Annotated in this window: 47 protein-coding genes, 4 tRNA genes and 1 riboswitch (1 of these 52 running past the window's edge); of the genes, 36 read left to right on the top strand and 15 right to left on the bottom strand. The window is 58.4% G+C overall.

Annotation, left to right across the window (positions count from 1 at the left end):
• The 5 genes from hgcA to JFN91_RS14970 all read left to right on the top strand — a co-directional run.
• Positions 1 to 601 carry the 3' portion of a mercury methylation corrinoid protein HgcA gene (gene hgcA / locus JFN91_RS14990; protein ID WP_268898710.1) on the top strand. Its footprint begins 560 nt before the window's first position, so 601 of the gene's 1161 nt are visible here — the last part of the coding sequence; its start codon lies beyond the left edge, outside the window; it ends in the stop codon at positions 599 to 601.
• Positions 602 to 611: 10 nt separating this feature from the next.
• Positions 612 to 905, top strand: coding sequence for a mercury methylation ferredoxin HgcB (gene hgcB, locus JFN91_RS14985; RefSeq protein WP_199389998.1), 294 nt, complete (start codon positions 612 to 614; stop codon positions 903 to 905).
• Between the two features lie 79 nt (positions 906 to 984).
• On the top strand, positions 985 to 1284 hold the full coding sequence (locus JFN91_RS14980) for a DUF1540 domain-containing protein (RefSeq protein WP_199389997.1): 300 nt from the start codon (positions 985 to 987) through the stop codon (positions 1282 to 1284).
• Between the two features lie 146 nt (positions 1285 to 1430).
• Positions 1431 to 1619, top strand: coding sequence for a ferredoxin (locus JFN91_RS14975; RefSeq protein WP_199389996.1), 189 nt, complete (start codon positions 1431 to 1433; stop codon positions 1617 to 1619).
• 22 nt (positions 1620 to 1641) lie between these two features.
• Positions 1642 to 1914 (top strand): hypothetical protein, encoded by a 273-nt coding sequence (locus JFN91_RS14970; protein ID WP_183348148.1) that lies wholly within the window; start codon positions 1642 to 1644, stop codon positions 1912 to 1914.
• A gap of 204 nt (positions 1915 to 2118) precedes the next feature.
• On the opposite strand, the gene JFN91_RS14965 is transcribed toward JFN91_RS14970, so the two are convergent.
• Complete coding sequence (locus JFN91_RS14965) at positions 2119 to 2598, bottom strand: ferritin-like domain-containing protein (protein ID WP_199389995.1); 480 nt, start codon at positions 2596 to 2598, stop codon at positions 2119 to 2121.
• Between the two features lie 432 nt (positions 2599 to 3030).
• Here JFN91_RS14965 and JFN91_RS14960 point away from each other — a divergent pair, with 432 nt between their 5' ends.
• Both JFN91_RS14960 and JFN91_RS14955 read left to right on the top strand, forming a co-directional pair.
• Positions 3031 to 4077 (top strand): DMT family transporter, encoded by a 1047-nt coding sequence (locus tag JFN91_RS14960; protein WP_268898714.1) that lies wholly within the window; start codon positions 3031 to 3033, stop codon positions 4075 to 4077.
• 45 nt (positions 4078 to 4122) lie between these two features.
• Positions 4123 to 4650, top strand: a complete 528-nt coding sequence (locus JFN91_RS14955; protein WP_199389993.1) for a DUF4337 domain-containing protein — start codon at positions 4123 to 4125, stop codon at positions 4648 to 4650.
• Between the two features lie 217 nt (positions 4651 to 4867).
• Here JFN91_RS14955 and JFN91_RS14950 read toward each other — a convergent pair whose 3' ends face one another.
• On the bottom strand, positions 4868 to 6556 hold the full coding sequence (locus JFN91_RS14950) for an amidohydrolase family protein (RefSeq protein ID WP_199389992.1): 1689 nt from the start codon (positions 6554 to 6556) through the stop codon (positions 4868 to 4870).
• 264 nt (positions 6557 to 6820) lie between these two features.
• Here JFN91_RS14950 and JFN91_RS14945 point away from each other — a divergent pair, with 264 nt between their 5' ends.
• Positions 6821 to 7756 (top strand): aldo/keto reductase, encoded by a 936-nt coding sequence (locus tag JFN91_RS14945; protein ID WP_199389991.1) that lies wholly within the window; start codon positions 6821 to 6823, stop codon positions 7754 to 7756.
• Positions 7757 to 7886: 130 nt separating this feature from the next.
• Here the strand turns inward: JFN91_RS14945 and JFN91_RS22390 are convergent, their stop codons facing one another.
• The 4 genes from JFN91_RS22390 to JFN91_RS14925 form a co-directional block, all read right to left on the bottom strand.
• On the bottom strand, positions 7887 to 9884 hold the full coding sequence (locus JFN91_RS22390) for a methyl-accepting chemotaxis protein (protein ID WP_199389990.1): 1998 nt from the start codon (positions 9882 to 9884) through the stop codon (positions 7887 to 7889).
• Positions 9885 to 10401: 517 nt separating this feature from the next.
• On the bottom strand, positions 10402 to 12540 hold the full coding sequence (locus tag JFN91_RS14935) for a methyl-accepting chemotaxis protein (RefSeq protein WP_199389989.1): 2139 nt from the start codon (positions 12538 to 12540) through the stop codon (positions 10402 to 10404).
• A 480-nt stretch (positions 12541 to 13020) separates the two neighbouring features.
• The gene (locus JFN91_RS14930) at positions 13021 to 14142 is read right to left on the bottom strand and encodes a glycosyltransferase family 61 protein (RefSeq protein ID WP_199389988.1); all 1122 of its coding nucleotides are present in this window, start codon (positions 14140 to 14142) and stop codon (positions 13021 to 13023) included.
• Between the two features lie 112 nt (positions 14143 to 14254).
• Positions 14255 to 14485, bottom strand: coding sequence for a hypothetical protein (locus tag JFN91_RS14925; protein WP_199389987.1), 231 nt, complete (start codon positions 14483 to 14485; stop codon positions 14255 to 14257).
• A gap of 424 nt (positions 14486 to 14909) precedes the next feature.
• Here JFN91_RS14925 and JFN91_RS14920 point away from each other — a divergent pair, with 424 nt between their 5' ends.
• Positions 14910 to 15740, top strand: a complete 831-nt coding sequence (locus tag JFN91_RS14920; protein ID WP_199389986.1) for a hypothetical protein — start codon at positions 14910 to 14912, stop codon at positions 15738 to 15740.
• Positions 15741 to 15868: 128 nt separating this feature from the next.
• On the opposite strand, the gene JFN91_RS14915 is transcribed toward JFN91_RS14920, so the two are convergent.
• A complete protein-coding gene (locus tag JFN91_RS14915) occupies positions 15869 to 16777 on the bottom strand; it encodes an AEC family transporter (RefSeq protein WP_199389985.1) in 909 nt (302 codons plus the stop codon).
• Between the two features lie 235 nt (positions 16778 to 17012).
• On the opposite strand from JFN91_RS14915, the gene JFN91_RS14910 reads away from it, so the two are divergent.
• From JFN91_RS14910 to JFN91_RS14895, 4 genes are all read left to right on the top strand, one after another.
• On the top strand, positions 17013 to 17651 hold the full coding sequence (locus JFN91_RS14910) for an NADPH-dependent F420 reductase (RefSeq protein ID WP_199389984.1): 639 nt from the start codon (positions 17013 to 17015) through the stop codon (positions 17649 to 17651).
• A gap of 153 nt (positions 17652 to 17804) precedes the next feature.
• Complete coding sequence (locus JFN91_RS14905) at positions 17805 to 18458, top strand: fibronectin type III domain-containing protein (protein ID WP_199389983.1); 654 nt, start codon at positions 17805 to 17807, stop codon at positions 18456 to 18458.
• Positions 18459 to 19411: 953 nt separating this feature from the next.
• Positions 19412 to 20035: a hypothetical protein gene (locus tag JFN91_RS14900; protein ID WP_199389982.1), complete on the top strand. Its 624-nt coding sequence runs from the start codon at positions 19412 to 19414 to the stop codon at positions 20033 to 20035.
• Between the two features lie 122 nt (positions 20036 to 20157).
• Positions 20158 to 20643: a hypothetical protein gene (locus JFN91_RS14895; protein ID WP_199389981.1), complete on the top strand. Its 486-nt coding sequence runs from the start codon at positions 20158 to 20160 to the stop codon at positions 20641 to 20643.
• A 551-nt stretch (positions 20644 to 21194) separates the two neighbouring features.
• Here the strand turns inward: JFN91_RS14895 and JFN91_RS14890 are convergent.
• A complete protein-coding gene (locus tag JFN91_RS14890) occupies positions 21195 to 22241 on the bottom strand; it encodes an IS110 family RNA-guided transposase (RefSeq protein ID WP_199389980.1) in 1047 nt (348 codons plus the stop codon).
• Positions 22242 to 22410: 169 nt separating this feature from the next.
• Here JFN91_RS14890 and JFN91_RS14885 point away from each other — a divergent pair, with 169 nt between their 5' ends.
• The 5 genes from JFN91_RS14885 (at position 22411) to JFN91_RS14865 (ending at position 27001) form a co-directional block, all read left to right on the top strand.
• Positions 22411 to 22746 (top strand): hypothetical protein, encoded by a 336-nt coding sequence (locus JFN91_RS14885; RefSeq protein ID WP_199389979.1) that lies wholly within the window; start codon positions 22411 to 22413, stop codon positions 22744 to 22746.
• Positions 22747 to 22915: 169 nt separating this feature from the next.
• On the top strand, positions 22916 to 23287 hold the full coding sequence (locus JFN91_RS14880) for a hypothetical protein (protein ID WP_199389978.1): 372 nt from the start codon (positions 22916 to 22918) through the stop codon (positions 23285 to 23287).
• A gap of 752 nt (positions 23288 to 24039) precedes the next feature.
• Positions 24040 to 24984 carry a DUF2157 domain-containing protein gene (locus JFN91_RS14875; protein WP_199389977.1) on the top strand — a complete coding sequence of 315 codons (945 nt, stop codon included), beginning with the start codon at positions 24040 to 24042 and terminating at the stop codon, positions 24982 to 24984.
• Positions 24981 to 26183 (top strand): hypothetical protein, encoded by a 1203-nt coding sequence (locus JFN91_RS14870; protein ID WP_199389976.1) that lies wholly within the window; start codon positions 24981 to 24983, stop codon positions 26181 to 26183. Before JFN91_RS14875 ends, JFN91_RS14870 begins: the two co-directional genes overlap by 4 nt.
• A 143-nt stretch (positions 26184 to 26326) precedes the next feature.
• Positions 26327 to 27001, top strand: coding sequence for a hypothetical protein (locus tag JFN91_RS14865; protein WP_199389975.1), 675 nt, complete (start codon positions 26327 to 26329; stop codon positions 26999 to 27001).
• Positions 27002 to 27085: 84 nt separating this feature from the next.
• On the opposite strand, the gene JFN91_RS14860 is transcribed toward JFN91_RS14865, so the two are convergent.
• A complete protein-coding gene (locus JFN91_RS14860; protein ID WP_199389974.1) occupies positions 27086 to 28045 on the bottom strand; it encodes an SGNH/GDSL hydrolase family protein in 960 nt (319 codons plus the stop codon).
• Positions 28046 to 28427: 382 nt separating this feature from the next.
• Here JFN91_RS14860 and JFN91_RS14855 point away from each other — a divergent pair, with 382 nt between their 5' ends.
• The 3 genes from JFN91_RS14855 to JFN91_RS14845 all read left to right on the top strand — a co-directional run bounded on the left by JFN91_RS14855 (position 28428) and on the right by JFN91_RS14845 (position 32503).
• Positions 28428 to 28667 carry a hypothetical protein gene (locus JFN91_RS14855; RefSeq protein ID WP_199389973.1) on the top strand — a complete coding sequence of 80 codons (240 nt, stop codon included), beginning with the start codon at positions 28428 to 28430 and terminating at the stop codon, positions 28665 to 28667.
• A gap of 23 nt (positions 28668 to 28690) precedes the next feature.
• Entirely contained in the window at positions 28691 to 29473 is a 783-nt protein-coding gene (locus tag JFN91_RS14850) for an enoyl-CoA hydratase-related protein (protein WP_199389972.1), read from the top strand.
• A gap of 114 nt (positions 29474 to 29587) precedes the next feature.
• A complete protein-coding gene (locus JFN91_RS14845; RefSeq protein ID WP_199389971.1) occupies positions 29588 to 32503 on the top strand; it encodes an ATP-binding protein in 2916 nt (971 codons plus the stop codon).
• A 15-nt stretch (positions 32504 to 32518) separates the two neighbouring features.
• Here the strand turns inward: JFN91_RS14845 and JFN91_RS14840 are convergent, their stop codons facing one another.
• Positions 32519 to 33259 carry an AraC family transcriptional regulator gene (locus JFN91_RS14840; RefSeq protein ID WP_236015189.1) on the bottom strand — a complete coding sequence of 247 codons (741 nt, stop codon included), beginning with the start codon at positions 33257 to 33259 and terminating at the stop codon, positions 32519 to 32521.
• Positions 33260 to 33392: 133 nt separating this feature from the next.
• On the opposite strand from JFN91_RS14840, the gene JFN91_RS14835 reads away from it, so the two are divergent.
• The gene (locus JFN91_RS14835) at positions 33393 to 34166 is read left to right on the top strand and encodes a class I SAM-dependent methyltransferase (protein WP_199389970.1); all 774 of its coding nucleotides are present in this window, start codon (positions 33393 to 33395) and stop codon (positions 34164 to 34166) included.
• Positions 34167 to 34177: 11 nt separating this feature from the next.
• Here JFN91_RS14835 and JFN91_RS14830 read toward each other — a convergent pair whose 3' ends face one another.
• The 3 genes from JFN91_RS14830 to JFN91_RS14820 form a co-directional block, all read right to left on the bottom strand.
• The gene (locus JFN91_RS14830) at positions 34178 to 34498 is read right to left on the bottom strand and encodes a nucleotidyltransferase family protein (protein WP_199389969.1); all 321 of its coding nucleotides are present in this window, start codon (positions 34496 to 34498) and stop codon (positions 34178 to 34180) included.
• The gene (locus tag JFN91_RS14825) at positions 34498 to 34914 is read right to left on the bottom strand and encodes a nucleotidyltransferase substrate binding protein (protein ID WP_199389968.1); all 417 of its coding nucleotides are present in this window, start codon (positions 34912 to 34914) and stop codon (positions 34498 to 34500) included. Before JFN91_RS14825 ends, JFN91_RS14830 begins: the two co-directional genes overlap by 1 nt.
• 341 nt (positions 34915 to 35255) lie before the next feature.
• Positions 35256 to 37490 carry a vitamin B12-dependent ribonucleotide reductase gene (locus tag JFN91_RS14820; RefSeq protein ID WP_199389967.1) on the bottom strand — a complete coding sequence of 745 codons (2235 nt, stop codon included), beginning with the start codon at positions 37488 to 37490 and terminating at the stop codon, positions 35256 to 35258.
• Positions 37491 to 37727: 237 nt separating this feature from the next.
• Between JFN91_RS14820 and JFN91_RS14815 the strand changes: the two genes are divergently transcribed.
• The 10 genes from JFN91_RS14815 (at position 37728) to JFN91_RS14770 (ending at position 51623) form a co-directional block, all read left to right on the top strand.
• Entirely contained in the window at positions 37728 to 38798 is a 1071-nt protein-coding gene (locus JFN91_RS14815) for a sensor domain-containing diguanylate cyclase (protein ID WP_199389966.1), read from the top strand.
• The gene (locus JFN91_RS14810) at positions 38795 to 39970 is read left to right on the top strand and encodes a right-handed parallel beta-helix repeat-containing protein (RefSeq protein ID WP_199389965.1); all 1176 of its coding nucleotides are present in this window, start codon (positions 38795 to 38797) and stop codon (positions 39968 to 39970) included. The genes JFN91_RS14815 and JFN91_RS14810 overlap by 4 nt, the downstream gene beginning before the upstream one ends.
• A 246-nt stretch (positions 39971 to 40216) precedes the next feature.
• On the top strand, positions 40217 to 40936 hold the full coding sequence (rph, locus tag JFN91_RS14805) for a ribonuclease PH (protein ID WP_199389964.1): 720 nt from the start codon (positions 40217 to 40219) through the stop codon (positions 40934 to 40936).
• Complete coding sequence (locus JFN91_RS14800) at positions 40933 to 41523, top strand: XTP/dITP diphosphatase (protein WP_199389963.1); 591 nt, start codon at positions 40933 to 40935, stop codon at positions 41521 to 41523. Before rph ends, JFN91_RS14800 begins: the two co-directional genes overlap by 4 nt.
• Positions 41524 to 41708: 185 nt before the next feature.
• Positions 41709 to 41786 (top strand) — tRNA-Pro (locus JFN91_RS14795).
• A gap of 22 nt (positions 41787 to 41808) precedes the next feature.
• Positions 41809 to 41885, top strand: a tRNA-Arg gene (locus tag JFN91_RS14790).
• A 12-nt stretch (positions 41886 to 41897) separates the two neighbouring features.
• Positions 41898 to 41973 (top strand) — tRNA-His (locus tag JFN91_RS14785).
• 57 nt (positions 41974 to 42030) lie between these two features.
• Positions 42031 to 42115: transfer RNA gene (locus tag JFN91_RS14780), tRNA-Leu, on the top strand.
• 700 nt (positions 42116 to 42815) lie between these two features.
• A riboswitch (cyclic di-GMP riboswitch) is annotated at positions 42816 to 42902 on the top strand.
• Positions 42903 to 43137: 235 nt separating this feature from the next.
• Positions 43138 to 51222, top strand: a complete 8085-nt coding sequence (locus JFN91_RS14775; protein ID WP_199389962.1) for an RHS repeat-associated core domain-containing protein — start codon at positions 43138 to 43140, stop codon at positions 51220 to 51222.
• A 20-nt stretch (positions 51223 to 51242) separates the two neighbouring features.
• On the top strand, positions 51243 to 51623 hold the full coding sequence (locus tag JFN91_RS14770; protein ID WP_199389961.1) for a hypothetical protein: 381 nt from the start codon (positions 51243 to 51245) through the stop codon (positions 51621 to 51623).
• A gap of 114 nt (positions 51624 to 51737) precedes the next feature.
• Here the strand turns inward: JFN91_RS14770 and JFN91_RS14765 are convergent, their stop codons facing one another.
• Positions 51738 to 52709 (bottom strand): transposase, encoded by a 972-nt coding sequence (locus JFN91_RS14765; protein WP_199389960.1) that lies wholly within the window; start codon positions 52707 to 52709, stop codon positions 51738 to 51740.
• Between JFN91_RS14765 and JFN91_RS14760 the strand changes: the two genes are divergently transcribed.
• The gene (locus tag JFN91_RS14760; RefSeq protein ID WP_199389959.1) at positions 52703 to 53365 is read left to right on the top strand and encodes a WG repeat-containing protein; all 663 of its coding nucleotides are present in this window, start codon (positions 52703 to 52705) and stop codon (positions 53363 to 53365) included. The genes JFN91_RS14765 and JFN91_RS14760 overlap by 7 nt on opposite strands.
• A 136-nt stretch (positions 53366 to 53501) precedes the next feature.
• Here JFN91_RS14760 and JFN91_RS14755 read toward each other — a convergent pair whose 3' ends face one another.
• Complete coding sequence (locus tag JFN91_RS14755) at positions 53502 to 54473, bottom strand: transposase (protein ID WP_199389958.1); 972 nt, start codon at positions 54471 to 54473, stop codon at positions 53502 to 53504.
• On the opposite strand from JFN91_RS14755, the gene JFN91_RS14750 reads away from it, so the two are divergent.
• The 3 genes from JFN91_RS14750 to JFN91_RS14740 all read left to right on the top strand — a co-directional run bounded on the left by JFN91_RS14750 (position 54467) and on the right by JFN91_RS14740 (position 57612).
• Positions 54467 to 56071 carry an RHS repeat domain-containing protein gene (locus JFN91_RS14750; protein ID WP_199389957.1) on the top strand — a complete coding sequence of 535 codons (1605 nt, stop codon included), beginning with the start codon at positions 54467 to 54469 and terminating at the stop codon, positions 56069 to 56071. The two genes, JFN91_RS14755 and JFN91_RS14750, sit on opposite strands and share 7 nt — an antisense overlap.
• 29 nt (positions 56072 to 56100) lie before the next feature.
• Complete coding sequence (locus JFN91_RS14745; RefSeq protein ID WP_199389956.1) at positions 56101 to 56898, top strand: hypothetical protein; 798 nt, start codon at positions 56101 to 56103, stop codon at positions 56896 to 56898.
• Between the two features lie 192 nt (positions 56899 to 57090).
• A complete protein-coding gene (locus tag JFN91_RS14740) occupies positions 57091 to 57612 on the top strand; it encodes a hypothetical protein (protein WP_199389955.1) in 522 nt (173 codons plus the stop codon).
• The last annotated feature ends 59 nt before the right edge of the window (positions 57613 to 57671 follow it).

Raw genomic sequence — 57671 nt, 5'->3', positions numbered from 1 at the left:
ATCGGCGCACCGGGTGCAGCAAAGAAGCGGCTTCCGGGTCGTCTACGCCACCGTGCGCGCGGCCGATCTCCCCGCCTACCTGGACCGGGGTGAGGCCACACCCGCCATGCGCGAGCTGCGCTTCAACTGGTACGACCGCCTGGTGCTGATCCCGGTGGAACTGGTGCTGGCCGCGAAGCCTGTGCTCCCGGTGACGGCGCTGGTCTACCTCGTGGCACGTCTGTTCTGGGGGGCGCATGCCGCGGCCGCCGCGGCGCTTGCCGTTTTGGGGGCCGTCTTCATCGGGATCGCCATCGGTCCGCTTTTGCTGCCGCTGTTACCCGGGCGCAGCTTTGCGGTCAAGGGTGCCTGCGCTGGGCTCGTCTACTGCGCGCTCCTCTACGCCCTCTCCGGTGGGGCAGGGTGGGGTGGGGCGGCGACGCTGGCCTGTTTCCTGGCACTTCCGGCGGTCTCCTCCTTCTACACCCTCAATTTCACCGGCTGCACCACCTACACGTCCAAATCCGGGGTGAAAAAGGAGATGCGTCTGGGACTCCCGATCATGGCGGCTGCCCTGGGGGCTGCGCTCTTCATCGTCGTAGCCGGACGTCTTTTCGTCTGAGGAGGAAGGTATGAAAGGATTCAGGTATCTGGAAGGGGTGGCTACGCTGGAGCTGGAGAGCGCTCTTTGCATCGGCTGCGGCAGGTGCGTCGAGGTCTGCCCGCACCAGATCTTCCGCATCGAGGGGAAACGGGCCGTTATTGCCGACCGGGACGCCTGCATGGAGTGCGGCGCCTGCGCGCTCAACTGCCCCGCTGCCGCGCTGAAAGTGGATGCCGGCGTCGGGTGTGCCAGCGGCATGATCCACGAGTGGCTCAGGGAGAAGAAGCTTCCCGGCTTCAGCGGCGGGGGATGTTGCGGGTAGGGACTTGCCGGCTTGACTATCAAAGCCGGTCTGTTAAAACCTCCTAATGCGCGAAGGGGGCCGCTAAAGGAGGCATGACATGCAAGAGAAGCAGATGGTGAAGATCAATTCCTGCAACGTAACGCAATGCGCCTACAATAAGCACAATTCCTGCCACACGCTCGCCATCACCGTGGGCGGCCCCGGCGACCTCTGCCCCGAGTGCGATACCTTCATGCAGGGCAGCCAGAGGGGGGGGATCATCGACGTCCAGGGGGGCATCGGTGCCTGCAAGGTGGAGAATTGCAGCTACAACCAGTCCCTCGAGTGCACGGCTCCCGCCGTCGACGTCGGCATGCACGAATCGCATCCCGACTGCTTCACCTACAAGCCCAAATAGCCCGTCGCAGCTCACCGTTTCCCACGACCCGCAGCCCCCTTCGCAGCGTCGCAGTTCTCTCCCGCTCCTGCCCCGGACGGGTTCGACATTCGGCGATTTTCGTGTATCTTTAACCCGTTTCCACCTTCGAACGGGAGGGATTACAGATGCCGAGCCAGGTGTACGTCGATCAGCAGGTCTGCATAGGGTGTGGGCTTTGCGTGAGCATCCTCCCCGAAATGTTCCGGCTCAACGGTGACGGTGTCTCCGAGGTGCACGGGCGGGCGGGCGCAGACAGGGGGAAAATCCAACAGGCCATAGACAGCTGCCCGGTCAACTGCATCGCTTGGCGCTGAGGTCGGGCGCCGGGGAGGGACCATGACATCCGGATTGAAAGACGAACGGCTGCAGGAGCTTGCCGAGAGCAACTACGTGATGCTGAAAGAGGTCTACTGCCTGTCGCAGCAGTTGAAGGGGCTGGTGGACCGGCTGCACCTGAGCTACCTCAAGCAGGGGATCGTTCAGGAGATGGACATGGTGATGGCGATCAAGCTGACCTCCGACCGTCTCTACGAGGGGCTGGAGCGCTATCTCCGTCCCGAGTGCGACCCCGACAGCGCCTACGACCCCGCCAAACCCGAAACCGAGTGACAACTACTGTTAAAAGCCTCAACGCAAAGCCGCAAAGCCGCCAAGGCGCAATGAAGACCGAAACGTTGGAGTCTATCCTGGTTTCTCATTTGGATTTTGCCTTCGCACCTTAGCGCCTTTGCGGCTTTGCGTTAAAGTGAGGGCCTTAAAACGAGAAAGCCCGCCGTTGCCGGCGGGCTTCTTCGTTTCTTCGCGCAGGTGGTGCTAGAGCTCCTGCCTGTTGCTGAACTCGCTCCAGGCCAGGAAGGTCTTCGGTGTCTCCACGAACGAGTAGATGTTGGTCACCTTTTGCAGGTGGCGTCGTTCCTCATGGGCCAGCATCAGCAGACCTTTACGCGTGGTCTGGTCCGTTGCCGCCGATGCCAGTTCCTCGTAGAAGCGGATGTCCTGTTCCTCGTTGGCCACCGCGAAGCGGTACAAGTTGGGGTCGCGTCCCGTTTCTTCCAGGAGTTCTCTCTGGCTGAGCAGCGGTCTGAACCTGCAGACATTGCCGGTCAGTCCGTCGAGCTTGGCCCCAGCCATTCTCTTTCTGAGCCTTCTCAGTTTCCTTTGGTGTTCCTCTTCGGAAGCGGCAAGCATGGAGAACAGCACCTTCATCTCGGGCTCCATCGCTTCGGCTTCCAGACCTTGATAGTATGCCTTGGTTTCTTCCTCTATCTTAATGGCGCAATCGAAAACGTTCATGGTGTTCCCCCTTGCTCTCAGACAATGCCTGACAGGCACCTCTTGTGCCTATGCCTAATTATAACAAAATGCCGGTAGCAAAAGATACTTAGCATTCTCTCAAGCCTCAACGCAAAGACGCCAAGCCGCGAAGGCGCAAAGAGAGCGGGAAGCTTTGAGAGTCATAGTTTCTGTTGTTTGTGCTGTCCTTTGCGTCCTTGCGGCTTTGCGTTAACAAAACGCTTTTAAACGCAAAGCCGCAAAGGTGCAAAGAAAAGCGGGGATAATCGAGGCATTGATGCTTTTGCCTTTCCCCATTTGTCTTTTCTTTGCGCCTTAGCGCCTTGGCGTCTTTGCGTTAAGGCTTTTCCGCTTTGTTTACCCTATGGAAAATTCTCCTCACATCGGTTATTGTTCTTCTCCCAGTAAGGGAACCGCTCCCGGAGGTGCCGCCTGCCCGTCTTCACCGGACAACTTTTCGCCATGCTATCCGCGGCGCTCTTCGGCGTGTCGCCGGTCTTTTGCAAGCTGCTCATCGGCGGCATGTCGCCGGCCCTGCTCGCCGGGCTGCTCTACCTGGGGTCGGGGCTCGGGCTGCAGGCGCTGCTCCTTTTCCAGCGCAAGAGCACCCGGGCCGAACTGCGCCTGCTCTCCCCGGAACACCGGCTGAAGCTCGTCGGTGCCGTTATCGCCGGCGGCATCGTCGCGCCGCTCTGCCTCGCCTTCGGCATCAAGTACGGCACCGCCTCCGAGGTTTCGCTGCTTCTCAACCTGGAGACCGTGGCCACCACCCTCATCGCCTGGCTCGTCTTCAGGGAATACATCGGCCCCTACGTCTGGGCCGGCAAAGTACTGATCCTGGTCGGTGCCGGGCTGGTCGTACTCAGGGCACAAGGCGGCCTTTCCTTTTCGCTCTCCGGCCTGCTGGTGGTGGTCGCCTGCGTCTTCTGGGGCATCGACAACAACCTGACCCGCGACGTGGACGAAATCTCTTCCACGGTGCTGGCGTCGGTGAAGGGACTCGCCGCGGGGTTCTTTTCCATCATCCTCGCGCTCGTCTTCAGTGCCGGCACCGCGACCACGGCGCAGATCGCGGGCGCGCTCGGTGTGGGCGCCATGAGCTACGGTCTCAGTCTCGTCCTCTTCGTGGAGGCCCTGCGCCAGATCGGCGCCGCCCGCACCGCCACCTTCTTTGCGGTCGGTCCCTTCTTCGGGACGCTCCTCTCCGTTGCGCTGCTGGGTGAGCGTCCGCCCACCGCCTACTGGGTCGCCACGGCGCTGATGCTGGCCGGCATCCTGCTCCTCTACGTGGAGGTGCACGGCCACCGCCATAGCCACGAGGAGATGGCCCACGCCCATCCGCACCGTCACGACGAGCACCACGATCACGATCACCCGGAAGGGGAAGAGGGGGAGCCGCACGACCACTTTCACGTGCACCGGCCGGTCACCCATTCCCACGTGCACTGGCCTGATCAGCATCACCGGCATGAGCACTAGCTGCCGCCGTAACGACACCCATCACTACCAGCAGGAGGTATGACAATGGCAGAAGAAAAAAAGGAGCCTTGGCTCAACTATCTCGCACTCACCACCGTGGTCCTGGCCGTCTGCGCTACGCTGGCCACCTTCAAGGGGGGCGGCTTCTCGACCAGGTCCGTCCTGGTGCAGAACCAGGCTTCGGACCAGTGGGCCTTCTACCAGGCCAAGAGCATCAAGCAGTCTCTCGCCGAGACGGAGCAGGGGCAACTGGAGCGCGAGCTTTTGAGGACCGGCGACCAGAAACTGGCCGCCGCCATCGAGGCCAGGGTGCAGGCGTTGAAAGGCAAAATCGCCAAGTATGACCAGGAGAAGGCCAAGATTCAGGACGACGCCAAGAAACTCGAGAAGGAGAGGGACGACGCGCAGCGGCACGGCCGCCCCTTCGGGCTCGCCGTCATCTTCCTGCAGATCGCCATCCTGCTCTCCTCCATTGCCGCGTTATTGAAAAAGAAGATTGTCTGGGTGGCGGGCGTTGCCGTCGGCATCTGCGGCTTGGTTCAATTCGCGAACGGCTTCATGCTCTTCATGTAAGAAGGGACTGGCTGGTCAGGTGCCAGTCCTTCTCGCGGAACGCTCCTTTCAGCTCAGCCACCTTCCCAAGCTGAAAGCAAAAAAGGGGACGCAGCCACGCCGCGTCCCCTTTCTTCATGGTTCTTTCCCAGTTCAGTGGCAGCAGGCTTATCTATGCCATGAAGCGCTGCACGAGCCCTCACGTCCCCCCCTTTGCGAAGGGGAAGCTGGATCCCCCCTACCTCTTCCCAAAATACTTCCCGTAGTTGCGCCAGTACTCCTTCAATCGCGCCTCGTACTCCCACTGTGCCGCCGCCTTGGCGCTTTGTTTCAGGAAACTCCCGCAGCGCTGCGACGGCGTGGCCGAGCCGGGGGCGTCTGCGGAGCAGGCTTCCACCGGCTTACCCTGCGCCACGTCGGCCCACAGCGGGCTGCCTGCCATGAAGCTGTACTGCAGGCTGTTGCGCCCGAGGTACTGCAGGTCGTCGCGGGTGAGGCCGTACTTGCGGACCCCGTAGATCCATTCGTCGGTAAGGTTCGCGTGGGACACCCCCTCGTCGTCGCTGGCGAAGGCAACCGGCACCCCGTAGGCCCGGTACTGGGTGAAGGGATGCGTCGCGCCGGCGATGCCGAGGATCTGAGCGTTGCTGGTGAACATGATCTCGACCAGGGCGTTGTTGCGCCTGAAAAGGTCGGCCACTTCCGACTTCTCCTTGTCCTTCAGGAAAGCGAAGGAGACGCCGTGCCCGATCCGCCTGGCTCCCGCCTTGAGCGTGCCGGTGAGGTGCTCCTTCAGGGCCGGGTTGTCAGCCCCCACGAAGCAGGGGGTCAGCTCGCCGGCATGCAGGGCCATGTTCACCTTAGGAAAGGCCTCGTGGAAGTAGCCGAAGATGCGCATCTGGTCCTGGAATCCCGCCAGCGAGACCGGGGCATCCTCCTTGCTCAGCAGGTTCACCCCGACCACGCGCTCCTCAGAGGAGGAGAGCAGCATGGAGAAGGCGGCCTGGGTGAACACCTTGGCCAGGTCCGGGCTGCCGTCCGCCAGCGCCGAGGTGCGGTTCACGGTCACGATGAAGGCGTAATCAACGCCGCAGGCCGGTTCGGCGTCGGGACTGCCGCAGTTGAGCAGGGTACGGGTCTTGTTCACGTACTGCGCGATCTCGGTGCGCGCGGCGGCGACCGCATCGCCCAGCCCCGCGTCGAGCAGGAAACGCTGCAGTGCGGGGAACTGGCGGTTGTCCCGGTAGGAGGCCTGTGCCGGGAATCGCTGCTTCAACTGCCTGGCCAGCGCGCTCACCGCCGAAGACTGAAAGGAGAGCATGGTCTCCAGGTAGGACACGCCGTCCCGTTGGGACTGCCTCAGTACCTCGGCCAGCATGGGAGGGGTGTTGCAGGCGTTGTCGGAGACGGCCCGGAACCTGGCGAAGGTGTTGAAGAAGTGGTCATGCCCCGCCTGGGTGTCGGGATAGCCGAAGCGGTACATGGAGACGGATCGCAGGATCTGCTCCCGGTCCGGGTCGGAAGCTTCCGAGAGCGGCCTGAAGCCGTCGCTGCAGCGGCCGGACGACGTCGCCGCTTCCATGGTGTAGGGCGTTGTCGTGCCTTCGGGCCCGTAGCAGGCGCCGTCGGCGGTCCCCAGGGCCAGGTACTTTTCCGGCTGCACGGTGCCGGAGAGATGGTTATGTAGATCGGCTCCCTTCGGGAACAGGCGTAGCGCCTCGACGAACTCCGGCTGCTCCTTTTTGGTCTTCTCGATCAGGGCGGCATACTCCCGCACCGCATCGTTGGGCTGCGCACAGATCTTCTGCGCTTCTATGGGTGCGGGGGATGCGGAATGGTCGCCGGCCGCAAGGGACGGTGCGGCGGTCAACAGTGTCGCCGCAAGGAGCGCAGCCAGCGTGCGGGCCGCCTTGGGGAAAAGGATCATCGGTCTCTCTCTTGGTTATAGGTGGGTGGCGCGGCGATGCCTGCGGAAAAGGCGAATCTATGCCCGTTGTCCCCTGTTGTCAACGGCTTAAAGCCAGGGGAGGCACCCTGAGCATACCACAGGTACGCGTCGTTGCCGGTAACGCTTCAGCCGCGGCGCTTGCCGTTCGTGCAGCATCCTTGAAGCCGGGATGAAAGGGCGTATAGTTTCCCGGTTGGAGGCGGCGCCGTTGGCAGCGGCATGTGACAGGCCTGGGAGGCAATCATGATCTACCGCACCTTGGGGAGCACGGGAGAGAAGGTATCGGCGATCGGGGTAGGGGGGTGGCACCTGGGGCTGCCGCGGGTCAGCGAAGCGGAGAGCATCCGTCTCGTGCGTGTGGCTATCGACCGCGGCATCACCTTCATGGACAACTGCTGGGATTACAACGACGGTGCCAGCGAACTGCGTATGGGCAAGGCCCTTAAGGACGGTTATCGGGACCGGGTCTTCCTGATGACCAAGATCGACGGGCGTTCCCGGCAGGAGGCCGCCCGGCAGTTGGACCAATCGCTGCAAAGGTTGCAGGTGGACATGATCGACCTGGTGCAGCACCACGAGGTGCTCCGCTTCGAGGACCCGCACCGCATCTTCGACGAGGATGGGGCGCACCAGGCGTTATTGGAGGCGCGCCAGGCCGGCAAGATCCGCTATCTCGGTTTCACCGGGCACAAAGACCCGCAGATCCATCTGCACATGCTCCGGGTCGCTGCCGAGAACGGCTTCCGCTTCGATGCGGTGCAGATGCCGCTGAACGTGATGGATGCCCACTTCAGGAGTTTTCAGCAGATGGTGCTCCCCGAGCTGGTACGGGAAGAGATCGGGGTGCTGGGGATGAAATCGATGGCCAACGGCATCCTGCTCAAGTCCGGTGCGGTGACCGCCGTCGAATGTCTGCGCTATGCCCTGCACCTGCCCACCTCCGTCGTCATCACCGGGATTGACAGCATGGACGTCTTAGAGCAGGCCTGCCAGGTTGCTGATGCTTTCCGTCCGATGGAGCCGGCCGAAGTGGAGTCGCTGTTGTCGCGCACCGCCGAGGCTGCCCGTACCGGTTACTACGAGCCGTTCAAAACCACCTCGCTCTTTGACGGCACCGCCGCCAGTCCCGCATGGCTGGGCGAAGAGCCGGAGCGTCTGCGTCAGCTCTTCACCCGCTAGTCGTCACATAATAGTCGCGAAAAGCATACCCCGACCGTCAACCTTGACGCACCACGCACAATGCAGCAAGTGCAGCGTAGCACGCGTAACGTAGAACGTAGAACGTAGAACGTAGAACGTAGAACGGCGGTTAGCCTTTCCCGCACCTCCCCTCGAGTTGTTCCAGTATTTCCAGCAGCACCTGTGAGGTGTCCACCATCTCCGCGCACAGTTCCGCCGCCTTGCCCATGTTGCCGTTGTTGCAGGCGATCACCGCCTGCTTGCCCAGTTCGTGGACCTTCGCGTGCGGCGGGTCGATCTGGCGGTAGAGCTCGCTGTGACCACAGTCCTCCCTTCCTTTGCTCTGATACCATTTCCCGAAGGCGCAGGTCAGGTGGGTGGGGAGGGCCTGCGGGTCCACCTTGATGGAGCCGTCCAGGTGCCCCTTGATCTTGCCCACGAAAATCATGTGCGCGCTCCTCGCCCTGCTGATCACCAGCGCGGCATCCTCGTTGATCTTGAACTTGCCCAGCAGTGCCATCAGCTCCTCGGCCATGGTGAGCAGGTGGTTCGCCTCGTGCGTGGTCCGCTGCGTCTGTGTCGAGGTGTCGCGCGCGATATCGGTCACCCGCTGCACGCTGGCCGCTATCTCGTGGGTCGTCGCGCTCTGCTCCTCCGCCGCCGTAGCGATCTGGGCCAACTCCCCGGTCACCCCCTCCACACTGGCGATGATGTCCTGCAGGGCTTGTCCCGACCGCTGCGCCCCGTGCGACCCTTGCTCTACTACCGAGACCCCGTGCTCCATCGATCGCACCGCCGCCTTGGTTTCCACCTGGATCGCGCCGATCATCGCCCCGATCTCCTTGGTCGCCTTGGTGGTCCGCTCCGCGAGGGCGCGCACCTCGTCGGCGACGACGGCGAAGCCCCGGCCCTGTTCCCCCGCCCGTGCGGCTTCTATCGCCGCGTTCAGCGCCAAGAGGTTGGTCTGGTCCGCGATCTCCTCGATGGTGCCGATGATCTCCCCGATCTGGTCGGAACGCTGCCCCAGGCCGGCCACGGTCGTTGCCGATTGCCGCACCAGGTCCGCGATCTGGTGCATCCCCGCCACGGTCTCGTTGACCACCTGGGCCCCGTCGGAGGCGACACCTGTCGTGGTGGTGCCGCCTTGCGCCGCCTGCGCGCAGCTGCGGGCGATGTCTTGCGAAGTCGCCGACATCTCTTCGCTTGCGGTGGCCACCGCGACCGATTGGGCCGCGAGATCGTCGGCGTTGCTGTTGATCTGCTTGGCCATGCCATGCACCTTGCTGGAGCCGATCACCACGTTGATGCTTACCTGTAGCACGTTTGCCACCAGCGTATGCAGGGTCTCGATGAAGATGTTCATGTTGCCGGCCAGCGCCCCCAGTTCGTCGCTGCGCCCACCCGCGATGTTCCGTGATAGGTCCCCGTCTCCCGAGGCGAGCGCCTCAACGGCCTGCACCATCTCGTGCAGCGGCCTGGTGATCGAGCGGGCTATCAGCCAGGTCAGCAAAAGGGTCAAGGCGAGCACCGCGAGGAGCCCCGTCCCGATGTACAGCTGCGTGCGCAGCAGCGTGGCCTGCACGTCGTCCAGGTAGATGCCGGTTCCCACCACCCACCCCCAGGGGCGGAACAGCTCCACGTAGGAAAGCTTCGGTTGCGGTGCCCCGGCGGCGCTCTTGGGCCACTGGTAGCTGACGAAGCCGCTGCCTTGGTCGTTGCAGGCCCGCACCATCTCCACGAACAGCAGTTTTCCCGCCGGGTCCTTGAACTGTCCCAGATCCTTGCCGTTCAGTTCCGGCTTCAGGGGGTGGATCACCATCCTCGGGCTGAGGTCGTTGATCCAGAGGTAGTTGGTTCCCTGGTAGCGGGCCGCCGAGATCTCCTGGATCGTCCTGCGCTGTGCTTCCTCCCGGGTCAGGGTCCCGCGGTCGACCTGGTCCTGGTAGGACTTCATCCTGCTGGTGGCCTGCTGCACCATGGCACGCACCGTCGCCTGCCGCTCGTTCATGATCAGCGTGCGCAGGTACGGTGTCAGCAGGAACACCGATATGGCCACCAGCAGCAGCCATGACAGCAGCGTGGCGCTGATGATCTTCTGAAATATGCCCCAATCGCGAAAACGTTTCATGCACATGCTCTCCTCTGCAAAGCCGGGTACGGCGTATCGTTTTGCTGCATGGATAGTCCTCGTACTATCGGCAGTTTGAGGCCATTTCTTTAGCAACTTTGTCGTCTTCACTCGGGGGCTGCGCAAAAAACGAAAAATACCTGACTAGCAATGATCTTCCGCTAGTCCCGCTACTTCTGGGAGAGGGTGCCCGCGGGCGGGTGAGGGCTCTGCCGGCCGCGGCAATGACCCGGGGCAACGCCCTCACCCCTGACCCTTCTCCCGGAAGGAGAGGGGACCTGGAAGCGTTTGGCATGCCTGTTGGTCATGCTCCGGATACAAAAAGAGCCGGCGCTTTCTGCTGCTCGCCAGCTCTTTGTCCTTCACCCCTTGAGGTATGGATTTTTAGAAGGTGTCTCTGGTGAATCTGCTTACCACTTCTACTCGCGTACCGTTGAGGTCCGTGGGAGCAGAGGCACCCTGTTCGGTTTCACCTGCCTTTGATAATCATGTTACGATATTTACCGAAAAAGTGCCACTAAATTAATACCTTGCCTGCCGATACGGTCTCCCCTGCGAGCCGGAAGGCACCGGCTCCCTGCTGCAGCACTTCGACCTGGCTGGCGAGGTCGCTGGCGCCGGTCTCCAGCTGTGCTGCGGCCTGCAGGCAGCGGTCGGCATCGCAGTGGATCTCCGCCACCGCCGCCGCTATCTGCTGGTTTTCCTGGGCCTGCACCGCGCAGGCCGCTTCTATCTTCCTGGACATCTCGCTCACGTCGAGGATCGAGTCGGATATGGAGCGTCCCACCTTGCTCTGCTCCCTGGTGGCGCAGTGGAACTGCGTCGCCAGCTCCCTCATCTCCTCGGCGGCGAACATGATCGCCTCCTTCGCCCCGGCCTGCTCCCTGATCGCCCTTTCGATCTTCTCGGTCATCTGGGTGACCCGGTCCATCGCCTCCCGGATCAGGCTGGTCCCCTTGGCCTGCTCGGCCGTGGCCAGCGCAATGCCGCCGACGTGGCTGCGGGCGCTGGAGACGCCGCTCACGATCTTTTCCAGCGCGGCGCTGGAGCGCAAGCTCAGCTCCTCTCCCGCCGCGATGCGCTGATCCGCCTCCTTGATCGCTTTCACCGCATGCTCGGTCTCCAGTTGTACAGCCGAGATCAGGGCGGCAATCTCGTTGGTTGAGTTGGCGGTGCTCGATGCGAGCATCTTGATCTCCTCGGCCACCACGCCGAAGGGTTTGCCGTGCGCCCCGGCCTGGGCGGCGATGATACTCGCGTTGAGAGCAAGCAGCGAGGTCCGCTTGGCGATGTCGTCGATCACCGAGGAGATGACTCCGATCTCGTGGGTCCTGGAGGTGAGCGTCGCGATGACCTGGTTGGTGACGCCGGAGGAGGCGCGGATGTCGCTCATCCCCTGGCGCATGGCGCGCATCGCCTCCACCCCTTTCAGGGCGTCCTCCTCGACCCCTTCGGCCACTTCGGCCGTCAGCAGCGCGTTCCCCTTGACACTGTTGGTGGCCGCTTCCATTTCCAGGATCGAGGAAGCGGTGGAAAGGGACGAGGAGACCAGCGACTTGGTGTGCTCCCCGATCTCGCTGGTGGCGGAGGCGCTCTGCATCATGGCCGCGGTCACCTCGGCCACCAGGGTCGTCAGCCGCTCCGCGTTCAAAGCGACCTCGTCGGTACTGGCGGTCATCTCCAGAATCGCCGAGGAAGACTCGGCGGCAGCCTGTGCCAGCCGCTGGGTCCCGTTCCTGATCTCATCCGCCTTGTCCGCTATGGTCTGCACGTAGGCCGACGCCTCGGTCACCTTTTCCTGTTGGTGCCTGGCTGCCGCGACCGCGTGCACCGCCTCAGTTGCCAGCCGCCCGGAGATCCCCTGCAGCGCGGCTGCCGAGCCGGCAAGGCGGCTGATCATACCGCACAGCCCGGCAACCATCGTCTTCAGCGACGCGAAAAGCTTCCCCGCCTCGTCTCCCCCTCCGGCCGGAATGGCGACGGTGAGGTCCCCTTCGGCCACGGCCTCGGTGATCGCCACCGCCTTGCCCAGCGGGGCGAGCAGCATCCTGGTGAACCAGGCAGCGATGCAACTGGCCAGGATGGTAAAGCCGATGGCGAGGGAGATGACCACGGTCCTGGTGTGCTCGAAGGACTGCAGGAACTCCGCAGTCTTGACGCCGACGTAGAGCGCGCCGATGACGTGGCCGCCGGCATCGAGGATGGGATCATAGGCGGTGAAATAGGGGACGTTGAGAATGGGGGCGACGCCGCGGTAGGGCTCTCCCTTGCGGAACACCGCGTCGAAAGCGGGGCCCTGCAGCTTGGTCCCCACCGCCCTGGTGCCGTCCTCCTTGACTACGTTGGTGGCCACGCGCTCGTCGTTCATGAATATGGTTGCCGTGCCGCCGCAGATCTTGGCCACCTTGTCGGGAAGCTCGTTGTTGCCGTTGATGACGTAGTCGCCGGCCATGAGGCGGTTGTCGACGATCTTGAGCTCTCCTTTTTGCCTCAAGAGTTCCCAGAACGTGTTGAGCCTGCTCTCCTGTGACGCTGTGGCCACGCGCACCATTTCCTGTCGCATCTGCGCCAGCGATAGGTAGGTTGTAACGGTCACCGCCGTGATGACGATGATGATGATCATTGCCGTAATCTTCTTTACAATGGTTGCTTTCACAAAAAACGTCCTTAATTTCACTATCTTGCTGTTTTTGACAACACGAAGTACTGATCGAAAGCATGTCTGACTGCTTATTTGCTGTTAAATCCCGGCGGCCAGTGTGGTTATTGCGCAAAGGTAGAAACGTTTAATTGGCTTAAGTGCAGAATTTGACAGAGAATATTTTGTATTACATTTTGCGCGTGGCGTTTATATCGGAAAACAGAATCAGCATCAAGTTTTTCGTAAACGACAAAGTGTATACGTTTTTGGAGGGAACGGACTGGTGCTGGCAATTACTTGGAGACAGCTTTGGGGACTTCATGCTGCGAGAAAGGATTCATCGGGGGGCACCACGGGAAAGGCGTTCAGAGGAGTGAATTGGGGAGCGCGGGGGATCCCGGTGGCAGTAGCGGAAAGGGAACCTGCCAGTGCTGCAGGAGCATCCGCGTCCTCCCCTTTGCGAAGAAGAGACAGAGGGGATTTGCCTTCACTGCTTTACCCTGCGGCCGCGATAACCGCCTCCATGGCCCGTTCATCGATCTTGTGTCCCGTGTCGCAGATGACATGGCGGTAATCGAAGCCATGGCTGAAGCTGAGCCAGGCGAAGCAGTCGAGGATGTAGTTTCTCGGGAAGATCTCCACCACCCGGCAGGGGGGCTCGCACCAGGCCAGGTTGCTGAGGCCGGCACCGTGGCACCCCACCACGACCTCCGCCTGGTGAAAGGCGCGCACCTGCTCCGCGAAGGAGAGTGCCTCACAGTGCAGCACGGCAAAGCCCATCTCCCGCAGCCTCGCTTCCAGCTCGGCCTCGCCGGCAAGACGGCGCCTGCTTTTCTGCCTGGAGACGTAGATCCTGGCGCCTGAGCGGTTCGGTTCTTTGCTTCCCGGACCCTGCGGCACCACCTTGGCCTGCACCGCCGACCGCAAGAGCGCCAGCACCTGGGGGGACGTGAACTCCGGCTGGGTGTGGTACTGCGGCACCACCAGCCGCTCCACCCTGATCGGGCCGGCGCTGAACAAAAAGTCGCGTTGCGCCTCGGGACCGAGAGCCGTATTCAGCCCCTCGAGAACGTAGCGCGGCGGGTTTTCCGGCAGCACGATCTTGACGCCGGGGAAGGTGGCGACGGCGAACAGGACGTTGGGCAGGACCTCGAAGAGCCAGTGGTAATACGAGGCGGGATGGCAGATCACCACGGGCTCCGGGATGCGGAGTTCCCTTGCCGGCAGCAGCGGTTCGTGCAGCACGTCTCCCCAGTCCATGATGCGGCGCAGGGAACCCACGCTCTCCTCGAGGATCCTGTTGCCGATCCAGGCCATGCCGGAATGGGGCGAGACGGTGGCGTTACGCAAGAGGTACAGGTTTTTCTTGCCGAAGACGGCCTCGGTTCTTATGAAGGGGGGGAGCTTGGCGGCGACCTCGTGCTTGACGATGCAGGCCTCGGTCACCGGAACGATGTCCAGGATGTGGCTGTTGACGTCGGAGTAGCTGGAGGCCTTTTCCAGGGACTCGATGCAGGACTTGGGCATCTTCCCGGCAATGGGCCCGAGCAGGTCGGTCGAGATGAAACGCAGCAGTTGTTTGCGCCGCTTGGCGGCAGTTTCTGTTAAACCCGTCATGCGGGCGATCCTAGCACAGGAGCCCTTTTCTTGCCAGCCGCATGGCAAACCGGTGCCGGTTTTGGCCTCCGGTGGCGGATGCTCCGCATCTATCGCCGCAGCGTGCTCCGGCCTAGTACTCCCTGGCCGGCTCCGTGTAGAGGCACTCCGGGTTTTCCTTGATGTGCACGAAGTGCGCGACGTGCTTGTCACCGGCTGCGCGCGGGCGCACGGGCTTGCCGCACTTGTCGCACTCGAAAACAAGCGAGTGCCGGTGTTCCGGTGTCGCTCCGTCTCGTACCGACAGTGCCTTGTCGATGGTGATGATGTGGCCGAAGAATTTGCACTGTTTTGCCATACCCATTGTCCTGCTCCTTTACGGAATTGTTCGTGAACCCGTTCCTCGGGGCACCTGCTGGTGCAGCGGTGCCCCGGGGAGCTAAAACAATGTATTATTTTCCTTCTTTTTTGTCAATCCCCGCAAAACAGTGGACCTGCCAAGAACGACAAGGGGAATCCGCGGGGTAACATCCGCGCTGGAATTCAAAGGTCTAAACGGCGTTTATCATGTCAGGTGTGGAGGGGGCACGCGTTCCCTGTGGGGAAAAGACGAAGGTGATGGGCGGTTTAGGCTTGTAATAACAAGAGCTTCTGTTGTATTAAAAGTTTTTCCCCGTCCTTGCTTCATTGCGGTCCCCCGGGCATCTCTTCATCAAGATACCCGGAGGCCGGCTGCAGTTGTGGACAAGGCGCCGGGGATAATTTCGATGCAGGAGGAGACTGGTTACATGAAGAAGATTGTTTTGGCAGTACTGGGCGGAATACTTATGACAACGGCTACCGCGCATGCGGAACACAAACTGCTGGTAACCGACGTCCTCGACAAGAAGCAGGTCGAGGCACAGGCACTGTTCGAGTACTCGCACACCAAAGGCGACATCACTGACCTCGGGGAATCCGGGAAGCGCACCCTCAATGCCGCCGAGTCGCTCTATTCCGTAGGCGTCGGCCTCGGGCACGGCCTGGAAGTGTCCGCGTCGATTCCCTACGTTTTCAGCGAGCGGGACAAGGAGCAGATGCCCGACTTCGGTACACAGGACAAACGTGACGGCTTCGGTGATCTGGCCCTCCAGGCGAAGTACCGTCTTGTTGGCGGCGAAGAGGCTCCGTACTCCGTCGTGGCGGGCCTCGGCCTGAAATTCGACACTGCCGGCGACAGCCAGGCAGGGACAGGCACCACCGACGTGATCCCCTTCATCGCGGCGAGCGCCAACCTCGGGCACCACAACACCCCCTATGCCATCTACCGTGCCACCATCAGGAACCACGATGAGTACGACACCCACACCCTCTCGGTGGGCTTTGAGAAGGAACTGAACCACACCGTCACCCTCGACGCCAAGGTGGACGCGAACTTCAACACTGCTACCCGCGACGTCACCGCCAACGAGGACTTCAATTTCGAGTTGTCCAGCTACCTCCAGGTGGCGCACAACTTCTACGTGCTCCCCAGCGTCGCCTACACCGTCGCCACCGATTACCGGAGCAAGGACGGCGCAGCCCGCGCCGGCTCCGCCGACGGCTTCCGCGCCGGCTTCTCCCTGTACTACCTGTTCTAGCCGGGCGCTGCCCGGGCTTGCCGTGCAGCTGAATAAAAAACCGGAGCTCCTTTCAGGGGGCTCCGGTTTTTTTAGGTTCTGCTTCCGAGAGGGACAGGCACCTGGCGGAGCCAGTCCCCCCTCCTTGGTCAGGCTAAGATGCGCGTGAGGGCGTAGATGGCGAGGAGGGTGCCGAAGGAGAGGATGATGCCGATGCCGATCATGGCCACGGCGAGGTCCGCCTCCATGCCCGCGACGACGGCCAGGGCCCCGGCGGTCACCATGGGCGGCATGGCCGCCTCCAGTACCGAGACATCTACCACCATGCCCGACACCCCGGCCAGGCGGCAGACCGCGAGCGCCGACAGCGGCGCGATCAGGAGTTTCATGGCGAGCCCGAAGCTCAGCGGGGCGATCACCCTGCGCGGCAGTCTGAGCCGCATCTGCATGCCGATCGCTGTCATGACCACCGGCACCAGGGTCAGGGAAACGTTGTGCAGCACCTGGGCCAATTTTTCGGGGTAGGTCCAGCCGCGGGCCAGCACTCCCGCCATGAGGGCGATGCTCGGCGGAAAGAAGAGCATCTTGCGCACCATGGCTGAGAGCCGAACGGAGCCATCCTTGCCGTAGAGGGCGAGGATGAAGGAGCCATAGGTCACCATGATGATCATCGTGCCCAGTTGGTCATAGATGATCAGGTAGGGAAGCCCTGCCGCGCCGAAGAAAGCCTGGATCATGGGAACGCCCAGGAACGATGTGTTTCCCAGTGGCACCACGAGGAGCAGCACGCCGACCGTCGCCCGGTCCCAGCGCCAAAGGCGCGCCGCGGCAAACACCGCTGCGACGGAGAGGAGCAGCATCCCCCAGGGAACGATCGCCGCGGTGACGATCTCCCGGGAGAAGGCGATCTGCGGCACCTTGAGAAGTATCAATGCCGGCAACGACACGTAGAGGGCGAACATGTTGAGGGTCTGCGCCGAGTCCTTGGGGAAGGCCTCGAGGCGGCGAAAGAACATCCCCAAGAGGACGAACACCCCGATCAAAACGAAATTTTCCATTATTCCCAGCTTCTCCTGCCAAGCCTCGCAACGGCGGCCGCACGCTTGTACTTGTCAGCCACCGTTCCTCATGTGACCGATCACGCAACCTTTGCTGTAACACATGCGGGATGCCGCCACAAGGAAAACAACACTTACCCCATGGTAGTCGGATGCTGCCAGGGAGTATACTCTGCTGAAGAGGGGATGTTGTCTGAAAGGAGGGACCGAGTCAGCAAAAGAGGAGGACCCTGACATGAGAGTAAGAAGGATAGGTATAGTCGGATCGGGTCACATCGGTGGCAACCTGGGGGTGATGTTGGGCAAGGCGGGCTACGAGGTGTTCTTCAGTTCACGGCACCCGGAAGACCTGCAGGAATTGGTGGCAGCCGCCGGGCCCGCTGCCCGCGCCGGGAGCGTGGCGGAAGCAATCGAGTTCGGCGACGTGGTCCTGCTCTCCGTGCCGCTCAAGGCCTACCGGGAACTGGACAGTGAAACCAAGCAGGCATTGCAAGGCAAGATCGTCATTGACACCTCCAACCCGTATCCCGAACGGGATGGGGTGATGGCGGTCGAGGCCAGACAGGATCCGGGAGGGATGGGGAGCGTCGTGTCCCGTTTGCTCCCCGGAGCGAGGATCGTGCGGGCCTTCAACTCGGTCTACTTCGAGGATCTGAGGAAGACCGTGAACAAGAACGGCGACACCATCGGCATTCCCATCGCCGGTGACGATCAGGAAGCGGTGCAGGTCGCGGTCGAGCTGGCGCGCAGCGTCGGGCTGGACCCGGTCGTGGTCGGCGGACTGAGCGCATCGAAATTCTTCGACGTCGACACCCCGGTCTATGCGACCAGCGCCTCCGCATCGGAAATCAAGGCAAAGTTGAGAATAGAGTAGATCCCACCTAAGCAGCAGCCGGGGATGCCGCCAGGCATCCCCGGTCTTGCACCGTCGAAAGTCCGTTCAAGCCCCCGCCGAAAATCCATCAGTTGACCCCGACAAAGTCTCATGTATGATTAGTGAATTCCAACAAACATGGGAGGAAAAAGCATGAGTCTTTTGGGCACAATCCTTATGAACCATGCAGAAATGGCCCCCCCGGAATTGATCCTTTGGCTTGATGACGCAGCAACTTTGCAGGCTGCGCACACAAAGATCAATACCCTGATGGACGCTTGGGTTCCGGGGACGACAAAATTCAGGGAGCATAAAGAGGCGATCGCAAGGGAGTTGGAGAAAGCCAATGCCCTCAACGTGTCTACGACCAAGGAACTTGATGCCGCGGTAGCCGCTGCCTTGGAAGACGTGCACACGAACGCCAGTTACCTGGTGTTGAGGGCGAAACATGAGAAAGATGACTCCTGGCTCCACAACAACGGGTATCAGCCGAAGGAAAAGGCAAAGAGGGGCCATGACAGGTCCGTTTCCGCCAGCATTCTGGGTCTCAGGGCCAAAAACAGTCCCAACATCGCAGAGGTTTCATTGAGCTGGGATAAGGACCTTGCAGCCGGCTCCTACCAATTGCAGATCTGCAAGGGACATCCACAAGGTGAAGGATCGTTCGAGGATTACGGATTCTTGACGAAGGTTCGTGTTGTTATTGGAAATCTGGAAAGGGCATCCTGGTACCATTTCAGGGTCAGGAGTATCGGACACAACGAGTTCGGCCCTTGGAGTGAAGCCGTGGGTATTATCGTGACGTAACTTTAGCGATTGACTCCTCACAAGACCGCCCCCCCCGTTGAAGGGGGGGGCGCCTCCACCAAAATCTCTACCCCATCCCGCCCTTAACCCACCACTCACCAAAACCGAACCTCATCCGCCTAATAAATCTATTTTGTTGGGCAGAAAGCGCATACGCAGGCGAAAAAAGTATTTTGTGGAGTACGGAATGCATCCGCCGCTCGAGAAATACATTTTGCGGAGGACGGAATGCATCCGCCGCTCGAGAAATAGATTTTGCGGGGCACGGAATGCATCCGTCGCTCAAGAAATACATTTTGCGAAGCACGGAATGCATCCGCCGCTCAAGAAATACATTTTGCGAAGGACGAAATGCATCCGCCGCTCGAGAAATACATTTTGTGAAGCACGGAATGCATCCGCCGCTCAAGAAATGTATTTTGTGAAGCACGGAATGCATCCGCAGCTCGAGAGATATATTTTGTGGAGGACGGAATGCATCCGACGCTCAAGAAATAGATTTTGCGAAGGACGGGATGCATCCGTCGCTCGAGAAAATGCTTTTTGCGGAGCACAAGCGCACCCGCCGCAATACGAATGCATTAGTTGGTGAGGCGAGGGGGCTCAGTTGTGCCGGAACTGTATGTGAAAGATTTTAGCGGTATGGGAGGTGCCACTTCAGCTTTGACACAGATGAACAATCTCTATATATTGCGGATCATGTGTTGAGTTACATGAAATTTGTCACCAGATTCCGAATAAGGTTTTTTGTGAGGGTAAGGCAAGATGGACAGTTTTTCTGTCCATCCTCCCAATCGGCATGGATTCCGGATGTGGCCGGAAGAGATTTCAAACGGTTGCCGTGCTCCAGCCATTGTCAAACAATGGATGATGTCCCGGCGATGTGAAGTTGACGGCAATTCTGCCTAATAAGTAGTTGGTGTAGATAAAAATACGAATGTAACGGAGAGACAGTGGGCCTGTTTTTCTTAATTCTTGTAGTCGTGGTGCTTGTCATGGGTACCCTCTGGTGGTGCGAGAAAAAGGTGCCTTCAGGACAAATCACCTGCGGACTGGGACTGTGGGACATCTCCAGGTGTGAGTTTGATGGGTTGATTAACAATCGGAAATTTTCTGCTCTCGCGTCTTGGGTTAACACTCCCTACCTTTCCAAGTTCTTTGCGGGCGAGGTTAACGGTATAAATACGTGCGTCTTCAGTATCTCTAGGAGCCGTTACTCACCTATCACTCTTGGCGTTCTGCTGACTTCACTGGATCTAGCGCTCCCTAACTTCACCTTAAGACCTAAAACGTTGACTGAAGAGGTTGGAGACATGCTCGGGATCGGAGACCATCACGCTTCTTTTCCCCAATCACTACTGGATATGTATGAGATATCTTCTGAGGATGAGGGAAGTTTCGCGGCTATGTTGAGACCCGAGGCCGTTACATTTTTCTTGCAGCATGAGGGCATGTCAGCTGAATACCAGGATGGAGCATTGTTGGTCACACCATGGTTGGTCAGCAATGACCAAAGCTATGAACCAGCAGTCCAACTAGCCCATGCTTTAGCTCAATTACTTGGACAATCGGGTTAGCAGCGATCCCAACAAGAACGGGTGGAGACGGACTTCGCGAGAGAGTAAAAGCGGGAAGAGTCTGCGGGAGGGAGGTCGCTCCGCCGCTCACCCGCCAGCCGTTGGCCGAAAATGAGAGACAAATGAAACTGCTGCCTTACGATAAGTTTGAAGTAACTGTAAAGTTGCCACCTTGGGATGTGTGCAGAAGACTTTTAGAGAACGTACCAGAGAAGAAATTTTTTAGCGGCCTTTTTGCGGAATCGAAACCGTTCAAAGGCAATATAGAGGAAGCTTCATTTAAGATCTATCGAAACATCTGGTATCGCAATTCTGGTTTGCCAATATTGCATGGCAAACTGGAAGACCTCGGTGGTAGGACCAGGATTAACGTTACCATGAAGCTCCACGGTTTAGTTCAGGCCTTTTTACTAGTTTTTTGTGCTATTCAGCTAAAGTCTCTATTGGAGAAGTATGGCTTTGATTTGTTTGATGTCATTTTTATTGTCGTCGTAACGATCATAATTTGCGGTGGGTTTTGGTTTGAAGTACGGTTGAGTAAGAAAGCCTTTCTTGAGTTGTTCAAAGGCGACATAATAACTAGCGATGCACCCCACCAAGATTGCTGACAGCTTCTTCGCCAGAGCACTTTTTGCAGGCAACACCCAACCCTTATAAGGCCCCCGTCCGTCAATAGGCAATATGGTGCCCGGACGATCTTGAGGTCGCTTTACAAGTAAATCGCTGCTCCAGTTTCTCGGTCCCGACTCGTATTTCTCATCCCGGCATCAGGTTTTTCTCTTTACGAAAAAAGGCCTGCACCAAACACTTATCGAGGTTCACACCGCTGCGCTTTTACACTGGCAACGGTTGCGCGGGCATCACCCGCGCGACCTGGAAACTATATCGTACCCTCATGCCGTCCCATTCAAAGATCGGGCTCGCACGGCGCAGTTGGTTCCGGGCTCGGCGAGGGGCAGAACACATATGAAATTGAAGGCAGTCAATTCGTCTATGTAAGGAGCGGAACGGGGCTCCCAATCAACGCCTCAGTTCCCGGAGTATCGGCATAGCGACCGCGCCGCGCTCGATTCGGCGCACTGTTAGATTGCCGGTCGCAGGTCATGCTCACCCATGTCGGCCCTAGTTGGAATTCGGGCTGCTCCCGTTCCCTCCAGCTCTACGCCGTTGCCGTAAATTTTGCCAAGTTGAACGGCACGCCGTTTTTCAGCATGTAGTAGATGGCCCGAGCCAATTTGTGGGCCAGAATAGAGAGGGCTTTACCCTTCCCATGCTTTTGGGCCAGCTTTTCCACCAGTTGTTTGCCTTGGTGATTGTGGCGCAGAAACGATACGGCCGCCTCTGAGAAAGCCCACTTCAGATGGGCGTTGCCGATCTTGGCGCCGCCGGTTCCCTTTTTCTTGCCAGCCGACTCATGGGGGCATTTTACCAGGCGGCAGTATGAGACAAAGTCCTGCACCGACTCGAAACGGTTGATGTCGTGGATCTCATAGAGGAACACCATTGACAGGGTCTTGCCGATGCCGTGGATTGAACTGAGGAGCATGAGCGTGCGCCGGTCCTGTCGACGGGAGGTTTTCTCCAGTTCCCATTCCAGTGCACCAATGACGTCGTCGTAGGCATCAATCATCGCCAGATCGATCTGCACGATCTTTCGCACCTCGGGATCTGGAAAGTGATCGGGAACTGTGCTGCGTGGTCCTTCGTTATATAGGCGGACCGGGATCTCCGGCAGATTGTATTGGATGGCGGTACTGTGTACATGGCCGAAAAGGTCGGCCCTGCGGCGGACCAGAAAGCAGCGCCGCCGTAACAGGTCACGGGTCGCCCGCATTTCTGGTGGATAGACATAAGCCATGGGGAACATTCCTCCCCGCAGAAGGACGGCAATCTTCTGAGAATCGATCTTGTCGTTCTTCACCTTGCCACCGTGCACTGCTTTCATGTACAGAGCATGGCCAAGGACGAATTCGATCTTTTCGCGGCTGCAGAGGTCGGCAAGCCAGTACCAGGCGAACATGCACTCCACGCCTACCACAAGATCTTCTCGAAACGGGGCGATAACCCTGAGGAAATCTTCTGGTGACGTGCTGATGTTGCGGTGTAGAACTACCGCTCCTTCCGCATTGAGAATGCAAACGAACATTTTTTTTGCGTGGAGGTCGATTCCACAGTAGTGCTTGTGTGATTTCGTGTAAAATCGCATGCGTAAGGCCCCCTTTGGATTCCCTTTGGAATTGGTTCTCGCAAAGCTGAGCATACACTAAGAAGTATGCCCAAGGGGGGCCTTACACAGTATCCACGTCCTTAGACACGGACGACTGGCGCCGCCGGTCAAGGCCGCGCCCGTTGGCATGCAAATGAGGGAAGGGGCAATGTTCAAATACCTTTTACTAGTATTGCTTTTCTACTCTTTGGTAGCTGAAGCAAAAACGAATGCCGACCATGATACAAGCATTGTTGCAAATGGAAATGGGTCTTACTCTATAACAAGGGCCTTTTCTCCAAATGGTGGTGAATCCCCTTCAACATTAGAGAGTGAAGCTGAGTCTTTCTGTGCTAACCGAAATAAGTACTTTTACTTTACGGAAATGAAAAGTGGTGCGTTATTCTGGACACTAACCTTTAAATGTATAACTGACAAAAACAAAGCTGAATTGCAAAAACGCTTAAGCACAATTCGATCCGACGGTACACAACAACGAAGGTAGTGGGTGGCGTATGAGGCTCCCCTGGTAAGGGATATTTGAAGGGACTGTTCCAACAAAGTGGGTGGACCGGTCTGCACGATGGTAGGAGCCGGAACAGGTTTATAAGAGCCGGGCGCTCCGCCGCTCACCAGCAACCCCGTTGTCGTAGGAATGGAAAAAGGAGAAAGAAATGAAATTTTTCATCTGCTTTTTAGCGGTTTTTGCTTTTGTGATCCATTTCAATGGAGATCCAGTTTGGGGGGATACATCAAAACCCTTGTCCATTAATGAGCTAACGGCTAAACCTCAAACGCATATAGGTAAAGTGGTAGTCGTAGGGCGAGTTGCCGCAGTCACACCGAGCAAAGGGTTTACTCTTATTGACAGTGCGAAATGCGCCACATGCACCACGGAATGCCTAACCGACAAAAACACAAAAAAGATTCCAGTGCTGTGGGCGGGTACGGCGCCAGTGGTGAAAAATGTCGTGCGGGTACAGGGAACTCTTTCCAAGAAACAGAACGGTTTTATCTTCATCGCTGACAACGTGACAAAGCAATGACTAGGAAAAAATATTTTCGACAATCTAGTTTGCCATACATAATTTTTATGGCCGTTTTTGCGGGTCACGCCTTTTATTTACGTCAGCAGTCGGCAATGCCTGCCGAAGGATGGGCTGATATCGGAGTAGGACAAAGCGGGTTTTGTGGATTTAACTCTTACTTTCAGGCTCAAGATTTTTACATGGGCTTTTCGTATGCCCTCGGTTCAGCATTCGCTGCATGGGCTTTGTTAAAGTACCTCGCTGTTCGACAAGCGGCGATGGCAGCGGGAGCGGCTGGGAGTATAACTTTGGTCGGAGTTCTAATGGGTACTGGCTGCTTCATGATAGGCTGTTGCGGTTCGCCCATGCTTGGAGTTTATGCGAGTATATTCGGTGCTAAAGCGCTCGGTGTTGGCAAGCCTTTGATGGCGCTCGTTACTGTGCTGTCAGTTGGTGGTGGTTACTTGTACTTGTCTCGACGAGTCTCCAAAGTCATTTGCGCTGATAGCAATTGTACGTGTAATGAATGGACGCACAGATGATTTATATGATTCGCCAGACGAGGTGCCAACCACGTCCTTAGACACAGGCGGCTGACGTCGCTGGTCAAGGCCGAGCCGTTGGCAGGGAACAAGATGAAAAGAAAGCCAATACAGAAATTGATTCAATTTGACGCCTTTGTCGCTAAAATGAATTCTTCGCCACGAGAGCACCGAACCGGCGGTTGAATGTCACAACAAGTGCGATAGACGCTGCTGAAGGGGGGCAAGGTGCAAGAAGCACTGGATGACCTTGAGCGTAACGACATCCTGAGCCGGGAGCAGGCGGCGCTGCTGCGTCAGATCTACGCTCGGGAGCTGTTTTCGGTGCACTGGGAACTGCGGATCCTCCTCTATGGCGGCATCCTGGTCCTGACTGCCGGACTCGGTCTGCTTGTCGCCAAACATTTTGCCTCCATCGGCGACCTGACCCTGCTCGCGGCCATTGCCCTCGGGTGCACGGCCTGTTTTGCCTACTGCCTGCGCCACGGTGGCGGCTTCTCTCCGGAAAGACTCGCCACGCCGGACGCGGCCTACGACTATGTCCTCCTGCTCGGCTGCCTCCTCCTCGGAACGCTGCAGAGCTACCTGGAACTCCGCTACCAACTCCTCGCCCAATCCTGGAACTGGTGGCTGCTGGTCTCCGCCCTGACCTATCTGCTGTGCGCCCACTACTTTGACAACCGCCTGGTCCTTTCCCTGGCCCTCTCCACCCTCGGCGCCTGGCTCGGCGTCAAGACAAGCCTGCCCGGCGCGTGGCCCTGGGATGGCGCCCTGCGCGATAACGCCATCTTCTTCGGGGGGCTGGTCGTGGCGGCGGGGGCGATGCAGACCCGACTGGGCTGGAAACGCCACTTCCTCCCAGTCCACCTGCACCTCGGGATCAACGTACTCCTCGCCGCCCTGGTCGCCGGCGTCGGCTCGCGCGGCGCAGATCTGGCCTATCTTGCCGGGCTGCTACTGGCCGGCAGCGGTAGCGCATTCTACGCCCTGCGGGAACGCAGCTTCGCCTTCCTCCTGTACGCCGTCCTTTATGGCTATCTCGGCATCACCATCTTCGTGTTCAATCGCGGCCACTGGAGCAGTGAAGGGGTCATATTCTACTTCCTGGCCAGCGCAGCTTCGCTGCTGATGGCCCTGGTGGCCTTGCATCGCCGCTTCCGGAGTGCGGAATGATAGCCCTCTATGAGAAAGGCGAGCGCCGGGTGGCGGTGGTGGAGGAGGCACGGCGCTGGCAGCAGGCCGGGATCGTCACCGCGGAGCAGGCCGCTGCGGTGGCAGAGCGCTATCGGCCGGAACTGGTGCGGGTGAACGTCTTTATCCGCATCCTCCTCGCCTTGTTCACCACGGTCGGGGTGGTGGCCCTGGTGGCGCTGCCGGCTACTATGTTCGACGTCAAGGAAGTCGGCTTAACGGTATTGTGCCTGTTCTTCGCCCCGCTCTGCGCCTGGGTCGCCGACTGCGCGCTTATCGCCGGCCGCCGCCTCTACCGCTGCGGCGCCGAGGAGGCGCTGCTGCTGCTGGCGGTCGGCATGCTCGCCCTGGCGGTTGCCATCCCCGCTCACAGCTGGGGGCACAGCGCGGAACGTCTGGCCTGGCTGGCGGCGCACGGCATCGTCCTGGCCGGAGCGGTCCTGGTGACGGTCCGCTACGGCTATGCCCTGGCGGCCTTCGGGGCGATGCTTGCCCTGGCCGGTCTTCCTTTCCACCTCGCGGACATTCTTCACTTGCAGCAGCCGCGGCTGTCCCGGCTGGTCCTTTTGCTGCTGCTCGGCGCAGCGGCAATTTGGGCGCAGCTGCGGCTCACCGGTCGCAAGACCCTTGCCCGGGGATACATCTGGTCTTTGGAGACCGTTCGCCTCGCGGCCTGGGCGGGAATCTATCTGGACGTGAACCTTTTTGCCCACCGCCTACTCTGGCGGCAATGGCTTGGGTGGACTCCGGGGGAATGGCAGCTACCCTGGAGCGATCCCCTCTGCGCCGTCCTTACCGCCATCCTGCCGGTGGCTGCCCTGGCGATGGGGATCGGCCGCCGCGACCGGCCCCTGCTCTGGTTCGGCATCGTCTCCGCCATCCTCTCCATCGTCACCCTCAAGTACTACTTACATCTGGGCTATCTTGCCGAGGAGTTGACGGCAGCGGGACTGTCGTTGACGGGTCTCGCCGTCGGCCTGCTGCGCTGGATGCGCGCCGGTCCCAAACGCTGTCGCGGCGCCTTTACCGCCGAACCGCTCCTTGAGCCGCGCCTTTATGGTCTCAATGCCGAGGCGTTGGCGGCGATCCAGCCTCTCACCCCCGCGGCCAGGGTGCAGCAGGACGGATTTCAGCCGGGCGGTGGCAGCTTCGGGGGAGGCGGTGCATCCGGCGGCTATTAGTGTAGGATCTGGGGGATCTTCCAGGGAAACCGACAGCAACGGTTGGCTATTAAAACAGAGGGTGACAAAGAGAATTAAAAGAGAAAAGGGGACGGCTACTTTATTAACTGTGGCAGCAAAAGATGGCATAACCGGAGTTAGCAATGACCAGGGTAAATGAAAAAGCCGACGGTGTCGCAAAGACAGCGAGGTCCCGCTGGCCATCACTGTGCGCATTGTTGGCGCTTGGGGGGCTATATGCGGCGTTGCCTTCCTCTCTACTTCTTGGCGGCCCGCGCTGGCTCCTGCTGGCCATCGTCTCGGTGCTCGCGGTGCCGCTTGTCGTCACCCATTACAAGGGAGCCCACGATACAAACCAGGTGATCGGTTTCGTTTTAAACGGGGTCGTGACGTCGACCATGATAATCTCGTTGGTCTTACTGATAACAGCCCTGCCGCTTCACCTGGAAAAACCGCAACAACTGCTGCAGTCCGCGGCGGCGCTGTGGCTCTCCAATATCCTGGTTTTTGCCTCCTGGTACTGGAGGCTTGACGCCGGGGGGCCGCACCATCGTGCTCAACGCGGGGAACACATCAAGGGAGCATTTCTTTTCCCCCAGATGACGCTGCCCCCCGAAAAAAAGCATGCTGCCGGCTTGAATGAGTGGACCCCCAATTTCGTAGATTACCTCTTCCTTGCCTTTAACACCTCCACAGCTTTCTCTCCAACTGATGTTCCCGTCCTGTCGCGTTGGGCAAAGGTCTTGATGATGCTGCAGTCGATGATCTCTCTGCTGGTGATTGCTCTGCTTGCGGCACGGGCCGTCAACATCTTGTAATCTGACCCTTTTGGGGACGCCCGTGTAGGGAAATAGATGCTGAAAACCGGAGTTCCTGTTGGGGGAAACTCCGGTTTTTTTCACTTACTTTGCCAGCTCTGACAGCGCCTGCTGCGCCATGACGCCGTGTACCTTCTCGGTGGGATGGATGCCGTCCCAGAAGATGAAGGTGTCGGGCTTGCTACAGACGAAGGGGGGCGAGCCGGGTGTCAGGCAGGGGGCGTCGACGACCTTCAACCCGAAAGCGGAGGGATCGCCTACCAATTCCTCGAGCTTGTCATAAAAGGCGACGCGCACCACCTGCAGGTCGGGGAGTTCGGAGGACATCGACGTCAGCAGGTAGTCGAGGAGGAAGTTGTAGTACTGGGATAACTGGTGTGCGCCGGCCGCTACTCCCGGCATCATCTTGTCGGTGGCGATGATGGCCGGAGTGAGGGAAAGGTCCGGGGCGTTGCATACCAGGAACTTTCTGGCACCGGCGCTGTAGAGAGCGGTGATGTTCGCCTGCAGGGAGGCTGCCGCCTGTTCAATAATGGCGGGGTCCTGGGCCTCCAGGGCGTCCCTGATGTCGTTGCTGCCGAATTCCACCACGTAGAGTGCGTTCTGCGGAGCCTGGCCGCCGAAGACGTTGAGGAAGGTAGTGACCTCGAAGGTGATGGTCGCCTCGCCCGCCTTGTCATGGGCCCGGGCGCCACCGATCGCGTAATTGGTGGCGTCGACCCCCAGCTCCCTGAATGCGGGGCGGGTGTTCCCTGACAGCGCGTATTGCCGGGCCAGCTGTTCCACCCAGGTTGCACCGTTGCTGAAGTGATGCCCGCCTCGCGCGTAGGGCATGTCAGGGACGAGGAATTGGTCCAGGAGCGGGTAGGGCGGCGTGTTCGACTGCCCCAGGAAAACAAAGGCGTTGCCGGGGTCGGAAAGGCTGTCGCCGAACACCACGATGCGGTCGAAGGACGTCTGCGCCGAGGCCCATGCCGGCACCAGCAGCATGAATGTCAGCAACAGCCCAAAGATCGTCCGCCTCTTGTCAAGAATCATGGCCATAGAATCCTCCTTTGATGGTCACTGCACGTGAAACAACCAAGGATCGTATTCCTGCGCCCTCGCTACCCCTCCTTTCTGCAGGCGTAACGACAATAAGTGTAAGACTTTCCGTCAATTCTTCAAGCGATGACGGGGATGAAAGTGCCCTATCTGTTAGTAAGAAAGGCGTTGCAGTTGTGACTTTGCCATTTCCCGGTATCCTCATCCATCAAGAGCGGACTGGCACAGGGGGGGATGACTTGTCAGGAAGGGGACATGGGGTAAGAGGGGACAAGCTACGTTCTCGCCGGAAACTTAAGGAGAGCTCGGGGCGCTCGTGAGGGGGCAACAGGGTAACAGGTTCGATGCCGAACTTTGACGGGACAGGACATGAGGTTGGTACATGGAAAAGATATATAAAAAGGATCCAGGTTCATTCTTTGTTATGGTTATCACGCTGGTGCTGTTTATCGGTGCGGTGTTCACCAAAGGGTTCACTCACGACCTGCTGCTGGAGGCCGGCGTCTTCCTGGTGTCGGTAAAGCTGATCATCATGAACTACAAGAGTACGGTTACAGCTAATGCTATCCAAGGTCAGCTGAAGGAGATTAAAGAGCTGCTGGAACAACAGCGGGAAATCTAAGGCTGGGCCTGCAAGGAGGGGAAATGGACTTGAAGAACCTGCTGCTGGAAGTAAATGATAGCATTGCGACGGTTACGGTGAACCGCCCGGCGGCGATGAACGCCATGACACCGGAGACCCTGGAGGAACTGCAGTGGACCGTCGCCGCAATAGATGGCCGCGATGAGATCCGCGCCGCGGTAATCACCGGGGCGGGCGCGAAGGCATTCATCGCAGGCGCCGACATCTCGCTCATGCGGGACATGACCTCGACCCAGGCGCGTGACTTGGCGCTGAAGGCCCACGGCATCTTCGCCGCCATCGAGCGCTCGTCAAAGCCCTTCATCGCGGCGGTCAACGGCTATGCCCTCGGCGGCGGCTGTGAACTTTCCATGGCCTGCGACATCCGTATCGCTTCCGAGAACGCGAAGTTCGGGCAGCCCGAGATCAACATCGGCATCCTCCCCGGTTTCGGCGGCTCGCAACGGCTCCCCAGGCTGGTGGGTAAGGGGCGGGCGCTGGAGATGATCCTCACCGGCGATATGGTCGATGCCGCGGAGGCGCTGCGCATCGGCCTGGTGAACAAGGTGGTGCCGCAAGCCGAGTTGCTGGGGGAGGCGCACAAGCTGGCTGCGAAGATTACCACCAAGGGGCGGGTTGCTGTGAAGCTTTGCAAGGAGGCGGTGGTCAACGGCCTGGAGATGGATCTCGCCCGCGCCTGCGCCTACGAGGCGGAACTCTTCGGCTACAGTTTCGCCACCGCGGACCAGAAGGAGGGGATGGCTGCCTTCCTGGAAAAGCGGGCGCCGGTTTTCCAGGACCGCTAGTGGCGGGCCAGGATGTCAGGTATTCAGCTAACTCTGGTTGATAAATTGTAAACTTTTAATACACTGATGCGCAGCAACGGGAAAAAACATCCATCAACAAGGTGGTGCTGCGCCATGCCATGGGTACATGAAATCAAAGCCGCCGAAGCATTGCTCGCTTCGGCGAACATCCCTCCTTCTGAGCTAATAATCACCTCCATAAAAAGAGTCAATCCGACCCGGCTCTGCCTACCCGAGACAGAAAAGGAACGCGGCTACGAGGTGAAGAACCGCTTGCAGAACCTGCTCCTGGAAAATTACGGTGAGGTCTTCAAGCTGTTACCGCATCCTTGCGACGCCAAGGTGGTCCTCATCAAGCATACGTTGCTTCCCTCTATCGACGCCTGCCACACCCATCTTGACGCTCTCTCGCTCAAGGCTTTGGATTGCGTGTCGAAACAAGACGGAGCCGGTGCGACGAGAGGGGCCGCGGGAGAGACTCGCCATCGGCGCGATGAACCGGCTGCTCATGCCACCTCTCCCCGGGAAGCCCTCGCCCGCGCCGAGCGGTTGCTGGACGAGTACGACTACCCAGGGGCCGAGAGGGAACTGGCTGCGCTCCGCATGACCAAAGGGGGCGACCTGGTCGCGTTCACCAGGGGGATCCGGATGCTCATCGAGGAAATGGGGGGCTTTCAGACGGCAATAGATACACTCCTCGCCCAGCCAAGCCGCGTGTTGCAGGAAAAATGTGTTCGTGAACTGCTGGCGCTTGCCTACTACGGCAGCGGCCAACCGGGTGAGGCGGGAGCCCTCTTCGATTCCCTGCACCACTCGGACCTGGGAAAGGATGCGCTTTGCGCCTACGCTGCAGTAGCCCTGCGCGATGGGAATCTCGCCTTCGCGCAGCAGCTGTTGGGCTGGGCCGAAGAGAAGGAGGGATTCGTCGCAGGCTGGGACGACCTCAAGACGAGAATCGAGGAGGCTGCGGCCGTCGAGGCGGAACCGGTGCTGCGGGATGCGATAGCTGCCCTGGACCAGGGGAACCTGGAGCGTGCTGCGGGGCTGGCCCGAGAGGCACTGGTCATGGGTAGAAACCTTCCGAAGGCCCGCAGGATCCTGGCACTATCGGAGTGTTGCGCGGTGATGACGGAAGTGACCGGTCTTTGGCGGACGCTGGAACGATGTCGGGAGAGAAGAGAGAGGCTACCGGTTTTAAAGAGGCTGCTGCAACTGGATAAAAGCAGCGAGAGCCGGATAAGGGAGCTGATTCAGTACGAGCAGGACGCCGAGCGGCGCGAAATGATCGAGCAGAAAATGCAGGCACTGCGCGCGGCGCTTGAGGAGGAGAAGTGGGCGGAGTGCTTTGAGGCGATGAGATGGCTGGCAAGCCGGGAAGACGCCGGCGAGTCGTATCGCACTGCTGCTTCGCTCTCGCCGCTCTTCCAGGTCCTGTACCGGAACCACCGCCTGGAGCGGATGCCGGATCGTAGCGCCGAGGCTGTCTGGCTCGACTTCGTGGCAGCCATTTCGTTGCGCCGCGGCGGCCGTGAGCGCGAGGCGCTGCAGATTCTGGCGCGGGTACGTCCCTGTTTTCGTTCCTCTCCATATTTTCAGGAGCAGTACCAACAGGCGCTGGCAGCCGAGCAGCAGGCCGAGCGCGACGAGGTACGGAGGCTGCTCGACTTGGCGCAGGCTGAGGGGAGCAGCTTCGACGACGTCGCCGCCATCTACAGCGAGATGCGTCGGGCCTCGACATACCTGCCTCAGGACGAACGCTCAGGGTACCTGTCAACCGTGGACGCGCGGGCGGAGGAACTGCGGCCGTTGAGAACCGCTGAGGACCTGCTTGCGGAGTACGAGACAGCCAAGTGGATAGGCGACGCAGCGAGGGCCGCTGCGCTGGCCGATGCAATAGCCGATGCGGCGGCTATCTCGGAGGTTGACAGCAAAGTTGCCGAGACCCTGAAGGTGGTGGCCACCCCGGTCGAGCTTACGGTATCGTCCTCCCTGCCTGTCGATGTGGCGAGGGAACACTCGGCTCATCTCTACTTCGTGACTGACCGCCACGTGTGCCTGCGCACCGGCGACGAGACGCTGTTGTTCATTGACCTTAAGGAAATGACCGCTTGGTCGTTGCAGTCCCCGCTGTTCACCGCCCCTTTTTTGCAGGACTACAACTCCGACAAAAACCTCTTTCTTTTCCGTAACGGCCCGGACGGGGAGCATTTTCTGCGTTTCGTCCTGGATGGGGAGCGAAGCCGCTTCTTGGGGATCGTCGAAGCCACAGCCGACATGTGGCCCGGAAGTCAACTTCAGGTTAGTCGGTTGTTCCTCTCCCGCAAGGAACATGAGTATTTCTGTGTTCTCTGCCACTCCGAGAAGCAGGAAATAAACAGAATGTTCAAGTTTACCCTCAACAACCACAGAAACCCCAGCGCGTTTCTTTCCTTGAAAGGCCAGTCCACTATGGCAATCGAGCGGGTGGGCACCAAGCCGGATGAATTTGTGATCGTCACGGACAGAGGGGTCATGCTCTGCAACAAGAATCTCACGTGGCCACTGCGGTTTCCGTTCGGCGAGAGCATCTACGGGGTCGACCAAGGCACGGGCAAGGTCTATTTTACGATAGAAGGTGCAGTCGCTGTGTGTGATTTTAAGACCAAGTCGTCCTACGATACATCCGTCACTGGGTTCGTAGGGGGACAATTTTTGCAACAGGAGGTGCTCGGAATCAGTCCAGATACCGAGAAAATGCTCCTCAGCTTCAGAGATGGTCAAGGCACCTTCTACAGCCTAAGCAATAACATGTTCAGCACCCAGGTCAGGCTCAGCACCATTTTTTGTACCGCTGTTCCCAGCAGGTTTTATTACATCGAGTGCGACGAGAGCTACGCCTCGATTCGCCTGAAGGATGTGACGGACGAAATAGACACCTTGTTGCAATGGAAGGAGTTGATGGTCGCGGGTGAGCATTCGGATTCATATGTCCCGAAGCTCAAGAAGCTGCGCGAGGGGGTGGACCTGGTTCGGGAGGCAATGACTCAGTAATGGGGTGTGTCTGCTTTACATCGGTGGGGTGTCCTTGAGGTATTGCCCGGGGGATGCCCCCAGGGATTGACGGAACATTTCGATGAAGGCGCTGAGGCTTTGGTAACCGAGATCGAAGGCGACCGTGGTCACGTTTTGCCCGCTTGCCAGCCGCTCTATCGCCTCCTGCAGGATCAGCCTTTTTTTCCATGCGCCGAAGGTGAGGCCGGTTTCGCGGACGAAGAGCCTGGCCAGGGTGCGGGGAGTGGTGCAGGCGACCGACGCCAGCGCCTCGATCGTTTCGACCGCGCCGGGGTCCGCTACCATCTTCTCGATGGCCCGTTGCAGGCGCTCATCATGCCCCATCGGGAGCCGCAGCTCGGTCGGCTCGGCCTGGCATAACTCGTCGATCAGCACCGTCATGAGCCGGTACCCCGCGCTTTCGGGGAGATAGCTCTCGCCGATGGTTACCGCCTTGAGGATCAACTCCCGCAACAGGGGGGAAACCTTCAGGATGGTGCACTGATCGGGCAACCTGCCGGATACGCCCCTCTCCAGGAACAGATTCCTCAGCGACACTTCCCCGGGAAAATAGACCTCGTGCTCCACGTCGGGCGGCACCCATACTGCCTGCGACGGAGGGACCACGAGCACCTCTGTACCGCTCACCACCCGCATCACGCCTCGGCTGGCGTAGATGAGCTGGCCGCGCGGATGGGCATGGGGCGCGGCGCAGCCGGCCTGTCTCACCTCCATGGCCAGGGGGATTACCGGCAAATGCGGGTCACTTCTCCAGCCGATTTCTATCGGCGTCAGTTTTGGCAGTTTCGCGACACTCATTGGCTGTTTATAGCAAGACAGCCGTGGCGATGGCAAGGTATTGTCATCATCATTTGCAAAGGAGGAGAGCATGGCCGACGACAAAGAGCAGGTGCACCGGGAGAAGATCATAGAGCAGTTCTCACAGCAGGCGGTACCGTTCACGCAGGTGCCGGGGCATCACGATGCCATGCAGGTCCTGTTGGAGGTGTCGGGAGTCGGCAAGAGCGACGAAGTGCTCGATGTCGCCTGTGGTCCGGGGATGGTTGCCTGCGAGTTCGCCAGGCATGCACGGCATGTGACGGGAGTCGACATCACGCCGGCCATGATCGAGCAGGCGCGGCAGCGCCAGGGTGAGCAGCGGTTGGCCAATCTCTCCTGGGACGTCGGCAACGCCGTCCCGCTGGCTTACCCGGACAACACGTTCTCCCTTGTTCTCACCCGCTACAGTTTCCACCATCTGCTGGATCCACGGGCAGCGCTCGCTGAAATGATCCGCGTCTGCCGGCCGGGCGGCACGGTACTGGTGGCCGACGTCGCCATGCCCTCGGCAAAGTCCGCCGCCTATGACCATTTGGAGCTGATCCGCGACCCCTCGCACACCCATGCCTTGACTGAAGAGGAGTTTGAGGAACTGTTCCAGCGTGCCGGCCTGGTCGACTGCCGGCGGAGTGCCTACGGTGTGGACATCGAGTTGGAGACACAGATACGCGCGTCCTTTCCCAAACCGGGGGACGACCAGGTGATCCGGGAAATGGTGACTGCCGACGTCGGCGTCGACAGCTTAGGCGTCAACGCCCGCAAGGAAGCCGGCAAGATCATGTACACCGTCCCGATCGCCGTGTATGCGGGGAGGAAAAGGTAAAAGCGGAGGGGCTATTTTGTGTGTGGGGGGTGTTTTTCTATCAGCACCACATAATGTTCCAAGATGTTTTTACGGAAGCTGTCCGGTACTTCATCCCATACCATAACGTCGACACGGAAGGGTAAATCACTTTCCTCAAGGGCCTCTTTCAGCGCGGCCAGCCGTTCGCGCTGCTCGCGCTCGGCGAAGACCACCAGGTCCAGGTCCGAAGAGGGGCGGGAGGTACCTTTGATCCGGGAGCCGTAGGTCCACACTTCGGTGTCGGGAATGTAGCTGATCAGCAGAGACAAAAGTGATTTCAGCTGGTCAGTGGTAAGATCAATGGAATCCACTACGCCCACCTTGCACCGGTCATGGTCTGGTAAAGATCGATGGCATCGTCGATAAAATCTCCCATCAGCTTCAGGCATTCCTCCGCCTTTTCGCCGCTGTAGTCGTGGGAGGTGTCGACACGGGCTTGGGCGTATCCAAGCCAGCGTTCCACTGAAGGGAAGAGCTTATTTTCAAAGCCGAGACGAAAGATCGGTTTGGGACTGTTCGGGACGTCGGGGATACCAAGTTCTTCCATCAGGTAGCGCTTGAGGATCTTCCAAAGGCAGTCGTAGCAGGTCTCAAAGCGATGAACGACCGACTCGGCCAATGCTTCCCTGTCGAGTTCGGGAAGGTCGCGTTCACGAGAGCTGCTGTAGTTTGCAAACTGCAGCTCAAGATGCTTGAGCGATCTGTTGAATTTGTCGTAATCGATCAACGCACAACCTCCATTTTCGTAAATCCTTTGATTCAGGTAGTGCCGGTTCCGGGCATGTACTATATGCATGTAAGCTGCTGAAAAGTGATAGCAGGTTTCTCGCGGTTTTTCCAGTTCTTTGACCGAAGGCTGAAGCTGGTGCAGACTATCACCTCGATTGAAGCTCGCTCACCCGCCCTTCGGGCACCCTCTCCCGGAGGGAGAGGGGGGGACGGCCGGTGCGATGCACGTAAAAAGGGGGATCCGCAAATCGGATCCCCCTTGGTACTTCTACTTCTTATCTACTCTTTGCTCGGTTCTCTTTCTCAGACCCTGCGCAACAGCAGCGTAAAACTACCTCGCTACGCGCACTCGGAGTAGCCGCAGACGCGGCATACTGCGCAGCCGCCTTCATGCTCGACGACACCACCACACTCGGGGCAGGCGCCTCTCTCGAAGCTCGGCGCCTCGATGACTTCGGCGTGGCCGGTCAGCGCCAGGTGCGATTGGATCGCCTTGGCGACGGCGTCGGCGCAGGAGAGGACCTTGTTGTCGCCGAAACCGCTCGGGCTGTGGCAGGAAATGCCCAGCAGCTGCTTCACGACCTGGCGTGCCTGCACACCGCTTCTCCAGGCGAGAGACACCATGCGGCCGATCGCCTCGGACTGGCTCGCGGCGCAGCCGCCGGCCTTGCCCATGGTGGTGAAGACTTCGAAGAGCCCGCTGGCGTCTTCGTTGATGGTGATGTACAGCGGCCCGCAACCGGTCTGCATCTGGTAGGTCCACCCTTTGAGCGCCTTGGGACGCTCGCGCTTGATGCTGCGCTTCTCCTCGAGGGTGAGGGGCACGGCGGCCTTGGGCTCTTCCTTCTTGCCGACGGAGAGTACCTGCTCGTCGCGGGAGCCGTCACGGTAGATGGTGACCCCCTTGCAGTTCATCTGGTAGGCCAGACGGTAGACTTCCTCGACGTCCTCGATGGTGGCTTCCTGCGGGAAGTTCACGGTCTTGGAGACGGCGTTGTCGGTGTGACGCTGGAAGGCGGCCTGCATGGTGATGTGCTCTTCCGGGGTGATGTCGTGGGCGGTGACGAACACGTCGCGCACGTCCTCGGGGATGGCGCTGATGTCGTGCACGGTGCCGTGCTCGGCGATGCGCTGCATCAGCTCCTCGCTGTAGAAGCCCTGCTCCTTGGCGATCTTCTCGAAGAGCGGGTTCACTTCGACCAGGATGTTCTTGTCCATGACCTGGCGCACGAAGCTGACCGCGAAGAGCGGCTCGACGCCGGAGGAGGCGTTGGCGATGATGGAGATGGTGCCGGTCGGGGCGATGGTGGTGACCGTCGCGTTCCTGATCGGATCGGCGCCCGGGACGTCGTAGATGCTACCCTTGAAGTTGGGGAAGGCGCCGCGGGACTTGGCAAGCTCGCGGGAGGCGATCTTGCCTTCCTCGTTGATGAACTGCATCACCTTCTCGCCCAGTTCCACGGACTCCTCGGAGCCGTAGGGGATGCCGAGCATGATCAGCATGTCCGCCCAGCCCATGACGCCCAGGCCGATCTTGCGGTTGGAGCGGGTCATCTCGTCGATCTGCGGCAGCGGGTAGTTGTTCACCTCGATGACGTTGTCCAAAAAGTGCACGGAGGTGCGCACGGTCTCTTTCAGCTTGTCCCAGTCTACCTTGCCGTGGACCACCATCTTTCCCAGGTTGATGGAGCCCAGGTTGCAGGACTCGTACGGGAGAAGCGGCTGCTCGCCGCAGGGGTTGGTCGACTCGATCTCGCCGATGTGCGGGGTCGGGTTGTCCTTGTTCAGGCGGTCCAGGAAGATGATGCCCGGCTCGCCGTTCTCCCAGGCCTGCTTCACGATGCGGGCGAACACCTTGCGCGCGTTCAGCGTGCCGGCCGGCTTCTTGTCACGCGGGTTGAATATGGTGTAGTCGCGGTCCGCGTCGACCGCCTTCATGAACTCCTCGGTGATGCCGACCGAGATGTTGAAGTTGTTCAGCTGGCGCTGGTCGTTCTTGCACATGATGAAGTCCATGATGTCGGGATGGTCGACACGCAGGATCGCCATGTTCGCGCCGCGGCGGGTGCCTCCCTGCTTGATGGTCTCGGTGGCGATGTCGAAGACGCGCATGAAGGAGAGGGGGCCGCTGGAGATGCCGGTGGTGGACATGACCACGTCGTTGGCCGGGCGCAGGCGCGAGAAGGAGAAGCCAGTGCCGCCGCCGGACTTGTGAATCAGCGCGGTGTTCTTGACGGATTCGAAGATTTCCTCCATGCTGTCGCCCACCGGCAGCACGAAGCAGGCGGAAAGCTGCCCCAGCTCGCGGCCGGCGTTCATCAGGGTCGGGGAGTTGGGGAGGAACTCGAAGTTGGTCATCATGTTGTAGAACTTGTCCGACAGCGCGGAGATGTCCGCCTTCTTGTCGAACACGGCGTCGGCCTGCGCGATCGCGGTCGCCACGCGGCGGAACATGTCGGAGGCAGTCTCAAGGGGCTTCCCGGCCTGGTCCCTCTTCAAATAGCGCTTCTCGAGCACCGTCAATGCGTTCTTGGTGAGACCCGGGATCTGACCCTTCTCGACTGTTTTCTTCATAACCTTTCGTCCTCCTTGGGATATTCAACATGTAGCCATGTCATTTGCTTGGGGCCCTACATTTTGTGGAGCGGCAGAAATAAACCACAAGATGTATGACGAAGTCAAGCGTTAATAGATTAAAATTTCGGCCGCTCATAAAAATCGAATTTGCCGTTGTTTACGCTGCTCGGCCATTTACAAGCGGACCGGCACTGTGCTATTGGTGTATGGTTAATTTTCCTGCCGGGAGCCTTCATGACCCAGTGTGATTGCAACAGCCAGAAAGAGTCCCTTGAATCCCAGGTCAAGGCGCTCAAGGACCTGATCGAGGTCGCCAAAGCGGTGGTGTCTACGTTGGACCTGGACACGGTGCTGCAGGCCATCCTCACCTCCGCCATGAGATTCGCCGAAACGCCGGCCGGCAGCGTTGCGCTCTACTACGACGCCAAGCGCGAGCTGAGCCTGCATGCGCACTCGGGACTGACGGCGGATTTCGTGAAGAAGGAGCGCTGGGAGGTGACCGCCGGCGGGCTGACCGAGCAGGTGCTCCGGGCGGGCGAGATCTTCTATATAGAGGACACGGAAAAGACCCCGTTCTTCAACAACCCGATCGCGCTCAACGAGGGTATCCGCTCGCTGGTCTGCGTGCCGCTCATCTTCCAGGAGCGCATCGTGGGGATCCTCTACCTCGACGATTTCGCTCCGAGGCAGTTCGACCGGGAGAAGCTGAACATGCTTTCCATCCTGGCCTCCTTTGCCGCCATGGCGATCCACAACGCAACGCTGCACAAGCAGACCAAGCTTTTGGCCATCACGGACGCGCTTACCGGGCTGCACAACCACCGCTACTTCAAGCAGTACTTCCGGCAGGAGATGGCGCGCGCCAAGCGCTACCACAAACCCTTTTCCATCATCATGATGGACGTGGACGACTTCAAGTCCTACAACGACAGCTACGGGCACGCCGCCGGCGACCGTCTCCTGGAACTGATGGGAGAGCTGATCCTGCAGACCATCCGCGGCGTAGACGTCGCCTTCCGCTATGGCGGCGAGGAGTTCATCGTGCTCCTGCCGGAGACGCGGCTGGAGAAGGCCATCCTGGCGGCGGAGCGCCTGCGCGACAGTGTGCAAAGCGGCACCGCCGCGAGGCTCGTGGAAGGGACCAACCGCGGCGTTACCGTGAGTATCGGCGTGGCGAGCTATCCCGAGAATGCCGACAAGATGGACGAGCTGTTCAACATCGTGGACTCCCTGCTCTACCTGGCCAAGCGCTGCGGCAAGAACAAGGTGTACCACCAGGAAGGCCTCGAGATCCCGGTGACATGAAAAAACAATTCCTTGCCCTTATCTGCGCGGGGCCGCTTCTGGCGGCCCTTTTGCTTCCCACCTTCGCCAAGGCTACGGTCGAGAAGCCTTTTGTCGTCGCTGCCAACACCGAGGCGGGCGCCAGCAAGGGGGCGGCGGTGGAGAGTGGTGCGCCGGCTACGGCGGCGCCCCAGCGGGTCGAGGTGCCGTTCAAGCCGCAGCTCTCGTACGGGGACCAGGTGCTGGCGGAGGATACCGTCTGGCGCGGCGAGGTGCTGGTACAGGGGGCGGTGACGGTGGCCTCCCAGGCGACGCTGACCGTGGAGCCGGGGACGGTGGTGCGCTTCAAAAAGAGCGAGGGGCAAACGCCGACCCTGGTGGTGCAGGGGCGCATTGTCGCCACCGGGACCAAGGATGATCCGATCCGCTTTACCTCCAGCTTCGCCGCGTCGGCGGCGGGGGACTGGCTGGGGATCACGCTCCTTGGCAGCGAGAAGAAGAATGTTATGGAGAACTGCCGCATCGACGGCGCCCAAACCGGGCTGGAGGCGCTCTTCTCCAACCTGACGCTGAAAGGGGTGCGTGTCGAGCGCTGCGCCGTAGGGATGCGTTTCCAGGATGCCCTGGTGCAGATGGAAACGGGGGGCGCATCGGACTGCGATGCGGGTCTGGTCTTCGCCAACAGCGAGGCGACCCTGCGCAGCCTGAACCTGATCGGCAACCGGGTCGGGATCTCGGGGCAGAAGAGCTCCCTCTACCTGCAGGACGGCAGTCTCGCCATGAACCGATCCGCGCTGTCGTGTGACAGTTGCCGGGTGAAGTTCGCCGGCGGCGCGGTGCTGGACAACGGGCGCGGGGTGACCCTGCTGGAGAGCGAGGGGAGTATCTCCGGCATGAAGCTCGCGCGCAACAGCGATTACGGCATTTCCCTGACCGGCTCGCGGGTGCGGGTGGAGGGGAACCTGATCACCGGCAACGGAACGCAGGGGATGCTGGTTTTCGACGGCGCCGGTGTGGCCTGGGGCAACATCATCAGCGGCAACAGCGGGCACGACATCTACAACGCGGGGACCGAGGAGTTCCGTGCCCCCAACAACTTCTGGGGCGAGAGCGGCCCCAGGATCTACGACAACGGCGGCCGCGGCAAGGTGGGCGTCGTGCCGCAGCTCAAGGCGGCCCCCAACGGTAACTAAACGGCCGTTCAACGTTCAACGTTCGACGTTTGAACCGGACATTGCACTGGCCGACAACTTCGGAGAAAGCCTTAAACCATTAACACGGAGGGCGTCTGAGGACATCTGAGTAAACAGGTGGACCTGCTGGCTTCGGCTGCTGATGGTGAACGAAAGAAAAGATGTAGCCGCCGGGAAAGGGCGGCATGAGGGGCAGCAGCATAACGAACGTTGAACGTTGAACGTTGAACGGGTTTTGGAGAGAGCATGACACGCACCAACGGCCGCGCGGCCGACGCACTGAGAGATGTGAAGATCACCCGCAACTACCTCAAACACGCCGAAGGATCGGTCCTGATCGAGTTCGGCGACACCAAGGTCATCTGCAACGCGACCGTCGAGGCGAAGGTGCCTTCGTTCCTGAAAGGGAAGGGGACCGGCTGGGTGACCGCCGAGTACTGCATGCTGCCGCGCGCAACCCACACCCGCAACCAGCGCGAGTCCGCGAAAGGGAAACTCACGGGACGCACCCACGAGATCCAGCGCCTGATCGGCAGATCGCTGCGCGCGGTGGTGGACATGGAGAAGCTGGGCGAGCGTTCCATCCTCATCGATTGCGACGTGATCCAGGCCGACGGCGGCACCCGCACCGCTTCCATCACCGGCGCTTACGTGGCGTTGGCCGATGCACTGCAGACCCTGGTCAACAACGGGGAACTCGCGGAGAGCCCGCTGCGCGAGGCGGTGGCGGCGGTGAGCGTCGGCATCATCGACGGCACTCCCTTCCTCGATCTCGACTATCCGGAGGACTCCAATGCCGAGGTCGACATGAACTTCGTGATGACCTCCTCGATGCGCTTCGTCGAGGTGCAGGGAACCGCCGAGGCGGAGCCGTTCACCATCGAGCAGATGGACGCCATGCGCAGCCACGCCATGCTCGGGCTCTCCCGGCTCTTCGAACTGCAGCGGGAGGCGCTTCAGGCATGAAAGAGCTCCTGGTGGCATCGGGCAACAAGGGGAAGCTGAAGGAGTTTGCCGAACTCTTGCGCGGGGTGGTGGACACCATCCTGTCTCCCGCCGATTTTCCGGAACTCCCGGATGTAGTGGAGGACGGGGACACCTTCGAGGCCAACGCCATCAAGAAGGCGCTCTCCGCGGCCAGGTTCACCGGCAAGCCGGTCCTGGCCGACGATTCCGGGCTCTGCGTCGACTGTCTGGGCGGGCGTCCCGGGGTTTTCTCGGCACGCTTTGCCGGCGAGCATGCCAGCGATGCCGATAACAATGCGCTGCTTCTGAAGGAGCTCTCCGGCGTGTCGCGTGCGGAGCGCACCGGGGCGTTTCACTGCGTCATCGCGCTCTGCCTCCCGGACGGGACCTGTCAGACCTTCGACGGCATGCTGGCCGGTGAGATACTTGAGGCGCCGCGCGGCGACGGGGGGTTCGGGTATGATCCCCTGTTCCTGGTCCCCGAGTACGGGCAGACCTTCTCCGAGCTTCCCATGGATGTGAAGAACGCCATCAGCCATCGGGGACGGGCCATGCAGATGTTGAAAGAGGCGCTGTCCTCACGCTAAGACGCCAAGACGCAAAGAAAGAACAGAAAACCATTTAACAGGGATAAAAGTGATAAAGGGGATGGTTAAACCTTGTCGGGACGTTATCCGTTTCATCCCTTTTATCCCTGTTCATCATGGTTCTGTTTACAGAAAAAAGATGTTGCACAGCCAGAAACCCTGTGCTATAAACGTGGTTCTTGAATCGGGGTGTAGCGCAGCCTGGCTAGCGCACCTGCCTTGGGAGCAGGGGGCCGGAGGTTCGAATCCTCTCACCCCGACCACTCATTGCAGGGCTTTACTTCTGCGCCTGTAGCTCAGCTGGATAGAGCAACGGCCTTCTAAGCCGTAGGTCAGAGGTTCGAACCCTCTCAGGCGTGCCACAATTGAATATGGTGGGTATGGTGAAGCGGTTAACACAAACGACTGTGACTCGTTCATACGTGGGTTCGAATCCCACTACCCACCCCAACCTATAAAGACAACCCCGTTTACCAGCGGGGTTTGTTGTTTCAACTGTTCGATTTTGCGAGAGTGGCGGAATTGGCAGACGCACCAGACTTAGGATCTGGCACCGCAAGGTATAGGGGTTCAAGTCCCCTCTCTCGCACCAGTAATAAAATCAAAGGGTTATCCGGTTTCGGGTAGCCCTTTTTGTTTACATCCTAAACGATTTGCATCCTTTTGTGCATCCTTTTGGCCGTTGTTCAAGCCTCTCGTCCTATCTCACGGTGTAGCGTAGCCGTGCTTTCATTTCCAATTTCGCCAGATCCGGTCTCTTTACATCGGTACCGGCGGGTGGTATCTGTCGTGCGCCTTGGAGGGCGGGACATCAATCAGGAGATGGTGCGGGAGGGGGGGGGCGCCTGGGCCTACTAGCGGTATCTGGAGCGGCCGTATGCCTCAGGCTATTTCAGGCTGAGGAAGAGGCCAGGCGCGAGCAGCGGGGGCTGTGGCGGCTGGGGAATCCGCAGCCGCCTTGGGAGTTTAGAAAAGCGCTAAGACGGCAGTGATCTTTAGGCCGGAATTTAAACTGGAGAAATCACACGGGGTATCATCTCAGGACTTTTTCGATGCTTAAATTCCCTCAAGCACTGCGCCCCGTCCATATGGGGCATGGTCAAATCAAGGACAGACCGCTTGCGGATGTGCTTTGAACACGGTGAGCGCTTCATTGCTTCCCACTGCCGTGGTCCCTTCCATCAGCAGCCGTACTGCAGTATAGAGCAGTCCGATCCATCTATTCATTTCTCTGAATGATAGTGTTGACAAGAATATTTGAATGAAATATTAATAACCATCTTTTACATGACGCACCGAACCGGCAAACCCGGGGTGACCCGGGGACGCAAAGCCACCTATCCAGGAAAGTTGACGGTCTGGAAAGAGGGGTTACCGAAGTGGTAAGGGAAGAGCCCGCCATTTCATTTCGGCGGGCTTTCTTATTATTTGGCTTTTGGAGGGATGATGTTGCGGAAAAAGTCGCTTGTTTTTGCAGTCGTTGTTTTTGTCCTCAGCTTTATTACATCGGGTGCCGGTGAGCGCTTCGGCTTTGCATATGCTGCGGATGATGCGAAAGGGGGCGCCCAACAGCAAGCGGCGCGGGCTGAAGACTCCCTGGAGCGACTTTCCCGTTTGACTGCAGAACTGGCAGACGTGGTCGCCGATGCCAAAATGGACGCTGCGACTAAGAAGCGCAGAGCCGTTGATGCCGGGATCGAAGTGTCAAGGCTCGACAGGGAGATTCGGAAACAGCTGGTGCAGACAACCCAGCGGCTCGTGGACGCTGACCTCCCCGCGGAGATTCGGGAACGCCATCGCGCCTTCGTGAAGCATTACGAGGAGAACGTTGCCCAACTGAAGGAGAACATCGGACGGGTGGAGAAAGCCGGGGGCGGGGGGGAGGCCGACGCCGGGTTGGAGAGGCTTTCGCGTCACCTGCAAGGTGCCAAGGCCCAGCTGCAGCACCGCAAAAGCGGGGCGGAGCGGTCCCTCAAAGGACAGCCGGAGGCTTCCAAGCGCGAACCGAGATTGAAGAAAGAGGACTTCGAGCGCGACCTCAAGAGGGACAAGCATTCCTGGCTCGACCAGAGGCGGATCGTGGTGGCATCCACCGGTTCCCTTGCCGGCCTGATAGGGTCTGACGATCTGGCCGAAAACCTCGAGGTCCAGCTCACGCCGGAAATCAGGGCGAAGGCGCAGGAGCTGGAGCACAATCCGGTCAAGATCTACAACTGGGTCCGGAACAACATCGAGTACGTGCCTACCTGGGGCTCCATTCAGGGGGCGCACCTCACCCTGGTCACCGGCAAGGGCAACGCCTTCGACACCTCTTCGTTGCTCATCGCCCTGCTGCGCGCTTCCGGCATCCACGCCCGTTACGTCCTGGGGACCATCGAGGTCCCTGTCGACAAAGCGGTCGCCTGGGTCGGCGCTTCGACCGACGCCCTCGCCACGGTGGAGCTCCTTGGTTCAGCCGGGACGCCGGTGAAGCCGGTCTACTCCGGCGGTGCCATCCAGAAGGTCCAGCTCGAGCATGTTTGGGTCGAGGCGTGGCTTGACTACCTCCCCTCGCGCGGGGCGCGTCACCAGGCCGGGCACGAGGATACCTGGATTCCTCTCGATGCCAGCTTCAAACTGCATAACGCCGTAGCAGGGGCGGACTTCAGCGCTGCCGCTTTCGATGCGCAGGATTTTGTTGCCAAGCTGACCGGATCGGCCACCATCAACGAGGCGGAGGGGTACGCGACCGGCGTGCAATGCTCATCGGTCAAGCAACTGCAGGAGCCGTTTCGCAACTCCCTGCAAAGCTTTCTGACCACGGAGCGCCCCGGCGCGACGGTAAGCCAGGTTGTCGGCTCCACGGAGATCTTGGGGCAGGAGTACCCGTACCTGCTCGGCACCCTCCCGTACCGTACCGTCGTCAGAGGTAGTGAATTCAGCGAAATCCCGGAAAGCCTCAGGCACAGCGTCACCTTCAAACTGGTCAACAACGACACTCTTTCCCCCAATTACTCCGAGACGACCCTCTCCTTGACCACCAGCCTTCCCAAGCTGGCGGGAAAACGGGTCACCTTGAGCTACAGCCCGGCAACGGCTGCCGATGAGGCGGTGCTCGCGGCCTATGGTCCCCGTCCCCATGCCGACGGGACGCCGATCACCCTGAGCGAATACCCTTCCTCGCTTCCCGCCTACCTCATGCAGGTCAAGGCTGAACTGCGCGTAGATGGTGTCGTGGTCGCTTCCGGGGTAGGGGCAAACCTTGGGGGATACGAACAGCTCAGCATCCAGATCAGCGATCCCAACATTACTGCCGGCGGCCAGGAGTTCCTGCTCAAGGCGGGCGAGTATCTCGGCATCGCCTTCGGTCTGGGGCCGGTTTCGGTGCAGCATCTCGAGCTGACCAAGACAGCGTTGGAGGAGACCGCCGCACGTCTTGGCTCCGGGAAGGTTTCCGGTCTCACCAAGGACGATGTTATCGGCAGCTTCCTTTATGCCTCGGCGCAGGCGAGCCTTGCCGAGATCGATTCGCTGAACGGCGTCAGGGCCAGGGTGATGGGGGTCGCCGAGGTGCGGCGTCCTTCGTCCTCCGTGGTTTCCCTCATGTTTTCCACCAACTACTTCTTCGGCATTCCGACCGGCCTGACCGTCGCCGGGCCCTCAAACGCGGAGTTGGGATACCAGGTCGCCGTCGCCGCCAAGGACGGCAACCGCGACAAGGTGAAGAAGTACCTCATAGTCTCCGGGCTGGATGCCTCCGCGGCCGCATCCGGCCTGCAGAAGTATCTGCTCTCCTCACCGCAGGGCGCGGTGACCTCCTTGTCCGCGGTGGAAGCCATGACGACGGCAAGCGAGCAGTCGCTTCCGCTCTACCGGGTCACCCCCTCCAACAGCTCGACGGCGGTGGGCAAGCTCCTACTCTGGGACGAGGTGAAGCAGTCGGTAGCCAATGACGCCGGGGCCGGTCTCACCCTGGTCGTGCCGCAACGCAACGTCAGTATCGGCAACTGGTCCGGTGTGGGGTACGAGTCCATCTCGTCGTGGTCGGGGAACAACTATTCCAACCTCGTCGGCCCGCCGACCCTGGTGCAGGGACTCACCTGGCCCGGCAAGAGTATCCACTTCGCCTTGCTGCCGGGCAACGTGGAACCGCCTGTGGCTCTGTCGCAGGCCATCATCACCACTTCGTTCGTCGACGGTGTCGGGGGCGTATCCGCCGGATTGAGCGGTCTCCCTGCCACCCCTGCTGGCGACCTTCTTGACCTTCTGACCACCAGTCTCCTCTACGACAGGCTCGGGGACCGGCTCGGATGCTATGTCGACCTCGCTTCGCCCAGCGTTCCCACCGGCGCCTGCATGGCCACCTACCTGAGCTTTCTCTGCGATGCGGCCGGCACTCCCATCATCGCCGACAAAAACGGCAGGCCGGTCGCCGATGCGGGCGTTGACCAGGTTGTGGGGACAGGCGATCTCGTGACGCTGGATGGAAGCCGCTCCGCCGACCCGAATAACGATCCCCTGGTCTTCCAGTGGCGTCTTGTTTCCGTTCCACAGGGAAGCAGCGCCGTTATCGCCGACGGGACGACTGCGGTGGCTTCCTTCACGGCGGACGTAGCGGGCGCCTACGTCGCCGAGTTGACGGTAAGCGACGGCAAGAAAACGAGCTTGGCCGACAGCGTCACCGTGACTGCGTATCCCGCCATCGTGACCATCCCGACGGTCACCGGGATGCCCACCGAGGATGCCAGGACGGCGGTGAAGAGGGCTGGGCTTTCTGTTGGAGCCGTAAGCGCGGCGATCGACCTCACTGTCGAGGCAGGCAAGGTGGCGGCCCAGAGCCCTGCAGGTGGGACGAGTGCCGGACGCGGCAGCGCCGTCGATATGGTGATTTCCACAGGGGCGCAGGCCGATACCGAGGCGCCTGCAGTCAAAGTGACCTTCGACCGCTCGCCGGCACTCTACGCCGCCGGCTCCCCCGTTGGCGTTTCCGTGGACGCGACCGACCTGGTCGGGATCTCCTCCGTAGCGATGAGCGTCGATGGTACTTCGGTCGCAGTCACCGCCCCGGTCACCAAGATCGACACCGCCGGGTTTGCACCCGGGAGCATTCACACTGTTGAAGTGACGGCGAAGGACATCTCCCTCAATGTGGGGACTGCCAGCGCCACCTTCGCCATTCTTGACCCCACCGACAAGGCCGCACCCGTCATCGCGATAGGCTCCCCTGTGGCCGGGGCGGCGATAACTGCCCCTGCCGACATTGTCGGCACCGTTACCGACAACAACCTCGTTGAATACACGCTCGCCTACGCGCCGGCAGGCAAGTCGCCTTACACCGTGTTCGCCAAGGGATCCAGACCCGTTGTCAACGGCGTGCTGGGGCGGCTCGACCCGACCCAGATGAAAAACGGCCTCTACGACGTGGTGCTGACCGCGTGGGATGCCAATGGCAACACCAGCACCTATTCGACCACCTACCGCGTCACCGGCGACCTCAAGGTCGGCAACTTCACGGTTTCCTTCACCGACGTAAATATCCCGCTGGCCGGGATCCCGGTTACGGTGACCCGCAGCTACGACAGCCGCGACAAGAAGAGCGGCGACTTCGGGTTCGGGTGGAACATCGACATACAGAACGTGAAGACCGAGGAGAACCAGAACCCCGGTCTCGGTTGGAGCCAGATCTCCAGCGGCGGCGACTTCCCGACCTACTGCGTCGGGGGCGAGGGGGAGCGCTACGTCGCCGTGACCCTTCCGGATGGTAGGGTGGAAGAGTTCGACATGACCGTCACCCCGAAATGCCAGGCGCTGGTGCCCATCCAGTATCCGACCATAAGCTACACGCCCCGTCCCGGCACCACCTCCACTATCAAGGCGAGAAACGTCGGTCAGGTCTACTACAGTTCCAGCGGGGTTCTGTTCGACCTCGATTCCCTGGAGCCCTACAACCCGTCCCAGTACACCCTGACCACCGCCGACGGAGCGGTCTATGAACTGGACCAGAACGTCGGGGTGAGGAGCGTCAAGGACACCAATAGCAACACGCTTACCTACGGCAGCAACGGCATCACCCATTCCTCGGGCAAGAGTGTCTCGTTTGCCCGCGACTTGAAAGGGCGCATCACCCACATCACCGACCCCAGCGGGAAGCCGATCCTCTTCAGCTACGACGCCGACGGGAACCTCGCCTCGGTCACCGACCAGGCGGGCAACGTCACCCGTTACACCTACAACGCCTCCCATGGGCTGATCGACATCATCGATCCGTTGGGGAGAAGGGCGGTCAGAAACGAGTACGACAACTCCGGCAGACTCACCGCCCATATCGACGCCGAAGGGAAGCGGATCGAGTACACCCACGACATCGCCGGCAGGCAGGAAGTCGTAAAGGACAGAAACGGCAACGTCACCGTCTTCATCTACGACGAGCAGGGGCGGGTGCTGAAGAAGACCGATCCCCTCGGCAAGTCCGTCAGCTACAGCTACGACAGTGTCGGCAACAAGCTGAGCGAAACCGATCCGCTCGGGAACAAGACCACCTGGACCTACGACGCGAAGAGGAACGTGCTGTCGGAGACGAAGGTGATTGATGGACAGGCGCTGAAGACCACTCACACCTACAACAGTCTCGGCAAGCTGCTCACAACCACCGACCCGCTCGGCCATGTCACCACCAACAGCTACGATGCCAACGGCAATCTGCTCACCACGACCGATGCCTTGGGCAACGTCACGAAGAACAGCTATGACGCCAAAGGGAACGTGCTGTCGACGACGGATGCTCTGAACCACACCACGAGCTACGAATACGACAGCTATGGGAACATGACCAGGCAGACCACCGCGTCCGGTGCCGTCACGACCTACGTCTATGACAGCAGGGGGAACAAACTCACCGAGACCGATCCGCGGGGCAACGTCAGGACCAATACCTATGACGCCAACGGCAGGCTTCTTGCCACAACCAGTGCTCCGGGAATCACCACGAAATACGAGTACGACAAGGCAGGGAACAAGGTTGCCGAGACCAGTCCTCTTGGCCTGGTCACTTCCTACGTCTACGACTCGGCAAACAGGCTGATTGAGACCAAGCACGCGGATGGCACCTCAACCAAGGCCGGTTACGACGCCGAAGGCAACCGCGTCACCAGCACCGACCAACTCGGCCGGGTCACCACCAGCGTCTACAACGCCAACAAGCAGTTGGTCAAGACCATCTATCCCGATGAGACCACGAAGCTTTACGGCTACGATGCAGCCGGGCGTCAGACCAGCGTCACCGATGCTTTGGGCAACGTCACCACCAAGGAGTACGACATCCTCGGCAGGATGGTGAAGACCATAGATCCGGAGGGGCATGCCACCAGCTTCGAGTACGACGGCAATGGCAATCAGGTGAAGCAGATCGACGCCAACGGCCATGCCACCAGTTTCGTGTACGATGCCCTCAATCGGTTGACCGCAACCATCCTTCCCGGCGGTCAAAAGACCACGGTCGCTTACGACGAACTGGGGAGAAAGGCATCCGAGACGGATGCGGCTGGGATTACCACTCAATTCAGCTACGATGCCAGCGGGAACTTGGCGAGTGTCACCGATGCCATGGCCGGCATCACCCGCTATGAGTACGACCTGAACAACAACAGGACCGCCATTGTCGACGCCAGAGGCAACCGCACCACCTTTACCTTCGATGCTCAGAACCGTATGGCGTCGAAGACGATGCCCAATGGCGGCGTCGAGAGCTACGGCTATGATGCGGCCGGGAATCGGATCGCCAAGACCGATGCCAAAGGACAGAAGATAGAGTACGCCTACGATTCTAAGGGAAGGCTGCTGACCCGACTGTACCCGGACGGCTCCACCGTCAAGTTCAGCTACACGAACACCGGTAAGCGCGCTACCGCAATCGACAAGCGCGGCACCACCAGCTACACCTACGACACCAAGCGCGACCGCCTGCTCCAGGTGACCAACCCTGACGGCAAGGGGATCGGCTACACCTACAACGCCAACGCTAACATCGGCAGCATTTCCAGCTTTGCTGGAACCATCTCCTACATCTACACCAGCGGCGGAAGGCTGAGGGAAGTCCGCGACCCTCAGGGCAACGTAACGACCTACACCTACGATGCCGCCGGCAACCGTACCGGCCTTGCCTATCCGAACGGCACCAGCGTTGCGTACACCTACGACATAAACAACCGTCTGACGAACCTCTCCCACAAGAACCCCGCGGGGCAGTTCTTCGCCTCCTACAGCTACACGCTGGGTGCGGCCGGCAATCGCACCAAGATCGACGAGTTGAGCGGCATCAGCAGGCAATACACCTACGACAACCTGTACCGTCTCACGAGAGAGCAGGTTGTCGATCCCGCCAACACTCAGACCTACAGCAACGACTTCAGCTACGACGCCGTAGGCAACAGGCAGAACAAAACCTATGCCGCATACGAGCAGCCTGCCGTCTCGACCGACTATACCTACAACAACGCCGACCAACTCCTGACCGAGAACGGGATCACCTACACCTACGATCTAAACGGCAACCTTGCGAGCAAGACCGACGCGAGCGGGACTACGACCTACAGCTACAACTATGATGATCGGATGGTGAATGTGGTTTCGTTGTCCGGCGCAGTTGCTTATCACTACGATGTCGATGGAAACAGAGTAGGGATAACTACTGCAGCAGGCGACACATGGCACTTGGTCGATACGAACCGATCGTTATCGCAGGTTATCGCAGAGTATAAGGCTGACAGCAGCGCCACCGCCAGCTACACCTATGCCGACAACCTCATCAGCATGAGTCGCGGCGGTCAGACTTTTTACTATCATTTCGACGGCCTTGGCTCGATACGACAACTGACCAATGCAACTGCTACAAATACGGACAAATACGAATACGATGCTTTTGGAGCATCTATTGTCAGCACCGGAACAACAAGTAATGATTTCCTTTTTAATGGTCAACAGTATGACCCAAGTCTTGGGTTCTATCATTTACGTGCAAGATATTATCAGCCATCTTCCGGGAGGTTTACGGCTCTTGATCCTTTTGTCGGTGACCCCTATGTACCTGTCTCACTCCATAAATACGCGTATTCGGGCGGAGACCCAGTTAACAAAATCGACCCAACGGGGCTGATGCTTGAAGATATTTTAGAGGCCAACTTGATCCGGTTGACAATTGTAACAATTGCCACCTTATCAGTAAGAGAACTTCTGATCCAAACACAAGCCACTACAACGTCATCAAATCTGGAATCAACAATAACAACAGCTATTCCAAGTATAGAAGAAACGAACACAGATCTAGAAGGAAGTGATGCAATAAGCTCAACTTTTGATGCACTAAGACAACTTGACGCGGTTAATTTGGTCAAAAGAGAACTAAATAAAAAAAAGGATCCGACAAAGTGGCAGGTTGCGGTTATGATGCCTACTGGGAAAACGTCAACCAAAGAGAGGTTTTTCCCAAACATTTCTCCAACAGGCCCAGGATTGGTGGCAGGTTTTGGTGGTACACATGGAAGAGTAATTGGTGTGAGGCTGGTAAATAGGTACAATCAGAACGATAAGCCGTGGGTGTTTAGGGTTGATTATCATGCGCTAGATATGTACGCAGCACAAGGGTACAAATACACAATTCACTATCACAAGGTACCGAATATGGCCCAACATTTTGTAGTATGGCCTGAATCCAACAATTTTTAAAAAGTAGCAGGAGATAAACTATGAGTGCAGTTGTGACATTCGAAATAATGCCAAGTAATAATGATTCAGCTGAAATTCAGTTAGCAATAACAGAAATTTGGCATCAAGCAGGTATATATAAGTCAGTTGAAGTCATTCCGAGCTCAAACCCCAATTCATATTATATTGTGCTTAGTTTCTTTTTAGGAAAAAACGAAGAAAGAGAATCAATAAGAAAAATTATTACATATTTAATAAGCAAGAGCTGTGAGGGGAAGGTTTTTTACTTCAGAGACGGCTTTGGGGACTATCCGGATTTCAATGAAACCATAACAATCGACGAGTTGCTGTCAGCAAAATATGAGCCTAGCTTATCCACTGAAGAGCACTGGCGATACCAAGTTGTTTCAGGGCAAAGGTGACGGGGCAGGGGGCGAGGGGACGTAGTTGAGTTCGTTGAGTTTATTCAGCCAATAACATGCAGGATAGGCATTTTGTAGGCGCGAGGGGGACGTAGTTGAGTTCGTTGAGTTTATTCAGCCAATAACATGCAGGATAGGCATTTTGTTGTAGAGGACTTCACCTCTTTTTGCTGCCAAGACGATTCCTGAAGGTGAGAGACCAAGGGTCTTTGATAACTTGACGCCGCTATAGCCCAGTTTTCTGGTGGCTATATAGCACAAGACGGCACGTGCGTTAGCGAGTTCCTTGCGCTTGCTTCCATGCCGCAACGCCTCGGTCTCAAGGTCAAATGCAGCTGCAACTTGATCGGCTAGTTCATCCAATGGCAGGGTGGCTTCAACAGGAGTGAGATCCTGTGTCTCCCTCCAGAGCTGCTCAACGAACTGACCGCTGCCGAGTACCCTTTCGTCATATGCCTCAAAGTCCCGAGAGGCGGATAATTTGAGATGACGCTTGAGGCCACCACCGACGAGCTCGTCTCTTTTGCCCAAGGCTATCCCATCGGCAACAAACTGACGATACCTCGTCACTGCGTCGGCGCTGTTGTTGGCGAAAAGCTGCAGCACCTCATCGACATTCTGCCCGGGAAACTTCTTCCTTCCAATTATGACGGCATGACCGCTCCACTTATAGGAGTCAAGTTTGTCCATGGATGGGGCGAGTCCTGCTCGCAAAGGATTGAGGTGAATATAGCGAACGAGCTCCAACAGGTAGGCGTCTTCGTCGCAGACGATTGATTTGTAACGGTTCTGGAAAAGGTGGCCGCTGCGGTGATGGCGAAGGTTGAAAGAGACAGCGTAGCCAGTCAGCAGGCGCCGCATCAACTGAGACAGCTTCCCTTGAGTGGGGCGGAGCAGGAGGTGGAAGTGGTTTGACATGAGTGCCCAGGCGAGGCATTGGGTCTTGGTCTTGAGCAGCATCGGGGAGAGCCGGTCGAGAAAGGCTCTCCTGTCCTTGTCATCGTAGAAGATGTCTCTTTTCTCGATGCCGCGGACGATTACATGCTGAAGCAGACCTTCGATATCTATACGGGCGGATCTTGGCATGTCTTAAGCGTAACCCATTAAGGCGGGAACTCAACGAACTCAACAACGTCCCCCTCGGTCCCTACATCGATCTTGCTGGGAACATAATAATTGAAAGCGTTGGCTCGAAAGGAATGTCGGCTTTTTCGCATGGCTTAATTGCAGCAGGTGACGAATCAACAGGCATGTATGGTTACCGCGATATCACCGGTGCTTGGGCCATCGCTCCAAAATACACAGCATCAGGGGAATTCTCAGAGGGACTTGCAGCAGTTGATCTCACAGTTGGTAAGGCTGAATTGACCGGATTTATTGACACGTCTGGTAAGGAGGTACTCCCATTCAAGTACTTAACGACACTGTCTGCATTTCAATGTGGACTTGCCGTCGCGTGCGAAAAAAGGAAGCGGGATCATTTCTTTGGCGCTATAGACAGGAGCGGCGACTGGGTCATCGAGCCTACACTTCGCTTCCTTGGAAGCTTCTTCGAAGGCCTGGGTAGGTTCGCTAAAACCGGTGACAAAATCGGTTTTATGGACACGGAAGGCAATGTGGTAATCAAAGAAAGATTTTTGACTGTATTGAGGGAATTCACACACGGAGTCGCGTGGGTTCGGGATGAGCAGGGAGATCTTTACATTAACAAAGCTGGTGAGTGTATTTGGAGAAAAAAATAGAGGGGGACAGGTAGAAAGCGCCGGTTAAAGCCGGCAATGAGTTGGTGGTGAAAATCCACCTTTGGTAACGGCTAGCGACCGACCAAATCTCTGAGTAATATGGCGAGGGGGACGTAGTTGAGTTCGTTGAGTTTATTCAGCCAATAACATGCAGGATAGGCATTTTGTTGTAGAGGGCTTCACCTCTTTTTGCTGCCAAGACGATTCCTGAAGGGGAGAGACCAAGGGTCTTTGATAACTTGACGCCGCTATAGCCCAGTTTTCTGGTGGCAATATAGCACAAGACGGCACGTGCGTTAGCGAGTTCCTTGCGCTTGCTTCCATGTCGCAACGCCTCGGTCTCAAGGCCAAATGCAGCTGCAACTTGATCGGCTAGTTCATCCAATGGCAGGTTGGCTTCAACAGGAGTGAGATCCTGTGTCTCCCTCCAGAGTTGCTCAACGAACTGACCGCTGCCGAGTACCCTTTCGTCATAGGCCTCAAAGTCCCGAGAGGCGGATAATTTGAGATGACGCTTGAGGCCACCACCGACGAGCTCGTCTCTTTTGCCCAAGGCTATCCCATCGGCAACAAACTGACGATACCTCGTCACTGCGTCGGCGCTGTTTTTGGCGAAAAGCTGCAGCACCTCATCGACATTCTGCCCGGGAAACTTCTTCCTTCCAATTATGACGGCATGACCGCTCCACTTATAGGAGTCAAGTTTGTCCATGGATGGGGCGAGTCCTGCTCGCAAAGGATTGAGGTGAATATAGCGAACGAGCTCCAACAGATAGGCGTCTTCGTCGCAGACGACTGATTTGTAACGGTTCTGGAAAAGGTGGCCGCTGCGGTGATGGCGAAGGTTGAAAGAGACAGCGTAGCCAGTCAGCAGGCGCCGCATCAACTGAGACAGCTTCCCTTGAGTGGGGCGGAGCAGGAGGTGGAAGTGGTTTGACATGAGTGCCCAGGCGAGGCATTGGGTCTTGGTCTTGAGCAGCATCGGGGAGAGCCGGTCGAGAAAGGCTCTCCTGTCCTTGTCATCGTAGAAGATGTCTCTTTTCTCGATGCCGCGGACGATTACATGCTGAAGCAGACCTTCGATATCTATACGGGCGGATCTTGGCATGTCTTAAGCGTAACCCATTAAGGCGGGAACTCAACGAACTCAACAACGTCCCCCTCGGTCCCGGGTATGACGAGAACAACCGCCTTTCCGTGCTCACCCACAGAGGCAACGTTGGGCAGGTGATTGCCTCCTATGCCTACACCCTCGGCCCCATCGGCAACCGGACCAGGATCGATGAAGCCACCGGCATCAGCAGACGTTACACGTATGACGATCTTTATCGCCTGACCAAGGAAGATGTCGTCGACCCCAGCATCGTCCAGACCTACACCAACGACTTCACCTATGACGCTGTCGGCAACCGGCAGAACAAAACCCACGCCGACTCCAGCCAGCCGGTGGGCAGCAACGACTACACCTACAACGATACCGATCAACTGCTGAGCGAAAACGGCATCACCTACAGCTACGACCTGAACGGGAACCTGGAGCACAAAACCGATGTCAGCGGCACCACCACCTACGGCTACGACTACGACAACCGCCTGGTAACGGTGACAACGCCGACACAGAGCCTCAGCTACGCCTACGATGCCGACGGCAACCGGATCGAGAGCACCGGCCCGGAAGGGACGATCAGATACCTGGTTGATGCCAACCGGAGCCTGTCGCAGGTATTGGCGGAGTATAAACTCGGTGGAACCGTCATTGCCTCCTACACCTATGCGGACGATCTCATCAGCATGACGCGGGGAGAACAGACATCCTGGTATCACTTCGATGGGTTGGGCTCAACAAGGCAGTTAACGAACGAAGCAGGAGAAGCCACCGATGCCTTCGACTACGATGCCTTCGGTAATCTCATTTCCAGAACCGGCACGACGGAAAATTCATTCCTCTTTACCGGGCAGAGATACGACGCCAATACTGGATTCTATCATCTGCGGGCGAGGTATTATCAGCCTCGTGTTGGAATATTTACAAGTGTGGATATGTATGCAGGCGATCTTTACTCACCAGTTACTCTCCATAAATATGGTTATGTGCTGAACAATCCAATTAATTATGTGGATTTGACAGGCTGGGTCCCACAATTGATCAGAGGTATTCTTGCACATAGGCATATCTCAGCCATGTTCTTTAAAGATCGTCCATATGCATCAACTAGTAATTATTATTTGTCAGCTGTTACTGGTATCGCTAGTGCTGGATATGTTGATTTGGTAGATACTAAAGAAAAAGAATATTATGAAATTAAACCCTACACTCAAACTGAAGCCGGGGTTGCTCAATTGGCAAAATACGGATTTCTATTTGGTCTTCATTCAATCTTTGATATGAAGCTCGGAACTTCCTGGCCTACAGAGGAAAGAACTGAACCGTTTATGGGAGATAGTAAAGCAACAATTACTTATTGGCTAAGTCAATCCGAGAGTGGCTTGATATCATATCAGATCAATGGAGATGATGATTTTGACTATAATTGGCACATGTTGAGGCAAACTGCTACTTCAACTACAACAAGTGTTATAGCCGCTGCAACAGTAAGTTCATTAGTTAGAATTTTTGTACCCAAAATAGCCGGGATTACTGCCGCTAATATGTCACTGTTGCAATCAGAGATAGGTTTGGCAGCTGTTATTTCTAATGGTCTGTAAGCAAAGTGTCATTGCAAGTGGAGGCATGTATGAAAACAAACTATTGGGAAATGTTCGAAAGTAACTTCGTACAATTGATTGCTGGGCTAGAAAAAAGAAGGACTTTAGATGTTGAGTACCAGGAGAAGAAGAAAGCCTGCTTCAGCACTGCAGCATCCCTCTATTCCGTTATTCCAGCGGTAGTTCTTTGCGGGATGGCCGACAAGGCGAAGGAATTTGCATCTATAGGATTGCGTTACGTCCAAATAGCAAAAGAAACTGGTGACAGACGCGACATCTCTAAATTGTTAGAACCTGACCATGCTGCCTATTCCCTTTCGTATATGGAGTATTATTTCACTTGGTTCCTCACAGGTGTGGAAAATGTAGATTTGCTTCTCTATTCATTGGATAAGATACAAAAAGTAGCAAGCATGTATAAGCGCAAACGTAAATACAGAGAGTATAAAGATACTTTAGCTCAGGTTATTATAATTGCAGTTAAATCCAAGCAGCTAGCCGTTGCTATGGATACAATACCCATACTCTACCCAAAGAATGACGATGGGAATATCATCACCATCGCTTTTTCTGAAGCAAGATTATTATCATTCATAGTCAATTCACTTTGTACAAACGTTAAAGACTTCGATTTAATTCATAAAGTATTTATGAGCTTCTTTGATGAACTTGGGCAGGGCAACATGGATTTAATAAGGGGTTATTTGACAATTAATGATATTGCGGAGATTTCTTTTATATATCACAAATATTTCTCTAAAGAAACAGAGGCTAATGGGCTGAAACCAGAAGATGTCATCAGAAGTGTTCGATTTGGCATTAACTGAAAGGCATATGGGAACAGGTTTAAGAGTATTAGATTCCAGGTCGAGTACGCTAAGGCGTAAGCGTCCCCGTCAGTTGGACATTTTATAAGCAGAACTGATTCGAAATCTAACATGCGTCTACTTTGTGAAGAGTTGAAATCTCTGAGCACCGAGAGTTCTCAATGTTTGACATGATCTACCTATGGAGGGCGTGTGGCACGTCGTAACTTTTTTTCCTTCTGTGCAGGTATCTGCGTTTTTCTTCTGGTTTCAGTGGCCCACGCCCAGTTGCCGCAGGTTGCGAGCGGGGTGTCCTACCTCGCTTCGTCTCAAAGCGTTGACGGAACGTGGAGCAACGGCTCTTCGATGGTCGATGCTACGGCGGCTACCGTTACTGCTCTCGATACCCTGAAACTGCTGAACGAGTCGGCCGGGACGCCGTACGCGAACGGCCTTTCCTGGCTTCAGGGACAGGCGCCGCCGTCGGTGGCTTATACCGCTGAAAGAATCAGAGCCCTCGGCCTCGGCACCGGCAGTCTCGACTCACTGCTCGCTGCCCTTGATCAGTTGAAAGGGGCATGGGGAGGGGGCGCGGGGTATGAAACCGATATCCTCGACACGGCCATCGTTCTGCAAACGCTGAGATCGACCAGTTACGCCGATGCGACGATTACCGGCAATGCGCTCGCTTATCTCACCGCGAACCAGAACCCCGACGGGAAGCTCCCCCGCTAATGTAGACACCTCAACCAAACGGAGGTGTCGGAAATGGCAAAGATGGTGGGACCAAGAAA

The sequence above is a fragment of the Geomonas anaerohicana genome, from assembly GCF_016458305.1.
Lineage (GTDB): Bacteria > Desulfobacterota > Desulfuromonadia > Geobacterales > Geobacteraceae > Geomonas > Geomonas anaerohicana.
This window is presented reverse-complemented; position numbering and strand designations above follow the sequence as displayed.

Excerpts from the sequence above, each read along its gene's own strand:
- hgcB (WP_199389998.1), top strand. The coding sequence starts at position 612 with ATGAAAGGATTCAGGTATCTGGAAGGGGTGGCTACGCTGGAGCTGGAG.
- JFN91_RS14980 (WP_199389997.1), top strand. The coding sequence starts at position 985 with ATGCAAGAGAAGCAGATGGTGAAGATCAATTCCTGCAACGTAACGCAA.
- JFN91_RS14975 (WP_199389996.1), top strand. The coding sequence starts at position 1,431 with ATGCCGAGCCAGGTGTACGTCGATCAGCAGGTCTGCATAGGGTGTGGG.
- JFN91_RS14970 (WP_183348148.1), top strand. The coding sequence starts at position 1,642 with ATGACATCCGGATTGAAAGACGAACGGCTGCAGGAGCTTGCCGAGAGC.
- JFN91_RS14965 (WP_199389995.1), bottom strand. The coding sequence starts at position 2,598 with ATGAACGTTTTCGATTGCGCCATTAAGATAGAGGAAGAAACCAAGGCA.
- JFN91_RS14955 (WP_199389993.1), top strand. The coding sequence starts at position 4,123 with ATGGCAGAAGAAAAAAAGGAGCCTTGGCTCAACTATCTCGCACTCACC.
- JFN91_RS14950 (WP_199389992.1), bottom strand. The coding sequence starts at position 6,556 with ATGATCCTTTTCCCCAAGGCGGCCCGCACGCTGGCTGCGCTCCTTGCG.
- JFN91_RS14945 (WP_199389991.1), top strand. The coding sequence starts at position 6,821 with ATGATCTACCGCACCTTGGGGAGCACGGGAGAGAAGGTATCGGCGATC.
- JFN91_RS22390 (WP_199389990.1), bottom strand. The coding sequence starts at position 9,884 with ATGAAACGTTTTCGCGATTGGGGCATATTTCAGAAGATCATCAGCGCC.
- JFN91_RS14930 (WP_199389988.1), bottom strand. The coding sequence starts at position 14,142 with ATGACGGGTTTAACAGAAACTGCCGCCAAGCGGCGCAAACAACTGCTG.
- JFN91_RS14925 (WP_199389987.1), bottom strand. The coding sequence starts at position 14,485 with ATGGGTATGGCAAAACAGTGCAAATTCTTCGGCCACATCATCACCATC.
- JFN91_RS14920 (WP_199389986.1), top strand. The coding sequence starts at position 14,910 with ATGAAGAAGATTGTTTTGGCAGTACTGGGCGGAATACTTATGACAACG.
- JFN91_RS14915 (WP_199389985.1), bottom strand. The coding sequence starts at position 16,777 with ATGGAAAATTTCGTTTTGATCGGGGTGTTCGTCCTCTTGGGGATGTTC.
- JFN91_RS14910 (WP_199389984.1), top strand. The coding sequence starts at position 17,013 with ATGAGAGTAAGAAGGATAGGTATAGTCGGATCGGGTCACATCGGTGGC.
- JFN91_RS14905 (WP_199389983.1), top strand. The coding sequence starts at position 17,805 with ATGAGTCTTTTGGGCACAATCCTTATGAACCATGCAGAAATGGCCCCC.
- JFN91_RS14895 (WP_199389981.1), top strand. The coding sequence starts at position 20,158 with ATGAAACTGCTGCCTTACGATAAGTTTGAAGTAACTGTAAAGTTGCCA.
- JFN91_RS14890 (WP_199389980.1), bottom strand. The coding sequence starts at position 22,241 with ATGCGATTTTACACGAAATCACACAAGCACTACTGTGGAATCGACCTC.
- JFN91_RS14885 (WP_199389979.1), top strand. The coding sequence starts at position 22,411 with ATGTTCAAATACCTTTTACTAGTATTGCTTTTCTACTCTTTGGTAGCT.
- JFN91_RS14880 (WP_199389978.1), top strand. The coding sequence starts at position 22,916 with ATGAAATTTTTCATCTGCTTTTTAGCGGTTTTTGCTTTTGTGATCCAT.
- JFN91_RS14870 (WP_199389976.1), top strand. The coding sequence starts at position 24,981 with ATGATAGCCCTCTATGAGAAAGGCGAGCGCCGGGTGGCGGTGGTGGAG.
- JFN91_RS14865 (WP_199389975.1), top strand. The coding sequence starts at position 26,327 with ATGACCAGGGTAAATGAAAAAGCCGACGGTGTCGCAAAGACAGCGAGG.
- JFN91_RS14860 (WP_199389974.1), bottom strand. The coding sequence starts at position 28,045 with ATGGCCATGATTCTTGACAAGAGGCGGACGATCTTTGGGCTGTTGCTG.
- JFN91_RS14855 (WP_199389973.1), top strand. The coding sequence starts at position 28,428 with ATGGAAAAGATATATAAAAAGGATCCAGGTTCATTCTTTGTTATGGTT.
- JFN91_RS14850 (WP_199389972.1), top strand. The coding sequence starts at position 28,691 with ATGGACTTGAAGAACCTGCTGCTGGAAGTAAATGATAGCATTGCGACG.
- JFN91_RS14845 (WP_199389971.1), top strand. The coding sequence starts at position 29,588 with ATGCCATGGGTACATGAAATCAAAGCCGCCGAAGCATTGCTCGCTTCG.
- JFN91_RS14835 (WP_199389970.1), top strand. The coding sequence starts at position 33,393 with ATGGCCGACGACAAAGAGCAGGTGCACCGGGAGAAGATCATAGAGCAG.
- JFN91_RS14820 (WP_199389967.1), bottom strand. The coding sequence starts at position 37,490 with ATGAAGAAAACAGTCGAGAAGGGTCAGATCCCGGGTCTCACCAAGAAC.
- JFN91_RS14815 (WP_199389966.1), top strand. The coding sequence starts at position 37,728 with ATGACCCAGTGTGATTGCAACAGCCAGAAAGAGTCCCTTGAATCCCAG.
- JFN91_RS14810 (WP_199389965.1), top strand. The coding sequence starts at position 38,795 with ATGAAAAAACAATTCCTTGCCCTTATCTGCGCGGGGCCGCTTCTGGCG.
- rph (WP_199389964.1), top strand. The coding sequence starts at position 40,217 with ATGACACGCACCAACGGCCGCGCGGCCGACGCACTGAGAGATGTGAAG.
- JFN91_RS14800 (WP_199389963.1), top strand. The coding sequence starts at position 40,933 with ATGAAAGAGCTCCTGGTGGCATCGGGCAACAAGGGGAAGCTGAAGGAG.
- JFN91_RS14770 (WP_199389961.1), top strand. The coding sequence starts at position 51,243 with ATGAGTGCAGTTGTGACATTCGAAATAATGCCAAGTAATAATGATTCA.
- JFN91_RS14765 (WP_199389960.1), bottom strand. The coding sequence starts at position 52,709 with ATGCCAAGATCCGCCCGTATAGATATCGAAGGTCTGCTTCAGCATGTA.
- JFN91_RS14755 (WP_199389958.1), bottom strand. The coding sequence starts at position 54,473 with ATGCCAAGATCCGCCCGTATAGATATCGAAGGTCTGCTTCAGCATGTA.
- JFN91_RS14745 (WP_199389956.1), top strand. The coding sequence starts at position 56,101 with ATGAAAACAAACTATTGGGAAATGTTCGAAAGTAACTTCGTACAATTG.